The organism is bacterium SCSIO 12696 (assembly GCA_024397955.1).
Classification (GTDB): Bacteria; Pseudomonadota; Gammaproteobacteria; order Pseudomonadales; family Porticoccaceae; genus SCSIO-12696.
Genome location: CP073744.1, coordinates 922745 through 980415 on the forward strand (window position 1 = coordinate 922745; position 57671 = coordinate 980415).

At 51.8% G+C, this 57671-nt stretch carries 51 protein-coding genes (2 of these 51 running past the window's edge); 22 read left to right on the forward strand and 29 right to left on the reverse strand.

Going from position 1 to position 57671, the window contains the following annotated elements:
- Together KFE80_04265 and KFE80_04270 are read right to left on the reverse strand one after the other, a co-directional pair.
- Nucleotides 1–97, reverse strand: partial view of a hypothetical protein gene (locus tag KFE80_04265; protein UTW46116.1) — the 5' end (the start) only. The gene continues 251 nt to the left of window position 1, outside the view; the window shows 97 of its 348 coding nt (coding positions 1–97); the start codon lies at nt 95–97; the stop codon falls past the left edge of the window.
- A 445-nt stretch (nt 98–542) separates the two neighbouring features.
- Complete coding sequence (locus tag KFE80_04270) at nt 543–1307, reverse strand: restriction endonuclease (protein UTW46117.1); 765 nt, start codon at nt 1305–1307, stop codon at nt 543–545.
- Between the two features lie 383 nt (nt 1308–1690).
- Here KFE80_04270 and KFE80_04275 point away from each other — a divergent pair, with 383 nt between their 5' ends.
- Together KFE80_04275 and KFE80_04280 are read left to right on the forward strand one after the other, a co-directional pair.
- Nucleotides 1691–3193, forward strand: coding sequence for an aminotransferase class III-fold pyridoxal phosphate-dependent enzyme (locus tag KFE80_04275; protein ID UTW46118.1), 1503 nt, complete (start codon nt 1691–1693; stop codon nt 3191–3193).
- A 43-nt stretch (nt 3194–3236) separates the two neighbouring features.
- Complete coding sequence (locus tag KFE80_04280; GenBank protein UTW46119.1) at nt 3237–3950, forward strand: 16S rRNA (uracil(1498)-N(3))-methyltransferase; 714 nt, start codon at nt 3237–3239, stop codon at nt 3948–3950.
- On the opposite strand, the gene KFE80_04285 is transcribed toward KFE80_04280, so the two are convergent.
- Entirely contained in the window at nt 3938–4765 is an 828-nt protein-coding gene (locus KFE80_04285; protein UTW46120.1) for an AraC family transcriptional regulator, read from the reverse strand. The two genes, KFE80_04280 and KFE80_04285, sit on opposite strands and share 13 nt — an antisense overlap.
- 173 nt (nt 4766–4938) lie before the next feature.
- Between KFE80_04285 and KFE80_04290 the strand changes: the two genes are divergently transcribed.
- The gene (locus KFE80_04290; protein ID UTW46121.1) at nt 4939–5526 is read left to right on the forward strand and encodes a cytochrome P460 family protein; all 588 of its coding nucleotides are present in this window, start codon (nt 4939–4941) and stop codon (nt 5524–5526) included.
- Between the two features lie 95 nt (nt 5527–5621).
- Here KFE80_04290 and KFE80_04295 read toward each other — a convergent pair whose 3' ends face one another.
- From KFE80_04295 to fliM, 5 genes are read right to left on the reverse strand one after another with little or no spacing between them, the layout of a single operon-like run.
- Nucleotides 5622–6074, reverse strand: coding sequence for a DUF2721 domain-containing protein (locus KFE80_04295; protein ID UTW46122.1), 453 nt, complete (start codon nt 6072–6074; stop codon nt 5622–5624).
- Nucleotides 6075–6092: 18 nt separating this feature from the next.
- Nucleotides 6093–7094 (reverse strand): flagellar motor switch protein FliG, encoded by a 1002-nt coding sequence (gene fliG, locus KFE80_04300; GenBank protein UTW46123.1) that lies wholly within the window; start codon nt 7092–7094, stop codon nt 6093–6095.
- A gap of 33 nt (nt 7095–7127) precedes the next feature.
- Nucleotides 7128–7739, reverse strand: a complete 612-nt coding sequence (locus KFE80_04305) for a chemotaxis protein CheB (protein ID UTW46124.1) — start codon at nt 7737–7739, stop codon at nt 7128–7130.
- Between the two features lie 11 nt (nt 7740–7750).
- Nucleotides 7751–8020, reverse strand: a complete 270-nt coding sequence (locus tag KFE80_04310) for a FliM/FliN family flagellar motor switch protein (protein ID UTW46125.1) — start codon at nt 8018–8020, stop codon at nt 7751–7753.
- 25 nt (nt 8021–8045) lie between these two features.
- Nucleotides 8046–9032: a flagellar motor switch protein FliM gene (fliM, locus tag KFE80_04315; protein ID UTW46126.1), complete on the reverse strand. Its 987-nt coding sequence runs from the start codon at nt 9030–9032 to the stop codon at nt 8046–8048.
- A 376-nt stretch (nt 9033–9408) separates the two neighbouring features.
- On the opposite strand from fliM, the gene KFE80_04320 reads away from it, so the two are divergent.
- From KFE80_04320 to arsJ, 3 genes are read left to right on the forward strand one after another with little or no spacing between them, the layout of a single operon-like run.
- Complete coding sequence (locus KFE80_04320; GenBank protein ID UTW46127.1) at nt 9409–9762, forward strand: metalloregulator ArsR/SmtB family transcription factor; 354 nt, start codon at nt 9409–9411, stop codon at nt 9760–9762.
- Nucleotides 9759–10760 carry an ArsJ-associated glyceraldehyde-3-phosphate dehydrogenase gene (locus tag KFE80_04325; protein ID UTW46128.1) on the forward strand — a complete coding sequence of 334 codons (1002 nt, stop codon included), beginning with the start codon at nt 9759–9761 and terminating at the stop codon, nt 10758–10760. Before KFE80_04320 ends, KFE80_04325 begins: the two co-directional genes overlap by 4 nt.
- Nucleotides 10714–11991, forward strand: coding sequence for an organoarsenical effux MFS transporter ArsJ (gene arsJ / locus KFE80_04330; protein UTW46129.1), 1278 nt, complete (start codon nt 10714–10716; stop codon nt 11989–11991). The genes KFE80_04325 and arsJ overlap by 47 nt, the downstream gene beginning before the upstream one ends.
- Here arsJ and KFE80_04335 read toward each other — a convergent pair.
- The 4 genes from KFE80_04335 to KFE80_04350 form a co-directional block, all read right to left on the reverse strand.
- Complete coding sequence (locus KFE80_04335) at nt 11972–12256, reverse strand: hypothetical protein (protein ID UTW46130.1); 285 nt, start codon at nt 12254–12256, stop codon at nt 11972–11974. The two genes, arsJ and KFE80_04335, sit on opposite strands and share 20 nt — an antisense overlap.
- A gap of 74 nt (nt 12257–12330) precedes the next feature.
- Nucleotides 12331–14886: a CHASE2 domain-containing protein gene (locus KFE80_04340; GenBank protein ID UTW46131.1), complete on the reverse strand. Its 2556-nt coding sequence runs from the start codon at nt 14884–14886 to the stop codon at nt 12331–12333.
- Between the two features lie 54 nt (nt 14887–14940).
- A complete protein-coding gene (locus KFE80_04345) occupies nt 14941–16326 on the reverse strand; it encodes a FecR domain-containing protein (protein UTW46132.1) in 1386 nt (461 codons plus the stop codon).
- A complete protein-coding gene (locus KFE80_04350) occupies nt 16319–17032 on the reverse strand; it encodes a response regulator transcription factor (GenBank protein UTW46133.1) in 714 nt (237 codons plus the stop codon). The genes KFE80_04345 and KFE80_04350 overlap by 8 nt, the downstream gene beginning before the upstream one ends.
- Nucleotides 17033–17237: 205 nt before the next feature.
- Between KFE80_04350 and dusA the strand changes: the two genes are divergently transcribed.
- Together dusA and KFE80_04360 are read left to right on the forward strand one after the other, a co-directional pair.
- Nucleotides 17238–18233 carry a tRNA dihydrouridine(20/20a) synthase DusA gene (dusA, locus tag KFE80_04355; protein UTW46134.1) on the forward strand — a complete coding sequence of 332 codons (996 nt, stop codon included), beginning with the start codon at nt 17238–17240 and terminating at the stop codon, nt 18231–18233.
- A 20-nt stretch (nt 18234–18253) separates the two neighbouring features.
- Entirely contained in the window at nt 18254–18700 is a 447-nt protein-coding gene (locus tag KFE80_04360) for a TerB family tellurite resistance protein (GenBank protein ID UTW46135.1), read from the forward strand.
- Nucleotides 18701–18874: 174 nt separating this feature from the next.
- Here KFE80_04360 and KFE80_04365 read toward each other — a convergent pair whose 3' ends face one another.
- The 10 genes from KFE80_04365 to KFE80_04410 form a co-directional block, all read right to left on the reverse strand.
- On the reverse strand, nt 18875–19363 hold the full coding sequence (locus tag KFE80_04365; protein ID UTW46136.1) for an STAS domain-containing protein: 489 nt from the start codon (nt 19361–19363) through the stop codon (nt 18875–18877).
- A gap of 30 nt (nt 19364–19393) precedes the next feature.
- Nucleotides 19394–20608: a serine/threonine-protein phosphatase gene (locus KFE80_04370; protein ID UTW46137.1), complete on the reverse strand. Its 1215-nt coding sequence runs from the start codon at nt 20606–20608 to the stop codon at nt 19394–19396.
- A gap of 95 nt (nt 20609–20703) precedes the next feature.
- A complete protein-coding gene (locus KFE80_04375) occupies nt 20704–21453 on the reverse strand; it encodes a VacJ family lipoprotein (protein UTW46138.1) in 750 nt (249 codons plus the stop codon).
- Between the two features lie 151 nt (nt 21454–21604).
- Complete coding sequence (locus KFE80_04380) at nt 21605–23020, reverse strand: hypothetical protein (GenBank protein ID UTW46139.1); 1416 nt, start codon at nt 23018–23020, stop codon at nt 21605–21607.
- A 96-nt stretch (nt 23021–23116) separates the two neighbouring features.
- Nucleotides 23117–24217: an ATPase gene (locus KFE80_04385; GenBank protein ID UTW46140.1), complete on the reverse strand. Its 1101-nt coding sequence runs from the start codon at nt 24215–24217 to the stop codon at nt 23117–23119.
- 255 nt (nt 24218–24472) lie between these two features.
- Entirely contained in the window at nt 24473–25231 is a 759-nt protein-coding gene (locus KFE80_04390) for a putative DNA-binding domain-containing protein (protein ID UTW46141.1), read from the reverse strand.
- Complete coding sequence (locus KFE80_04395) at nt 25231–26088, reverse strand: DUF692 domain-containing protein (GenBank protein ID UTW46142.1); 858 nt, start codon at nt 26086–26088, stop codon at nt 25231–25233. Before KFE80_04395 ends, KFE80_04390 begins: the two co-directional genes overlap by 1 nt.
- Nucleotides 26089–26120: 32 nt before the next feature.
- On the reverse strand, nt 26121–26540 hold the full coding sequence (locus KFE80_04400) for a hypothetical protein (protein ID UTW46143.1): 420 nt from the start codon (nt 26538–26540) through the stop codon (nt 26121–26123).
- 167 nt (nt 26541–26707) lie between these two features.
- Entirely contained in the window at nt 26708–30676 is a 3969-nt protein-coding gene (hrpA, locus tag KFE80_04405) for an ATP-dependent RNA helicase HrpA (GenBank protein UTW46144.1), read from the reverse strand.
- A 100-nt stretch (nt 30677–30776) separates the two neighbouring features.
- Nucleotides 30777–32444, reverse strand: a complete 1668-nt coding sequence (locus KFE80_04410) for an AMP-binding protein (GenBank protein UTW46145.1) — start codon at nt 32442–32444, stop codon at nt 30777–30779.
- 137 nt (nt 32445–32581) lie between these two features.
- On the opposite strand from KFE80_04410, the gene KFE80_04415 reads away from it, so the two are divergent.
- Nucleotides 32582–33109, forward strand: a complete 528-nt coding sequence (locus KFE80_04415; GenBank protein ID UTW46146.1) for an RDD family protein — start codon at nt 32582–32584, stop codon at nt 33107–33109.
- A 60-nt stretch (nt 33110–33169) separates the two neighbouring features.
- On the opposite strand, the gene KFE80_04420 is transcribed toward KFE80_04415, so the two are convergent.
- The 3 genes from KFE80_04420 to rmuC are packed head-to-tail and all read right to left on the reverse strand — an operon-like array spanning nt 33170 to nt 35757.
- Nucleotides 33170–33946 carry a class II glutamine amidotransferase gene (locus KFE80_04420; protein UTW46147.1) on the reverse strand — a complete coding sequence of 259 codons (777 nt, stop codon included), beginning with the start codon at nt 33944–33946 and terminating at the stop codon, nt 33170–33172.
- A gap of 3 nt (nt 33947–33949) precedes the next feature.
- Nucleotides 33950–34474, reverse strand: a complete 525-nt coding sequence (locus KFE80_04425; protein UTW46148.1) for a DUF2489 domain-containing protein — start codon at nt 34472–34474, stop codon at nt 33950–33952.
- Complete coding sequence (rmuC, locus tag KFE80_04430) at nt 34471–35757, reverse strand: DNA recombination protein RmuC (protein ID UTW46149.1); 1287 nt, start codon at nt 35755–35757, stop codon at nt 34471–34473. The genes KFE80_04425 and rmuC overlap by 4 nt, the downstream gene beginning before the upstream one ends.
- A 107-nt stretch (nt 35758–35864) precedes the next feature.
- Between rmuC and KFE80_04435 the strand changes: the two genes are divergently transcribed.
- Entirely contained in the window at nt 35865–36692 is an 828-nt protein-coding gene (locus KFE80_04435) for a glutamate racemase (GenBank protein ID UTW46150.1), read from the forward strand.
- Here the strand turns inward: KFE80_04435 and KFE80_04440 are convergent.
- A complete protein-coding gene (locus KFE80_04440; GenBank protein UTW46151.1) occupies nt 36679–37332 on the reverse strand; it encodes an NUDIX hydrolase in 654 nt (217 codons plus the stop codon). The two genes, KFE80_04435 and KFE80_04440, sit on opposite strands and share 14 nt — an antisense overlap.
- 82 nt (nt 37333–37414) lie before the next feature.
- On the opposite strand from KFE80_04440, the gene KFE80_04445 reads away from it, so the two are divergent.
- The 3 genes from KFE80_04445 to KFE80_04455 all read left to right on the forward strand — a co-directional run bounded on the left by KFE80_04445 (nt 37415) and on the right by KFE80_04455 (nt 44769).
- The gene (locus tag KFE80_04445) at nt 37415–40093 is read left to right on the forward strand and encodes a PD-(D/E)XK nuclease family protein (protein ID UTW46152.1); all 2679 of its coding nucleotides are present in this window, start codon (nt 37415–37417) and stop codon (nt 40091–40093) included.
- Nucleotides 40090–43506 carry a UvrD-helicase domain-containing protein gene (locus KFE80_04450; GenBank protein UTW46153.1) on the forward strand — a complete coding sequence of 1139 codons (3417 nt, stop codon included), beginning with the start codon at nt 40090–40092 and terminating at the stop codon, nt 43504–43506. The genes KFE80_04445 and KFE80_04450 overlap by 4 nt, the downstream gene beginning before the upstream one ends.
- A 201-nt stretch (nt 43507–43707) precedes the next feature.
- A complete protein-coding gene (locus KFE80_04455) occupies nt 43708–44769 on the forward strand; it encodes a 3-deoxy-7-phosphoheptulonate synthase (protein UTW46154.1) in 1062 nt (353 codons plus the stop codon).
- A 38-nt stretch (nt 44770–44807) separates the two neighbouring features.
- Here KFE80_04455 and nfuA read toward each other — a convergent pair whose 3' ends face one another.
- The gene (gene nfuA / locus KFE80_04460; protein ID UTW46155.1) at nt 44808–45404 is read right to left on the reverse strand and encodes a Fe-S biogenesis protein NfuA; all 597 of its coding nucleotides are present in this window, start codon (nt 45402–45404) and stop codon (nt 44808–44810) included.
- Nucleotides 45405–45494: 90 nt separating this feature from the next.
- Nucleotides 45495–46106: a lipocalin family protein gene (locus KFE80_04465; GenBank protein ID UTW46156.1), complete on the reverse strand. Its 612-nt coding sequence runs from the start codon at nt 46104–46106 to the stop codon at nt 45495–45497.
- Between the two features lie 198 nt (nt 46107–46304).
- Between KFE80_04465 and metH the strand changes: the two genes are divergently transcribed.
- The 7 genes from metH (at nt 46305) to KFE80_04500 (ending at nt 55143) form a co-directional block, all read left to right on the forward strand.
- A complete protein-coding gene (gene metH / locus KFE80_04470; protein ID UTW46157.1) occupies nt 46305–50021 on the forward strand; it encodes a methionine synthase in 3717 nt (1238 codons plus the stop codon).
- Nucleotides 50022–50056: 35 nt separating this feature from the next.
- Nucleotides 50057–50266 carry a DUF2970 domain-containing protein gene (locus KFE80_04475; protein UTW46158.1) on the forward strand — a complete coding sequence of 70 codons (210 nt, stop codon included), beginning with the start codon at nt 50057–50059 and terminating at the stop codon, nt 50264–50266.
- Between the two features lie 307 nt (nt 50267–50573).
- Nucleotides 50574–51740: a cation:proton antiporter gene (locus KFE80_04480; protein ID UTW46159.1), complete on the forward strand. Its 1167-nt coding sequence runs from the start codon at nt 50574–50576 to the stop codon at nt 51738–51740.
- Nucleotides 51741–51746: 6 nt separating this feature from the next.
- The gene (locus KFE80_04485) at nt 51747–52859 is read left to right on the forward strand and encodes an ABC transporter permease (protein UTW46160.1); all 1113 of its coding nucleotides are present in this window, start codon (nt 51747–51749) and stop codon (nt 52857–52859) included.
- Nucleotides 52856–53617 carry an ATP-binding cassette domain-containing protein gene (locus KFE80_04490; protein ID UTW46161.1) on the forward strand — a complete coding sequence of 254 codons (762 nt, stop codon included), beginning with the start codon at nt 52856–52858 and terminating at the stop codon, nt 53615–53617. Before KFE80_04485 ends, KFE80_04490 begins: the two co-directional genes overlap by 4 nt.
- A gap of 6 nt (nt 53618–53623) precedes the next feature.
- Nucleotides 53624–54580 (forward strand): MCE family protein, encoded by a 957-nt coding sequence (locus KFE80_04495; protein ID UTW46162.1) that lies wholly within the window; start codon nt 53624–53626, stop codon nt 54578–54580.
- A complete protein-coding gene (locus KFE80_04500; protein ID UTW46163.1) occupies nt 54577–55143 on the forward strand; it encodes a membrane integrity-associated transporter subunit PqiC in 567 nt (188 codons plus the stop codon). The genes KFE80_04495 and KFE80_04500 overlap by 4 nt, the downstream gene beginning before the upstream one ends.
- 107 nt (nt 55144–55250) lie before the next feature.
- Here KFE80_04500 and ald read toward each other — a convergent pair whose 3' ends face one another.
- The gene (gene ald / locus KFE80_04505) at nt 55251–56369 is read right to left on the reverse strand and encodes an alanine dehydrogenase (protein UTW46164.1); all 1119 of its coding nucleotides are present in this window, start codon (nt 56367–56369) and stop codon (nt 55251–55253) included.
- Nucleotides 56370–56531: 162 nt separating this feature from the next.
- Between ald and KFE80_04510 the strand changes: the two genes are divergently transcribed.
- Together KFE80_04510 and KFE80_04515 are read left to right on the forward strand one after the other, a co-directional pair.
- A complete protein-coding gene (locus tag KFE80_04510; GenBank protein ID UTW46165.1) occupies nt 56532–57017 on the forward strand; it encodes an Lrp/AsnC ligand binding domain-containing protein in 486 nt (161 codons plus the stop codon).
- 278 nt (nt 57018–57295) lie between these two features.
- Nucleotides 57296–57671: the 5' end (the start) of an undecaprenyl-phosphate glucose phosphotransferase gene (locus tag KFE80_04515; GenBank protein UTW46166.1), read on the forward strand. It continues 1043 nt past the right edge of the window; only the first 376 of its 1419 coding nucleotides appear in the window; the start codon lies at nt 57296–57298; its stop codon lies off the right edge, out of view.

Below are 57671 nucleotides of genomic sequence, written 5' to 3' on the forward strand. Positions count from 1 at the left end.
CAATCACCTGACAGTTCTCAGGAAGTACTTTGAACACCTCCGCACTTAAAACGAAAGACGACCAAGATATAAGTGCAATAGCTTGTAGCAACTTCATATTATGCCTAACGCCGCAAACATGTGCGACGCGGAGCGGCGCCCATGTGCTTTGGCTGGTTATGAGTATTTATGAACTTACCGCCCAGCATAAAAGCAATACATACATATGCCAATGACATTAGCCAAAAGAAAGCCTGCTTTAAGAAAAAACCCAAACCTATTCTTTTGTGATTGAACCATTGGACATAGCACAAAGGAAGAAAAGAGAAGGGAATGGCAAGTGCCGAAACCACTAAACAAATAGCTTGCCAACTATAAATACTTACTGAATCCAACGTTCTTAATGACAAAAAACAAGTAAACATTAACAAACATGAGATTAACAATGTTACGACAAAATAACCTTTATTTCGTTGAATGAAATCCATTCTTACTACTCATAACGCCGCGCTCTGCGGCGAATTTGGAGCGTAGCAGAAAATTTGTCCGACAGCAGTGTCTTGTTAGGTTTCTTCAAATATATTTCTACCAAAAATACCATGAAACTGCTCCTCGACCCTTTGTAACATTTCGCAAAATTCGTCCAGCAAACCTCTGTATGTATTGGATTCAAATGAGAATTCACTTCCCATTGTTTCTACAAACTTAGCCTTGTAATCTTCGATACATACCGGACCATCAACGGCATATTGTGGAGCAATTCGCCCCATATCCATTAGCCACATTAGCATCCCAAAAGCGGCATAACGATTCTGCAACTCGTAGAAATACTCAAGTTGATCATGTGTGAGTTTTTCCAAGTGTCGACTGCGCCTGCTGTTTATAGGTTCGACGTACTGATTTACGCAGTCAGCTGCCTCTGCAACTGTGGGGCAGAAATGCTTTTGCCACCAAGAATTGAAGTAACGTTGTTGCAACTCTAAATAAGTTAAGCCTGTAATATTTGTATTTTGCGTATATCGCACAGCGCCTTCCTGAAGGCCCTTTTTCGAAACAATGAAACCTATATTTGCCCCAGCTTCTTGCATGACGGTTGTGAATGAGTGAACGACTGTTTGCGGTATTGAGTTAGACCAGTTTTTGCACTCCACCAGATATTGAATTTGATCGACACTGTGCTCGTCGATTGCAAAGACATCAACTTCAACCGTACCCCTCGGAGTTTGTAGAATCTTTTCTGTCTCTGCTAATAACCCGATATCACTAAATAGTCTACAAACTCCATTCTGTAGGTCTTTCCAATTCTGAGGCAAGGGATCGTCGATCATCTTTAAAACCTAACAGCTCGTTTAACGGGCCTTCGGCCCGATAACAATTATTATCGGGATTCCCAGTTAATATACTATCGGGCAGCCCACCAAAACCTCAACAATTTGATTTAAAAGAAAAACCCTCATATCAAATATGTTTGATTCTGTTATCGAGCCTCAATTTACCCTACCGGTGACTTAAAATTAAAGGCAGAAGTACACCTGCTTAACACCTCTCCTGTTACACGTTATTTGCCACATAACCTTTTCAAACCACCATATCAACCAAGCATCTCGCCATATTGCTTCTTTTAAGCATCAATATGCCTATTTCGCCAATTCATTGTGCTACCCCTGGCCACTAGAATAAAAGTTAACGCAGCATATAGCCGGGATACACCATGACCATGATTCAGCCAATCTCTGCGACTGACCGCCTCGCCCCATTACGTCGTTTCGCCGGGCAGCCAATGACCACAGGGTTAGGTGACCCACTGATTAACCAGTTTGCCAGTAGTGATTCCTGCTTACTCCGCGCCATTGATCATGCGGTGGACTACGCCAATCATATGGCTTCGCGGTACCCATCGCTTATGGATTTGGACGAGCAACAGCAGATTGAACAAATCCAGCAAGGTTTTTTGAATTTCTACCAAAGTGACGCAGTAACCCCTTACGTTGCAGCCGGAGCTGCTGGCCCCTGGATTATCACCTTGAAAGGTGCGGTTTTATACGACACTGGTGGCTACGGCATGCTGGGGTTGGGCCACGCTCCTGAGACCATTTTACAGGCCATAAACGCGCCTCATGTAATGGCCAATATCATGACTCCCAACCTCAGCCAGATGGCACTGATAGACGCACTTCGCCAGGAAGTGGGCCATAACCGCGAGCAGGGCTGCCCCTACCACAGTTTTCTGTGCATGAATTCAGGCAGTGAATCGGTTTCGGTAGCAGCACGGATTTCCGATGTGAACGCCAAGCAAATGACCGACAAGGGCGCCAGACACGCAGGCAAGCCCATTATGCGGGTTGCCTTGAAGGGCGCCTTCCATGGGCGAACAGATCGCCCGGCGCAGTATTCCGATTCCAGTATGGCAACCTACAAGAAATATCTGGCCAGCTTCCAAGGTGAACCACGTTTGATTACGGTAGAAGCCAACAACTGCGAGCAGTTGAAAGTGGTTTTTGAAGCGGCAAATGCAGAAAACTGGTTTATCGAATCCATGTTTTTTGAGCCGGTGATGGGAGAAGGTAACCCAGGCCTGGCTATTACACCGGCGTTTTACGCACTGGCGCGCCAGCTGACCGAAGAACACGGGGCTCTGTTATTAGCGGATTCCATTCAGGCCGGGCTACGCACCACCGGCAATTTGTCTATTACCGACTACCCCGGTTTTGAAAAGCTGCCGGCACCGGATATGGAAACCTACTCCAAAGCCCTTAATGGCGGCCAATACCCGTTGTCGGTTTTGGCCCTGTCCAGCAAGGCACACAAGCTGTATCAAAAGGGTTTGTATGGAAATACCATGACCACCAACCCCCGGGCCATGGATGTGGCTGTGGCAGTGCTGGACGCCATCACCCCGAACCTGCGTAAAAACATTGTGGCAACTGGCAATGCACTGGTGGAAAAATTTTCAGCCCTTATGAACGAGCTGGGCGGGGCTATTACCAAGGTACAGGGCACTGGCCTGCTGGTGAGCATTGAGCTCAGTGAGAGCTACAAGTGTTTTGGCGCCAACAGCATCGAGAACTACCTGCGTACCCAGGGTATTAATGTGATTCACGGCGGCACTAACTCCCTGCGATTTACTCCCTGGTTTAACATCAGCGACAACGAAATCGACTTACTGGTCAATGCCACCAAGGACGCTCTGTTAAACGGCCCCAGAAAAACTTAACCGCTCTACCTCAAGGGCGGATCAACCCCTATAATCCGCAGCCATGAACCTGCTGCTGATTGAACAACAAGACCTCTGTGCACCCAACCGGGCCATTATCTCTGGCCGACGGCTGGATCATATGCAGCAAGTGCACAGGGTCAATATCGGTGACACGTTAAAAGCTGGCATGATCGACGGTGATATGGGCAGTGCTGTTGTCGATTCTTTATCGGGCCAGCAGGCAGAGTTGACACTGCAATTTGACCAGCCACCACCAGCACCGCTGCCCATTACCCTACTGCTTGCCCTGCCCCGCCCGAAAATGCTGCGCCGCATTTTTCAAACCATTGCCACCATGGGCGTTAAGCACGTTTTTTTAATCAACAGTTATCGGGTGGAAAAAAGTTTTTGGCAAAGCCCATTTTTACAGCTGCAGGCGATTCGAGAGCAATTGATACTTGGGCTAGAGCAAGGCTGCGATACAGTATTGCCCCAGGTGCATTTACGCCAACGTTTTAAACCGTTTGTGGAAGATGAACTTCCCGGCATTTGCGCTGATTCCCAATGCCTAGTAGCCCACCCCAAAAACAGCACTTCTTGCCCTATCAATATCCGTGAAACCAGCACGCTGGCCATCGGACCTGAAGGTGGGTTTATCGATTACGAAATTGCCAAACTGGTGGAGTGCGGTTTTGCCCCGGTTTCCCTGGGGCAACGTATTCTGCGGGTCGAAACCGCCATACCGACGCTGTTAAGCCGGCTTTATCCCGGTTGATCTGCCACACTCCACTGCTTGGGCGACTGCCCAAGGTGAGCTTTAAACGCACGGGATAACGCACTGGCATTGGCGTAACCAACCCGGTCTGCGATAAAACTCATACTTTTGCCCTCTCTGAGCAAGGATTGGGCAATACTCAGGCGCCATTCGCTCAGATAGGCAACCGGCGTGGTTCCGACAACCTCTTTAAAACGCACCGCAAAGCGGGCTCGCGACATACCGGCAACGTCAGACAAACTGGCCAGTGACCAGTGCCGGGCTGGATCGCTGTGCATGGCATTGATGGCTTTAACCAACTTGGCATCGGACAAACCCGCCAGCACACCTATCTGCAAACGCTGTTGATCCATCAGTTCTCTGAGCACTTGTATAAATACCACTTCCATCAAACGATCCAAAATTCCCTGGCGGCCACAATGGTGCTCCATGGCTTCTGCAAACATCAGCTCCAGCGTCGGGGCCAGACAGCCGGATTGTGCCAGCGGCAACACCACCATATCTGGCAGCGCCCGAAATACGGGTATGGATAAACCCACGCCAAACTTAAAAGAAGCGCAAACAATTTCGACTTTTTCACAATCCGGAGCAAGCAGATGAAATTGAGGGTTGGCGCAAAAGAACAGGCTGGGTTTATCCACTGTAATGACTTTTTGCCCAGGCAATTCAACACGCACCCTGCCCTGTTTCAGCACATGGATATAGCCCACCCCTGTACTTAATTCATAGCGCCCGGAGTGGCACAGGGGGCCCGCCTGAAACACACTGGCGCGCAGTTCAAAGTGGGTTAAAAACTGGGCCAACCGATCTTCCATAACAATACTCAAAGTATGAATTTTGAGATTATTAGATACCAAAAATCTTAAAAAATCCCCAACATAACCACAGCCTTACTAGGGTTTTTATTTGCCAGCCTGGGAACAATCACTCTATGGGGCAGCAGTCCTCAAATAGCATTCCCCCAATCGCGTATTTCAGGAGCAACACTATGAAAACCACAGCAAAACTCATTGCTTGTTCTGCGCTTATCGTGGGGGCCTCTGCGTTGATGGCCTCCGTATACGCAGGCGAGGCCAAGAGCTCTATTGGTGCCGCCGTGTTTGACAAAAAGAACCAGTTGCTATTGCCGGAAGGTTATCGCACCTGGGTTTTTGTCGGCGCGCCGCTTACGCCACACGGGCTCAACAACAACGCTGCGGGCTTCCCGGAGTTTCACCACGTGTACATCAACCCGGATGCCTACGCCATTTACCAAAAGACCGGCAGTTTTCCCGAAGGAACGGTTATCGCTAAAGAATTGGTATTGCTGCAAAAAGGCGATCACAAAGACGGCTCCAAAAACGAAGTTTCTGGCCGTGGTTATTTCGCCGGTGAATTCAATGGTATGGATGTGATGGTGAAAGACAGCAAGCGCTTTCGCAAAACCAAGGGATGGGGCTTTTTTAACTTTGGCCACCATGCACCCCCCTACGCGGAAGCAGCACCCGCGGCCCCCAAAGCCAGTTGCGCCGGTTGCCACGAAGCCAGCGCCGACAAAGATATGGTGTTTACCCGCATGTATCCATCATTGCGCTAGCAAAACCAACCCGTTTAGCCATGAAGTAGTATTGTCGTAAAAACGACACGGGCACCTAAAGGTGCCCGCTTTTTTACCAAGCAACTTTATTCTAATCAGTCGTCCAGAATAAATTCCTTGGCAATTTTCAGCGTGTAACTGCCTAGATAGACTTCCCGCAAAAAACAAATCAGTGCCGCAATAAGCAGCAGTATCGACAGCACGAAAAACAGCTTTATCAACGCACTGATTTCCAGCTCCAGAGCCACCGCAGAAAACAGGCAAACGATCACAACACAGACCATTAATGCCGAGGTAACACACAGGGCGATAGAGCGATTAATCCAGTTTATACGCACACTCAAAACGTTCAGTTCTTTACAGGAAGAGGCAATCTTTTCTTTGTCTTTAAGCGCAACCAAACGGCGATCGACAACTCGCGAGCGATCAATAATTCGCCCCAGGCGACTGGAGATAACGCTGAGAAAACCGGCGATGCCGGCCAATAAAAATACTGGCGCTACTGCCAGTTGAATAATATGGGCAAGGCTTGATGTGGACTCAAACACGATACAGAAGCTCCTGCGTCAACCCACCATATCGCCGCCGCCAGCAATGGAGATCTTGCCTTCGTCCAGCAGGCGTTTTGCAGTCACCATAATCTCTCGCTGTGCCTCTTCCACTTCGCTGACCCGCACTGGGCCACCGGCTTCCATGTCTTCGCGCAACATTTCGGCGGCGCGTTTGGACATATTGCGGAACACTTTGTCTTTGACTTCCTGATCCGCTCCCTTGAGGGCGATGACCAGTTGATCCATTTGGATTTCTTGCACCAGCGCCTGGAATTCCCGGTCGGGCACACCCACCAGGTCATCGAATACAAACATCAGTTGCTGGATATTCACCGCCATTTCCGCATCCATTTCGTTTAGCTTTTCCATGAGCTCTTCTTCCTGGGCGGTATCCAGGCTGTTCACAATAGCTGCGACGGTTTTCAAACCACCCAAGGTGCTTTCCCCTGTGGTCGGGGAGCTGCTGTCCAGCTGCTTATCGAGCACTTCGCTGAGCTCTTTCATGGCATCCGGATGTAAAGGCTGCAAATTCACCACCCGCATGACGATATCCAGGCGAGTTTGTGAATCCAGGAATGCCAGCACTTCAGCGCCTTTTTCCGGTTCCAGATAGGAAACAACGGTGGCCTGTATCTGCGGATGCTCCCCTTTGATCAAATCGGCAATCGCACGGGGCGGCATCAGTTTAAGGGCATCCAGGCCAGTGGCATCATCATTGAGAAAGATACGGCTGGTAATTCGCTTGGCTTCCACTTCGCCGACGGCTTTGGTCAGTGTGTCGCGAATGTAATCTTCCGTACCCACCTCGAAGCCTATTGAACTGGTGGTTTCTTGCAAAAACTCCCCAATGGCGCCTTTGATCTCCTCCAGGTCCACCCGTTTGAGCTGTTTCATGGCCTGGCCAATTTTCTGCACATCGGATTGGTGCAGATAACGGAACACACCGGCGGCGTATTCTTCCCCCACCACCGCCAACAACAGCGCCGCTTTATCCAGCTTGCTCAAATCCGCTGACATAATTCCCCTTAGTTGGCTGCTATAAGCCCGTGTTTAAGAACTGCTTTTATGGTCGTTAATTTGTTTGCGGATGGCTGTTGCCACCTCCGCCAATGGCACCACGTCAATGGCCGCATTTACACGTACCGCTTCCCCTGGCATTCCCCATACCACACTGCTTGCTTCATCCTGAGCCAACGTATAAGCCCCTTGTTGGCGCAAAGTGAGCAACCCTTGCGCACCATCACGTCCCATACCGGTGAGCAATACCGCGACAATATGGGCTGCAGAACCCTCTGCCAGGGATTCAAACATCACATCCACCGACGGTCTGCATTTATTGCGTGGCGGCTCAGCGCTTAAGTGGCAGCAATAACCCATTTGGTCAGCACTTAACACCAAGTGCCTGTCACCCGGCGCCAGATAAACATGCCCAGCTTGCAAGCGCTTGCCTTCCTCTGCCAGTGATACCGACAACGCTGTCGATTTGTTCAGGCTGGCTGCCAACGCCTTGGCAAACCCCGGGTCAATATGCTGTGTCACCACTATTGGCGGCAGTGGCGCCGCCTGCAAATCGGGCAGCTGTTTGAGCAATAACCGTATTGCTTCTGTACCCCCTGTGGAGGCACCAATGGCGATTACGGTTTGACTGTGCTGCACCGCCAAAACTGCCGCCTTTAACCCAGGGACTTAATGCGCTCTTTGGCACTGACCACGGACACGATGCGAGCTCCGTAACGATCGCCAATCTCCACCGCTTCCGCCGTTGCCATGGGGATGTCGTTGACACAAACTTCCAGTGGGTCATCGGTGTAACTGTCGAGCTCAATCACTGACTCCGGCCCCCAGGCCAGCACATCGCGAATACTCATCTGTGTAGCGCCAACAACGGCGGATATTCCCACGGGAATATCAAGAATCATGTCCAGATCACTGTTTTCTGTCATTGCGTTTCCTCAGAGCCTGTTAGGGCTAGTTGTTTGCCGGGCCCATAATTCTCAGCGCCACTTTGCCGTTGGAGCTGCCTATACGAGTACTGTATACCGCTGAGCCATTGGCGCATAAGGTGGCCGGATCATTCATGGTGATAGGGATAACATCCCCCACCTTGAGGCTCTTAATATCGCCAATGGTCAGCTGGGACTCGGCCATGGCACAACTAAGCTCCACTTGTACCGAGGTCATGTGCTGCAATAACGGCTCTGCCCAGCAATGGTCTTCTTCCACAGGGGTTGAGGACTCACCTTCATCCGCAGTATCCAGTACCGGCTCTAATGTGCTGTAAGGGATGGCGAGATCAATTTCACCACTGACATTGTCCAGTTCCAGTTGGAAAGTGCTGACCACCCAAGGCTCATCTGGGCTGTGAGCGGCGGCCATCATCGGGTTCATCTCGCTGGCCAGGTGATCGATGTTGAGCGCCAGGGTGTCTTCCCAGGCAGCGCGAACGTCTTCCAGAGTTCGCCCCAGCAGCTTGCCAATAATGCGGTTTTCAATGCTGGTAAATTCCCGCCCATCGATACTGATCTGACGGCCCGCGCCACCAAAAAACAGATCCACCAAACCAAACACCAGACGAGCGTCAAACACCACCATGGCAATGCCGGGCAAAGGGTTCAGGCGCACCACATTGAGGCTGGTGGGCGTGTCCATGCGCTGCAGGTATTCAGAAAAACGTAGAATCTCCACGCCTTTGGTGCCGATTTCAGCTTTGCGCTGCAATAAGCTGAACACCGTCATTCGCAGTTGCCGCACATAGCGGGCATTAATGACATTCAGGGGAGCAAGGCGGCCGTGAATCAGGCTGGCCTTATCGGTGAGATCACAGAGTTTGGCGGCCCCGGAATAGCCGCTCTCTTTGGCGGCTGCTTTTTGCTCCGTCTCTACATCACCGGACTCCACCCCATCCAATAAGGCATCCAGTTCGTCTTGGGACAGTATTTCTTCTTGTTCGGCCAAGTGTTGTTCTCTTTGTGTTATTTAAGAGTTATTCAGATTTTTCTCTAAGCCTAGAAGCCCCTCGGCACGCGCAGTACAGCGCCAGAAACTCGCCACTTATTAGCAGATACAAACCCACTATTACCCTTTAAGCAAAGGCTGTGCCATTGCAAGCAACACCCTCACCCGCTTAGGAGAGCTGAGCAATAGGCTCTTGAGGCATTCACCTTAATGGGAGAGCTCACCCAGAGAGCGTCAGACATTTGACGCCCATAGCACCAAATAGCTACTCAGAGTTCAATCAGCAAATTCACAAATTTTTATATTCGATATTTCATATATACGAATATCCATATAAAATACCTGAAATCCGTTTATCAAGGTGGTAAGAATCACTGTGTCCCCTATCGACCTATTCAAATGCCTGGCTGATCAAACCCGGCTGCGAGCCCTGCTGTTAATCCACCAAAATGATGAACTCTGCGTGTGTGAGCTCACGGCAGCCATGAGCGAAAGCCAGCCAAAGATCTCTCGCCACCTAGCACTGCTGCGTACCAGTGGCCTGTTAGTGGATCGACGTCAGGGGCAGTGGGTGTTTTACCGGCTATCCCCTAGCCTGCCCCAATGGGCGGTAGAGGTACTGGACACAACCCTGTCATCCAATAAAACGATAATCGAAACCGATCTCAAGCGCCTGACTGCCGCGGGCAATTTGCGCTGTGCCGAACCCAATCAGGAGGTATTTTCGTGACCATAAAAGTAGGCATTAATGGCTTTGGCCGTATGGGCCGCCTGGCAATGCGGGCAGGCTGGGACTGGCCGGAGTTTGAATTTGTGGCCATCAATGATCCCGGTGCTAACCTCGACACCCTCGCCCACCTGCTCAACTTTGATTCGGTGCATGGAACATGGCAACACGAAGCCACAGCTGATGACAACCAGCTGTGTATCGATGGCCAACGGATTGCAGTCAGTCACCATCCCTCCATCGACGATTGTGATTGGTCTGGGTGTGATCTGGTGATTGAAGCTTCGGGAAAATTTCGCAAAACCGCTTTGCTACAGCCTTATCTGCAACAGGGTGTGAAACGGGTAGTGGTTACCGCCCCGGTAAAAGAGCCCAACGTGTTAAATGTCGTCATGGGCGTTAACCAACACCTCTATGACCCCGCGAAGCATTCCATTGTGACTGCAGCCTCCTGTACCACCAACTGTCTAGCGCCAGCGGTTAAGGTACTGCAAGAAAGCCTGGGTATACGCCACGGCTCCATGACCACTATCCACGCATTAACCAACACCCAAACCATTGTTGATGGCCCCCACAAAGACTTACGCCGGGCCCGCGCTTGCGGAATGAACCTGATTCCCACAACCACGGGCTCAGCCACTGCCATCACTGAAATATTTCCCGAATTGAAAGGCCGCCTTAATGGGCATGCCGTCAGGGTGCCACTCACCAATGGCTCTCTGACCGACTGCGTTTTTGAACTGCAAAAGCCGACAACCGCTGAGGCAGTTAACGAGTTATTTAAGCAAGCCGCGGAAACGGATCTGCGTGGCATCCTCGGTTATGAGGAGCGCCCCTTGGTCTCCAGTGATTACCGCACTGACCCCCGCTCAACCATAGTCGATGCACTGTCGACCATGGTGGTTAATGACACCCAGTTAAAACTGTATTTGTGGTACGACAACGAGTGGGGCTATGCCAACCGCACCATGGAGTTGGCGAAGATGGTCGGCCAAGCTTAATCTCATGAGCACCAATATCCGCCAGTACCTGTTGATTACCGGTAATTACTGGGCATTCACCCTTACTGATGGTGCACTCAGAATGCTGGTGGTATTGCACTTCCACCAACTTGGCTACAGTCCACTGGCCATCGCCAGCTTGTTTCTGTTTTACGAGTTGTTTGGGGTGATTACCAATTTGGTGGGCGGTTGGCTGGGGGCCAAAATCGGCCTTAACCGCACCATGAATATTGGTTTGGCACTGCAAATTGCCGCACTGCTGATGCTGTGCGTACAAGCAGAGCTGCTAACGGTTTTTTGGGTGATGTGCGCCCAGGCGATTTCTGGCATCGCCAAAGATTTGAATAAGATGAGCGCCAAAAGTGCGGTCAAGTTTCTGCTGCCAGAACACGCCCAAGGCAAGTTGTATAAATGGGTGGCGATATTGACCGGCTCCAAAAACACGTTAAAGGGAGCAGGTTTTTTCCTGGGAGCCGGCCTACTCGCTCTGCTGGGCTTTCAACAAGCAATGTTGGCCATGGCAATAGCCTTGGCGGTGGTATGGGTCATTAGCCTGACTTGCCTTGGCAAAGACCTTGGTCGCGCCAGCAACAAACCCAAGTTTCGCCAGGTTTTTTCGAAAAGCCGTGCCATCAATATTCTGTCTGTGGCACGGCTGTTTTTATTTGGCGCCCGTGATGTCTGGTTTGTGGTGGCACTGCCGGTATATTTGAGCAGCGTTCTGGAATGGAGCCACTGGACAGTGGGCAGTTTTCTGGCTTGCTGGGTAATCGGCTATGGAATAATTCAGGCCTCTGCACCAGCAATCACAGGGCAGCGAGCGGCAAATACGGGTAATAGCCGCCAGGTTGTCGCCTGGGGAATACCACTGGCTTTGTCCGCAGCAATCATGGCTTTGGCCTTACATTGGGGATCCCCTCCTGCACCAACCCTGATTATTGGCCTGATGCTATTTGGGGCTTTGTTCGCTATTAACTCATCCCTGCACAGTTATTTGATTGTCAGTTTCGCCAACCGCGACAGCGCCTCTCTGGATGTGGGCTTTTACTATATGGCCAATGCCATGGGCCGATTGATCGGAACACTGCTGTCAGGCTGGGTGTATCAAAGCGCAGGATTGCAGGCCTGCCTGTGGTTGTCCGCCGGTTTCCTGTTCATATCCGTTGTCGCAGCCAGCCGACTGCAGAAACAAGGTCAGGTAACCGTACCGGCTAATCCGACAGGCTCTTAATAAAATCTTTGCCATCCAGCCAGCCGGAAAGCCACTCCGAAGCAACCACTGCTGATGATGAACATGAGAAGTCGAAACAGTCTTCCGACGTGAAACCTTGTACTAAAACGCTGATGTTATTACCTTGCAAACTGCGGGCTATGGCCTGCATGTAACCCCGGCTATAGACCTGTTTGTCTTTGGCATTGTGGTAACGGGCGCCTGAAGGGAAAATTTGCCCCTCTGCACAAACGGGCGCTTCTGCTTTTTGAGTTCTAATCGCCATCACTGCTACTCACAAGGGTATCCAAGCTACAGTATGGGCTTTTCAAAAAACAATCGGGTAAAACCTTTGTAAAATTACGGGACTTCGGGAGTCAAGGGCAATAAAACTGTTACGCAGAGTCCACCCCTGTCGCTGTTAACCGCACGAATTTCACCGCCGTGACGAGCAATAACCGTGGCAGCCAGGCGCAAGCCAAGGCCAACACCACTGTATCTACCACTGCCTTCAGAGGTGCCCTGCTTAAAAGCGTCAAACAACTGGCCGATATCTTCCTCTGAAGCGCCATCGCCATCATCAGTGATGTCCACTTGCACAAAGCTGCCTTTATTGGCGGAAGAAACAGTCACAACGCCATTTTCCTGAGCGTATTTAATGGCGTTATCAACCAGATTTAAGAACGCCCTTTCCAACATCACTCGATCGCAATTCACCCAGGCGCAGCCATCTTGATAATTCATGCGAAACTGAATTCCACGGCTTTTAGCCAGGCTAAACAATTGCGCGACCGCCGCATCCAAAACCGTATCAATCAAGCAAGGGGTAAACAACAGGTGGGCATTCGCCTCTATCTTCGAAAGCTGAATGTAGTTATCTGCGTACGAAATATTGCGCTCTACCTGCTGTTCAACTCGCTGCAGAACATCTTTCACATCAACACTGTTATTACGACTTTCTTGTATCAACGCAAGTACCGATGCCATGGGAGAACGCAGGTCATGAGAGAGGAAGTTAATCGCCTCGGTGCGCTTACGCTCTCCCCGCTTCAGTTCTGATACATCCGCTATGGTTAAAATCACCAGAGGCCGATCCAGATCAATAAGCGCCGCATCCAACTGCAAATCGACAGCATCAGCGGTGGTACCCTCGATAGAAAAAGCCTCTCTATTTAATACCAAAGCTGCGAACAGAGAGCGCCAATTTGCCTGATTCTTGAGTGATACCTGGGTCAGCTGCCCAAAAAGCATTGCCCCGCTTTCAAAATCTCCAAACAGTTCTTTGGCCTGATTATTCGCAGTTACTACATGACCGCTGCATTCCAACAACACAACACCGTGATGAGTGTTTTCCAGGGCTTCCCACATCAGTAAATTACTGCGTTCTGCCCGCTGATTAGCTTCTGCAAGGGTCGCCAGAGATTCGTCCAACAGCTTGTTGCCAGGCACTCTCCACAGAGAAGACCAATGCGCCACCGGAAACACATGATTTAACTGTTCACCGGTTAAAGGCTTATCGGTATTGTCCAGTTCCCATTCCAGGGTCAGGTAACAGCATTGATTGCCAATACGAAATTGCCTCAGGCAATGGTCTTTTGAAAAAAGCCAGGAATCGGTGTAATCGCCAATCAAATAACAGTTGCGCGGGTTTTCCGAGCCCACAACATTAAAATGTTGATCGCGAACAGACCAGCCACTCAATGGGTAAAATGATTTTAAAAAATGCACACTGGCCTGAACTTCGTCGAGCAATTGCCGTGGCTCAGAAAAAATATCCTGCTGCTGCAAACGCTTTAGTTCTCGAGAAAGCACATTCATTTCACCACTGAGGCGCCACCAGTTTATCAGTGGGAAACACAGTGCCAACGCCCAAAAAGCGGCACCCATCGGCAGCCAAAAACCCAGCGAAAACAACACCAGCGGCAACAGAGCCAGTCCGGCAAGAGCAGCCACGGTAATCACAATATTCTTGCGCACCAACATCGTGCTCATTGCAAACACCAGCAAAGCTACGGCAATCACATTCAGCCATTGTGTTAGCCAACGAGTTGCTGGAGTCACTAGCTGGCCACTGCGCAGCCCGTTGAGAATATTGGCGTTTACTTCCACTCCAGGCATAGAACCCAGAGATGTGGCAATACGATCCAGACCTTGGGCAATCACCCCGACCAATACAATTTTATCTTTCAACGCTTGTGCTGGAATTCGCCCTTTCAAGACATCCACATAGGACACACTGGGGAAACTGCCTGCTTCGCCGGTTAAGGGAATGTAGTTTTTATGGCTACGAACAAAACCTGCGGCCGCTTGTGAGGTATCGACCGTATTCAAGCCGGGAAGTGATAGGTTCTTGCCACCCACAAGTTGCTGAATAGACACTGAGAAATGCGGTTGTTGCTGACCTTCGAGAATGTGCTTTAAAAACACCGCCCGACTTTTGCCATCATCATCAATGACAACTTGCACATGGCCCAGAGCAGAAGCTGCAGCAACCAGGCTAGCCATGGGCATCACTTCCAAATAACGCCCGCTGCTCTCAAAGGCTTCGATATAAACCGGTAAAACCACCGGCGCAGAGGCCTGTATTTGCTCGGCAAGGCGTTGATCGGCCAGAGTGTCTTGGGATGGCTCGGCAAACAGAATATCCATGCCCACCAATGCCACGCCGCTACTGCTCAGCTGCTGCAACAACCGCACATGGTGATCCCTCGGCAATGGCCACTGACCCAATTCCAATAAGGTTTTTTCATCCACCGCGACAATGATAATGTCCTGCGGTGTTTCTGCCCGAAATATCGAAACAGCGGTGTCGTAGATAACGTTATCCAGAGTTTTCTGCCAGCCTAGCCACTGAAACAGAAATGTCAGTAGCGCCGCAATAACAGCAATTAATAGACGGCGTGGGTAACGGCTCAATGGCACTCCCGTTATTTGCCAACAATGGTGAGGGTTAAGGAACCTCTGAAAATGCTACAGGAGCAATAATAACGCAACTGCAGAAACCGCAATCGCCGCCCAATCCCAACTCTGATTTTCAATCTGAACCGCATCACTGTATTCACTTTCGCGCCCGTCGGCAGAAACCGCTTTCACACGCACATAAAAGCTGCCCTTGATAGACTCTTTACGCTCAAATGTTGGTTTGGATAAGGATTCACTGAACAGTATCTGGCTAAAATCTGGCTGCGATGACGCCTCCACCAAATAACCGCTGGCATTGGCAGTTGGCTCCCAGGCAGTAACCAAGCGTTTGCTCTTATACCGGGTATCGGCGACATTCAACACGGGTGCCGTTAGTTTTTCCAGAGTTTGAAAACTCGCAGCAGTGCTGTCCTTGCCGCGCAACCCATCAGCAGACACCGCTCGAACAACCAATCGATAAGTACCTGTTGGTAGCTGATCAAATTGATATTGGTTATCTACGGTGTTGTTTTGAACGATAACTTCGCCACCGCTGCTGCCTTGATACAATTCCAATTGGTAGCCAACAGCACCATTCACCGCTGCCCAGCCAACTGCAACTGCGCCCGCGTCATAGGTGCTTTTAACGCCATCAATTCGTGGTGCGGGAAGCAGTTTCACAGGTTTACCGACAGGCTGACCTTTGCTGGCTTTGACACCGAATCCCCCCGGAACCTGCTGGCCACTGTGCCCAGCTGCCACATCCACACCCCCTTCCAACACCTCTACATGAGTGATGGTATCACCGGGCTTTGCAGCTACTCGAAATTTTGTACCGCGAACAGCGGCCACCGCACCGGGGGTTTTTACCTTGAAACGATTTTTGTTCTGGTTGCGAAACGCCTCTGCGTCCAAAGCGCCTTTATTCAGTTTTAGCGTACTGCGAGCAGAGCGATTACCGTGTGTGGTCAGCGCCTGTAAAACCAGTTCCGAATGGTGACGCAACAACAGCTCTGAGCCGTCGTTAAACACCAGTACTGCAGCACCTTCACCCACCGTCAGCTGACTGCCGAGAAATACCGAATCGCCATTTTTGACCGCGATGGATGCAGAAGCGCCATAAGCTGTCTGACTCACGTCGCCGCTGGCAAACTGAACCACCGCCGCAACAGGAATGGTTTGTATCCACCCAACAGGAATTCGCAAATGGGTGCCAGGGCGTAGATGCCTGGGAATGCCAATACCATTGTGCTTCTGGATATTGCGCCAACACTGGGTAACATTTCGATTACCCATACTCTCGGCGCAAAGTTGCCAAAGCGTATCCCCTTTTTCGACAAAATAAATCCACTCGGGCTCTTCATCTTCAGCCGCCCAGGTGGATAAAACCAACAAGCACAGAAACCCGAACAGGGCAGTTTTAAAAGCCATTAACGCTTTTTTCACGTCAGTCATTATCCAGTTCTTCAAAGCGATAACCGTGTTGGTACACCGTCTTTATGCAATAGCCGGTTTCCGGGCCAATCTTCAAGACTTTCCTGACCCGGCTCATGTGCATATCCACGGTACGCGTATCAATCTCAGCGTCTACTCCCCAGACTTTATTCAATAAGTATTCCCGTGTCAGTAGCTGCCCTTTCCTCTCAAGCATGCAAACCGCCAATTCAAATTCTTTGGGACGCATCTTAACGGTTTCACCGCCAACAGAGGCAGTGCGAGAAATCATATCTAATCGAATCGGGCCCACTTCACACACTGGGCTGGCAGACTGTCGAAAGCTGGTACGACGTTTAAGTGCACCAATTCGCGCCAGGAATTCTTTTTCACGCAGGGGTTTTACCAAATAATCATCCGCACCCGCTTCTAATGCTTGCACAATACAGTCTTCTGATTCCAATTGGGTAGCAAACAGAACCGGGCCTTCAAAACCCCGTTCCTCTCGTAAATTGCGCAGCACCTGCAGGCCATCAACATCTGGAAGTAGCCAATCCAGCACCACAAGGTCGACTGGTGAGTTATCCAGAAATTCATAAAAAGCTTTGGCTGTTGTAAAACAGGCAACCTGGCAAGGCAAGCCAGATAACCAACTGTGCATCACCTCTGCCTGAGACGACTCATCCTCTAATACGCAGATGCAATAGTTTCTATCTTCCAAGATCACATAGGCCCCCAGTGACACCTTAGAACACTTCTAAAAATGCACTATTTTTAGAAATGCCCCTTATTTATTGTTCGTTAGAGTATATTGCAGTGCCGCAATTTCAAAGCATGGCGGTCGGAATCATTTACATTGTTGTTACAATTGTTGCCCGACTGCAAATTGACTAAAATTGCCGCCCTTCTCGCTCGTCGACCGCGTTTAGCCAATGCCAGAGAATACCACTTTAAATCGCCGCTTCTCCGTTGCACCCATGCTCGATTGGACAGACCGGTATTGCCGTTACTTTTTACGTCTGTTGAGCAAGCATGCTCTGCTGTACACAGAGATGGTAAACAGTGGCACCATCAAATACGGCGATCGCGACCACCACCTGGGGTTTGACCCATCGGAGCACCCACTGGCGCTGCAATTGGGTGGCAGTGACCCTACAGAACTGGCAGAAGCTTGCAAGATTGCAGAGCAATACAGTTACGATGAAATTAACCTGAACTGTGGTTGCCCCAGTGACAGAGTACAAAAAGGCCGCTTTGGCGCCTGCTTGATGGCCGAGCCGAATCTGGTGGTGGATTGTATTCGCGCCATGCAAGACGCTTGCGATTTGCCAGTCACTATCAAGTCCCGCATTGGCATTGACGAGTTAGACAATTACCAGAATTTGCTGGATTTTGTCGGCCCCATTCAGGAAGCTGGCTGTGTAACCTTTATTGTCCACGCCCGAAAAGCCTGGTTACAAGGTTTAAGTCCGAAACAGAACCGGGAAATCCCCCCTCTCGATTACCCACGGGTCTATCGGCTAAAAAAAGATTTTCCACACCTGGAAATCATCATTAATGGCGGTATTACCTCTCTGGATCAGGCAGAGGAACATCTGCGTCATGTAGATGGGGTTATGGTAGGCCGCGAGGTGTATCACAACCCCTATATCCTCGCCGAGGTCGACCAACGCTTGTTTGGGGATAACCACCCAATACCGAGCCGGGAACAAGTTTATGAACAGTTTGTCGATTACGTGGAACAGCAGCTCCTGCAAGGCGTCAAACTCAGTCATATGAGCCGGCATATCCTCGGGTTATTTCAAGGGATGCACGGTGGGCGGAAATTTCGCCGTTACATCAGTGAGCACGCTTATAAACCCGGTGCTGGAACCGATGTACTGCGCAACGCCTTGGATCAACTGAATACCAAACCTATGTCAATGTGAGCTATTCATAGTAAGTAACCATGATCGAAAAATTGCGCCAGTGGCTTACCACCGAAATAGAGCCGATAAACCCCGATTCCACCGAAACTCTTGAATTGGCGGCAGCTGCGCTTTTAGTAGAAGTCATGACCGCAGATAATGAAGTATCCCTTCAGGAAGAACAGATTATCCGGGACATTCTTATCAGACAGTTTGAACTCACTGGCACAGACATCGACGCACTGTTTGAGGAAGCCCGTAACGCCAATCATCAAGCGACCGGCTTGTATCGTTTTACCCGCAAAATCAATGAATCTTATTCCGCAGCACAACGCTTTCAGTTGGTGGTGTATTTGTGGCAGGTGGCGTATTCAGATGGCGAGTTGGATAAATACGAAGAAGGCACTATTCGCCAAATTTGCGAGTTAATACACGTTTCACACAGCGATTTTATTCGCGCCAAACATCAGGCCCAGAAAAACTATTAACCTGGCGACAAAATAAATCGTCCTGATTTATTTTGTCGTCACCCGGTAAAATCGGCGATGCTATGCGGAGCCCCTTGATTTTACCGGGCTCGCGCCGGCTTTGCCGTCGGCAGCACATCCTTGTGCTGCGCCATTAACCCGACACTAATTGACACCGGATTAATAGGCGATCAGCTACGAGTTTTCCAGGCTGTGAATCAAGTCGACAAAGTCCTTTTGATTGGCCGGGTTAAGCTCTATCAATAACTTGTGCGCTTCGAGCACTTTCTGACGGCAACTTTCTTCGTCCAGATCGTCACAGCGAAGCTCAGACCAATTAAAGTTATCACTCACCGGGTTTTCGTACAGGTCAAACACTTCATCCAGACCCATTACATTCAGTGTGTGATTGATGCCATCGTTGCTACAAAACAACTTGGGACGTAGTTTGAATTCTCGGTTGCAATGAATAGCCAATTTCGCCAACAGGCCCAAGGTGGTACTGTCGACGCCTTGCGCCTCCAGCAGATCAACCAATACTTCTGTTGCATCTCCGCGCTGGAAAATAGAATCGATGTAATTGGACAGCGATGTACACAGCACCATACGCACATCGCCAATTAATTTAATGTCGTAAACACCGGCCCGTTGTGCAACCAGAATGCGGCCACGCTCAGCAGTCATTGATTCCCCCTGCACCAGGCGTTCATGGCCTCAAAGCTCCCGGCTGACTGTGAGCACAGAAATATCATCCGGTGCTTCTTGCACATGATCGAGACCAAGCCGACTCACCACACCTTGTAAAAAGTCGCCGTTTACCTTGCCAGCCTCCGCCTCTACGGCATGGTGCAACGCTTGCTGTTTGGCCGCCATCGATTCCCCCTCCATATAATCGAGCACACCATCGGAGAACATACACAAGGAGAAATGCCTGGGCAATACCACCTCTTCCACTTGCCAGCTGGCATCATCAAACAGGCCAATGGGTTTGCCCTTACCCGGTAGAACAGTGCCTTTGCCATCAGACACCAAAATTGGCGCAGGCATTTGAGCACAGGTGACGTAACGCATCACATGCCGCTTCATATCTATGGAACCGGCAAAAAACGTCATATGTTTGTCCAGGCCAGTGGCTAAAAATTGGCGGTTCAGGGATTCTGCCAGGCCACTGGGTGCTTGCGACAAATTCGCTTCGTCACGTCGAATCACATGGTTGCGGATCATTTTATTGAGCATAAAACGCAATAGCACAGTGACAAACGCTGACGAAGCACCGTGCCCGGATACATCGGCAAAATAAAACGTCAGGTAACGATCCATCAGCGTGTGATAGCCCACGAAATCACCACTGAGATACAGAGACGGCACAATATGGTGGGCGATGGTGTAATCGTGAAAGTGTTGAGGGGTTTTTGGCAGCATTCTCAACTGCACTTGGCGCCCCGCCAGTTGGTCTTGCCGCAAAACTTGCAGGCTCTCCTGCAGCTCTCGGTTGGTAGCTTCCAGCTGTTGGCGGTAGTTATGGCTGGCCCGGAGCAGCTCGCGAGCCTTCCAGGCAGATTCCACCACCACCAGCAAATTGCGGGGATCGACGGGTAACAACAGAATATCGCTCGCACCCTGCTGGATGCAGGACAGCACTTGGCGCGATGACGGGTCTTTTAGAATAGGAACAACGGTATGGGCTTCGCTGCAAGAAATGCAGTAACTCAAGTACTCCGACACCAGATCAAAGTCCGTACTCAAGTCCAAATGACTGCAATCCAGCAAAATAACCGCCGGACTGACTTCATGAAGGAGCAGGTCAAACGCACCATCCAGCTCGGTGCGCCTAACTGCCCAATCATTATCACGCAGATCACGATTGTTAAATATCGGATCTGGCGTCTGGGTACCAATGTAGAGAAGTTCCCGAGTACTGCCTTGCATTAGCTAGGGCCTGTTATTATCAGGGCCTGTCGCAGGCCCTGGACAGTCTCAGGGTTTAAGCGCAGCCTTGCGCCACACTTAAACGCCAAAAACCGTCAGTTGTCATTTCCCTCGCTACCGTAATCATCACCGTAGTCGTCACCAAAGTCGTCTTCAACTTCACCGTCTTTTACCAGGAAGTCACGACGTTGCAGATATGCGTCCTTGATAAAAGTATAGCTATCTCCAGAGATCAATTCCTCTGAACTCAGCAGTTGTGAACGCGTATCCACCACTCGCAAACCATACAGGCTATTACGAAGGCTGACGTTGTCCACATGACGCACTACATCAAATGCCAGACCATCGGCCACGCCAGCGGGGAAATCACGCAAAGTACTAGGGCCGAGGAAAGGGACAACCACGTAAGGACCAGCGGGAACACCCCAGGATGCCAAGGTCTGGCCCAGGTCTTCTCCTTCACTCTTTTTCAAGCCCATACTGTCGGCAACTTCAAAGATGCCACCGATGCCTATCGTCGAATTGACCACCAAGCGACCGGTATCGTTGGCCGCCTGCTTGAACTTACCTTGCAGTAAGTCATTGGGAATATTAATCACTTCCCTGAGGTTGCCAAACACATTGCTGACGCCCCGCTCGACGGGATCGGGAGTAATCCACTTGTAACCCTTGGTCACTGGCTTGAGCAACCACTTGTCCAAGCCTGAATTAAAACCGTGCATAGCACGGTTAAAACCTTCAAGTGCCCCACGCTTGGGGGTTTCTTTGGCATCTTCGCCATAGGCTGCACCACTGAGCATAACCGTTGCCAGAGTCATTGAGCCTATCAATTTGCAGAATGTCATTGTTTTAACCTCTTAACCAGTCCCTGCTTTGGCCGCAATTGTAGCCCAGTGTTCCTCACTGGTATAGGAATGACATAAAACCAGTGCGCTGATGGCCCACTGGTTTTATGCCGCAAGGAAAATAGGGCCCATATTCCCAAAACACAGGGTCTCAGGGCTCAACAGCCACCACAGATAAAGTGCCACGCTTTTCATTGGCGCAGAGCACGTAGTACTGGCCCTCGCCTCCCCGATACAGCGCAAGGCCCTCCGGAGCATAGGCTTTGGCTTTATCACCAGGCTCACGCAGAGGCACCACAAATTCCACCAATGGTTTACTGGGTTCCTTCAGATTCACCAAGGCCAAGGCGTCAGCGCGCTCCAGTGTCACCACCGCGTAGGGGGTGCCAGACAGCTCTACATAGATAACTGTTTCTGGCTCTGAGCCTTTGTTGTCACTGCGCTTGTCCGGATACAGCGCCATAGCGTGAGCCATCGCATCCAGCTGATTTCCAGTATCTCCGAGCAGCTGCCCGGTTTTGGCGTCGAACAGGCTCAAGGTACGGCCGCCACCGGCGAGTTGCCCGGCTTTTACTTTCGAGGCTTTGGGCTCGGTATCGCCTTCATCCGCAGTCAACAGCAAGCGGCCGTCAGCGCTGATCGCAATACCATCCGGCTCGCGAAAAGCACTCAGCAGGTTTGTAAAAGAGATGCGCTCATCGTCTTGGGTATCCGCCAAGTGCTGCGTTGTTCCCAAACCAAACCAGCGCGCCACCTGAGTACTGGCCACATCCACCACCAGCACTGCGTTGTTTTCCTGAAGAGACACAAACAGTTCACGACCATCCGGGGAAAACGCCAAGTACTCTGGTTCCAGGTAGTCGGCATCGGCAGCAGTGATCGGCACAATGATTTCTTCTTCATCACCGCTGATAACACCATCTTCATTGAGATCCACTGCTCGCTCAAAAGAGCGTTTATGAAACCCTTGCAAGACACCGTCTACGCCGGTGAGGTCGGGTAAGGCAATTTGCTTAACCACACTACTGTGTAGGTCTGACTTGATATCAATCAGAGTCACACTCCCCGGCGGGGTGTTCAACTCACCTTTGTCACCAACCACAAAGGGTTCACCCTCGTTAGCAACCGCCAGCCAGCGGCCGTCGTTACTGAACAGTACCGAGTCCGGCCAGTAGCCGGCTTCAAAGGTGGCCACCTGCTCACCGCTGGTGGCATTAAAGATCAACACCTGCCCAACCGCCAGAGGGTGATCCGCGATCAGCGCCACGGCCACAATGTCATTAAAGGGGTGAAAAGCTACCGAAGAAATATCGCCGCCTGAGTGCGGTGCCACCGATATACGCTGTACCCGTTGTGGCTTTAAAGGATTTTCCAGGGAGAGGATATCCACCTGTTTTTTGCCGGAGATGGTCAGTGCCGCACGGGCTGTAGACTGCTGCACACTGATAATTTCCACGCCTTTTTTATAGCCACTGTCGTAGCTACCTACCCATTTTAATTGCGCCGCATGAGTAGTGGCAGTGAATGCGAAGAATACGATGGATAAAACAAGGTGAAAGCGGATCATTGGGATACTCCTTAACCGTCACCGTGTGGATAAAAAAAGCCCCGCACAAGGCGGGGCTTTTCGCATTGATAAAGTAGTTAACCTACTTATTAATGCTTACTTGTAAACGTATTGCAGACGAACGCGGAACTCATCACCGTCTTCGCCAGTTACATCGTCTTCACCAGTCATCAGGCTGGCACCGATGCGGATGGCGCTGTTGGGGTAGTAGTTCAGGCCCAGAGCCAGCTGGCTGCCATCAGTGCGGCCCAGCTCGATGTCGCTGAAGTTGCCGTCGCCAGACTCGTAGCGAACAACCGCTTCCCAAGCACCGGCGTCAGAAGAAGGCTTGATGATTTTGAACTTGCCACCGTCGTATGGACGAGATTCGCCAGTCAGAACCCAGCCAACCTGGCCGTAGTAACCGTCGAGGCTGTCGCCGTCTACTTGGTCAGTGTCAAAGTACTCAGCCTGGTAGTGGAAAGCGCCGTTAACACCAGCAACTTCAACACCAAAAGCAGATTCAGCAGCGTTACCGCTAACACCTTGAGTACCACTGCGCTCAGAGAACGCCAGACCCAGGTGGAATACGTTGCCTTTTTCGTTTACCGGAGCGAAGGTAATACGGCCAGTCAGGGCCAGGTCTTCAGCACCACGATCGTCGTCAGCAGTTTCGTTCTCGAACAAACCTACACCGTAAGTCCAGTGCTTGCTCTTACCGTGCAGCTGAACACCGGTGTTACGACCAAAAGCGTGTTGTTCAGTCAGAGCAGAACGCTCCAGGATGGAGATATCTTTAGAGCTGGTTTGCTCTTCCAGGCCGAAGGGCTCTTTTTGACGACCTACAGTCAGGTTAGCCAGCTTGCCCCAGCCTTTGTAGCGAATGTACAGATCTTCTACGTCGCCGGCTTCGGATTCACCGATGTTGAATTGGGCTTTGTAGTCCCAGTTCTTGTCAACAGTACCTTTTAAGAAGATACGAGCGCGACGTACAGACAGGTTGTTCTCGTCTGGCTCGCTGTCAGAATCTGCTTCGGCGTTGTTGTAGTCCCACTGGATACGACCGCCAATGTTGAAGGCGTTCTTTTTGTCAGCAGTTTTAACACTGAAGCCACCTTTGGTACCAATGATAACGTCATCACCACTGGAAGTTACGGTACCGGCATTGGCACCAACAGCAACGCTGGCAATAGCCAAAGCGAGAAGTTGCTTTTTCATCAGATATGTCCCCTATTGTTTGGACGACCGATTAAATGGACGAAAGATCCACAGGTTTATGGTTTGGATCGGCGCGTATTCTGAGGGGTTTTTGTGACAAAAATGTGACGAAAAAAAGCCATTACTGTGACAGTAATGGCTGAATATCGAAGAGGGATCAAGAAGTTAGCCATTTCATTTCACCACAGTTCATCCACACAATAATGGACAAAAAATGGAGAAACGGGAGAAGATAGTGGAGGAAGCGACGTTTTGTTAACTGGATCCACAAATAATGTCGAGGCTTGCCAATTTTTCCAGAAGCGCGGTGCCACCATCAACCACTTGTTGCGGGTTTGGGTGCTGCAGCTCTTCAGCAATCAACTGCAAGGCTTGCTCACCGCTGAGTTCAGCATCATCTTCCAGCAATTGCAGCAGCCGGATAGTGACTCCGTTAGCCTCCATAAATCGTACTCTCTCCTTCCGATTCCGATACACCACTAAAAAGGTAGGCTGCTCGGGGGGGTCTTGAGGTTGATTCTCGGGGCCAATTTCATGAACCGGGTACTGGTAGGACAAGCGCCAAGCCAATGGGGATACCAATGGGTGCCCCTTCAGGAGCTTCTCGACATCCATTTTGCTCTCTGCGGGCAACGATTCCGGCGACACATCCAGAGCAAGCTCTACCCATTCGTAGTGAGCCAGTTCTTGTAAAAATGGGGGATCACCGGGCCGAACGCCACGCTCTTCCTGGAGATAGCGTAAAAACTCCTGGGAAATTTCGAGAAAGTACGGGCTTGTGCTTTGGTGGCGCGCCACAAAATCACGCACCATATTGTGCCAACGTTCTTCACTGTACAGTGTTTTCAGCACCGGAAAGCCGCTGGCAATAAAATTTTCGATATTGTTGTAAATCAGATCCCGGTATATGCCCATACGGCGATCTTCGATATCACCGGGGGCCGGGTTTTTATCCGGATTGCGCAAGTGAGCGGCAAACTGGAATTGGGTATCCTGGAAACCGGCTTCACTCATCAGGCAATAATCGTTTGTTGCTTATTCAGGTGTTGGGGCTGGTTTTGAATGGCCTTGATGCGATCCACTTCCACCATCAGCTCCGCCAGTGGCGGTATATTAAAGTCTCGCTCTAACAAGGTGGGCATAACGCCAAACAATTCGTAGGCGCGATCCAACAGTGACCACACCGGATCAATAACATCAGCGCCGTGGGTATCCACTCGCAGATCTTCGGCTTCATTGTAGTGGCCGGCAATGTGCACATAGCTAACCCGGTCTCCGGGCAATGCTGCCAAGAATTCATCGGGATCGTAGCGGTGATTGATGCTGTTCACATAGATGTTGTTGACATCCAGAAGCAGATCACAATCCGCCTCGGCCAGAACCCCATTGATGAACTCGATTTCGCTCATCTCCTGCTGAGGGGCGGCGTAGTAGGACGCATTTTCCATAGCAATGCGCTGACCCAGAAAATCCTGAACCTGGCGTATACGGTCTGCTACGTAATGAATGGACTCTTCAGTGAACGGAATCGGTAACAGGTCGTACAAGTGGCCATTGTCACTGCAATAGGTCAGGTGCTCGGTATAGGTGCGTATACCGTGATCCGCCATAAAGTGTTTTACATCGCGGAGAAAATCAAAATCCAGTGGTGCAGGTGAGCCAATGGACAATGACAAACCGTGACACACAAAGGGGAAACGCTCTGTGTATTCACGAAATTTGCGGCCGTATCTACCGCCGACATTAATCCAGTTTTCTGGAGCTACCTCCATAAATTGGACGTCGGCAGTAGAAAGGGACTGGAAATTGTCCAATTGACAACGTCGCAGCCCCAATCCGGCTCCCGTAACGGGATAAGACTTTTCAGTCATACGGTTTTACTCAGGGTAACAGTCGCAGGTGATTATTTGTCACCGCCACACTTACCTTCACCGCATTTGCCTTCACCACATTTACCTTCGCCGCACTTCCCTTCGCCGCATTTACCTTCACCACACTTCCCTTCTTCGCCTTTCTCACCGCCGCACTTACCTTCGCCGCACTTACCTTCTTCGCCTTTCTCACCACCGCATTTACCTTCGCCGCACTTCCCTTCGCCGCATTTGCCTTCTTCACCTTTTTCGCCTTCGCCGCACTTGCCTTCGCCGCATTTGCCTTCACCACAGCCACCTTCGGCCAACTTGGAGCTCAGCGTGTTGTAGCCGGAAGTCAGCTCACTGGCTTCGAATGGGTTAGCAGCCATTGCTGCAGGTGCAATAGCAACAGATGCCAGAAATGCAGCGCCAACCGCAGCAGCCAGAGGTTTAGTAGTATGCTTAGCCATGATGGATCTCTCCTAATCGTTTCTTTGCTTCGTTTTAAAAATTCATATACAGCAAAGCCTTCTCCGGCATTGCTGGGGTATATGACCCAAGGGGTGTGCCTAAGTTTCCACGTTTTCTCCAGTATTGCAATTTTTTTACGTTTTCACCCAAAAAACTGTTGATTGAGTCATGAAAACTGCTCAAGCACTTGTTTCCATTGGGTTTCCAACCTTTTTTCAGACACTGGAAGAGCTGTGCGCAGCTGTTGCGCAAACAGAGAAACTCTATATTCTTCAAGCATATAGCGGTAGTGGGCCACTGCAAGCTGCTGATCCTGGGTCCACTCAACGGGCTCCATAGGCAGGTCGCTGAGACGCTGATACAGGTTTTGCAACTGCAAGCTGTATTGCCGATCTTTGCTGCTGTTGAGTGCCATCTTTTCTACTCGATACCCCAAAGCCTTGATGTAACGAGGGTACTGAATCAACAAATCGTAAGGCTGCTGTACCCAGAAATCGTCGGCAAACAGCCTGCCGAGCTGATCATTGACATCCGCCACTCCGTCAAAAGCCCCTAAGCTCACCTTTTTTAAGCCCTTGCGAATCTCGGCGAGAGGCGCCAACAGCGAAAGTAGCATCGCTTCCAGCTCATTTGCACAGCTGACTATATTGCCGGTACCCCGCTCAAGCAGGGTCACAAAGTCGTCGCGGCAACGGGGAATTTCCTTATCATCAAATAGGGCTTGCCGATAGGCCCCCATGATCAGGCCACCTATCATCTGCTGTCGCTTGGGCAAGCCCGCCGCAAGCAGTTTTAAATCGGCGCCTTTGAGCAGCTGCTTGCCCAAATACTTGGCTGTTTGACTGTGTTCCAAAAGAGCCAGACGCAATAGTCCCTGCCAAGTAGTGTTGCGAGCTGTTTCCGGGTGATCCAACAGTTTTAAAGCCACGGAGTCGCCGTTATCTACCAATGCCGGCCAGGCTCGAATCGCCACAGACCCCGTATCCGGCTCATACACTTCTGGCAGTTCGCCAAAGTCCCAGCGGCGTAATTCATTCCGTTCAAAGTCCGGTGCAGCGGTTTGCTGGATCACTGTTTGCACTTCGCCGCGATAATCCCGCTGCAACTGTTGGAGATCACGCCCCATGGCCAACGGTTCGCCATTGTCGTCCAACAGGCGAAAATTCATTCGGTAGTAAGTATCCAGTTGATCCTGCTGTTCGGGCTGATGCCAAGGGGCAGCGGATAAATCCACGTCATAGTGGCGCTGCAACTGCTCCCCCAATACCTCAACCAATGGACGGTTGCATGCTTTTAAAGCACTCCATACCTTGTCCACTGCATTGGGCACCGGTACAAATTCCCGCCTCAGGGGTTTTGGCAACGATTTCACCAAAGCGATGCACTTGTCTCGGAGCATGCCGGGCACCAGCCACTGAAAACGGTATTTGGGCACTTGGTGAAGTAAGCCAAGCGGGATAGTCACCGTCACCCCGTCTTCCGGGTGCCCTGGCTCAAAGTGGTAACTCAATGGAAACTTTAGTCCCTGGCATTCAATTTCGTTGGGAAACTGGGCTTGAGAAGCATCACTGACCGCCCGCTGCATCAGCAACTCACGATCCATATATAAAAATTTCGGCTGTTCCCGCTCGGCCTGTTTGCGCCACTGCTCAAAAGCCACCAGATTATTGATATCAGCGGGAAGACGCTGATCAAAAAAATCGAACATCACTTGCTCTTCCGCGACGATATCCCGGCGGCGGGTACGGGCCTCCAGCTGTTCCAGCTCTTCAAGCAACTGGCGATTGTGATGCACAAAAGCGCCTTTGCCACGGCGATTGCGCTGATAGCCACCCTCCAGTAAAGCGCCCTGGATAAACACCTGGCGGGCCACAGCCGGGTCGATATGGCCGTAGCGGCAGCGCTTGCGCTCGACAATGGTCAAGCCATACAGAGTTTGTTTTTCATAGGCCATAACCTCCCCGCGACGGGCGTCGTAATGGGGTTCGCTGTGGCTCTTTTTTACCAGGTGAGCTGCCAGCTGTGGCAACCATTGGCTATCGATAGCGGCAACGGTGTGGGCAAACAGTTTGCTGGTTTCCAGCAACTCGGCGCACATCAACCACTTGGGTGTTTTCTTGTAGACCCCAGACCCGGGGAAAATCATAAACTTGCGATTGCGGGTACCCAGGTACTCTTTGCCTTCCTGGATTCGCGCCACTTGTCCCAGCAGGCCGGTTAACAACGCCCGGTGGATAGTATCCTGATGGTATTCAATGAGCGGGTTATCAGCCGGTTGCTGGCTGTCCGGCAGGCGGGCACTGCTGCTAGCCAGCTTCAATTCACGCACCACCTGATGCAGTTGATGATGTAAATCGCGCCACTCCCGCATTCGCAAATAAGACACAAAATTAGCTTTGCAGTATTTACTGAATTGATTTCCAGATAAGTTTTGACGCTGCTGTTCCAGATGATCCCAAAGATTCAGCAGGCTGATAAAGTCAGAAGCCTTATCGCGCCAGCGAGCGTGTGCCTGATCCGCTTGTTGCTGTTTGTCAGCGGGGCGTTCCCGGGGGTCCTGAATACTCAATCCAGAAGCAATAATCAGCAATTCCCGGAGGCACTGTTGTTGCTCTGCAGCCAGCAACATGCGCCCCATGCGCGGGTCCACCGGCAGCCGGCACAATTGGCGCCCAACCGCTGTCAGTTGCTCTTTGGCGTCGATGGCCCCCAGCTCTTTCAAGAGATTGAAGCCATCGCTAATCAGGCGCTGATCGGGGGCATCCACAAACTCAAAATCGCGAATATCACCGATGCGCAGGTGCATCATCTGCAAAATCACTGCCGCCAGGTTAGTGCGTACAATTTCCGGGTCGGTAAATTCAGGGCGCTGTTGAAAATCGTCTTCCGAATACAGGCGAATACACACCCCGTCACTGAGGCGCCCACAGCGGCCCTTACGCTGATTGGCGCTGGCCTGTGAAACAGCCTCAATGGGTAAGCGCTGCACTTTGGTGCGATAGCTGTAGCGACTAATGCGAGCCGTGCCTGGGTCGATCACATAGCGAATACCGGGAACAGTAACGGAGGTTTCTGCCACATTAGTGGCCAACACAATACGGATTCCCTTGCGGGTGTTAGCCTGAAAGACTCGATTCTGCTCCGCCAGACTGAGGCGGGCGTACAGCGGCAAAACATCCACTGTTGGCAACTGCTTTTGTGTCACCGCTTTGCGCAGCGCCAAAGCCAGCTCGCGAATATCCCTTTCCCCACTGAGGAATACCAGTACGTCTCCGCGCTGAGGCAATTCCAACAATTCCTGCAACGCCGACAGTACCTGTTCAGGTAAATCGCCCGTGCCCTCTTGTGGCGGCCGATAGCGTACCTCTACCGGGTAAGTGCGGCCAGAAACTTCAATAACCGGAGCATCGTTAAAGTGCCGGGAAAACCGCTCCACGTCGATGGTTGCAGAGGTAATAATGATTTTGAGGTCCGGACGCTTGGGCAAAATCTGTTTCAGGTAACCCAACAAAAAATCGATATTGAGGCTGCGCTCGTGAGCCTCATCAATAATCAAAGTGTCGTAACGATTCAGGTAACGGTCGTTTTGAATCTCTGCCAGCAAAATGCCATCGGTCATCAGTTTGACGTAAGTACGGTCACCGCTGTGGTCATTAAAACGCACTTGATAACCGACCTTTTCACCCAAGGAAGTATTCAATTCTTCGGCAATACGGCTGGCCACGGTACGGGCAGCAATACGGCGAGGCTGGGTATGGCCAATCAAGCCGTGGCTACCCCGCCCCAGTTCCAGGCAAATTTTTGGCAGTTGAGTGGTTTTACCGGAGCCGGTTTCACCGGCAATAACCACAACCTGATGGTCGCGAATGGCCGTGGCAATTTCTTCTCGCCGCGAACAAACCGGCAAGTCCGGATAAGTCACCGGCGGCAACCCGGCCCGCCGCTGTTCAACGGCTTGCTTTGAGCGTTCCAGCAATTCAGAGAGCTTTTGTAAATCCCGGTCAACTGGCTGTTTGCGGCGAACACGCTGACGAGCGCGGCCCAGCCCCGCCAACAAGCGTCCACGATCTGACGACAGGCACTGATCCAGCTGCTGTTGAATGGCTTGAAGGGTGGAGTCGGAGTTGTTGGCCATGCTGTCGACGAACGTTTAAAAGCGCGGACTTTACCACGACTACAGGGGATGGGCGCGAATACCTGCTGGCCCAGAAAGCGCTATACGAACAGCAGTGATATCAATCTCTGAGTTTTGCTCGCAGCACCTTACCTACATTGGACTTGGGCAAATCGTCACAAAATTCGAACTGCTGGGGGACTTTATAAGCCGTCAGTTGTTCACGACACCAGGCCTTGAGCTTTTTAGCCGTCAGCGCCGGATCGGTTACCACGGCAAATACCTTGATGGCTTCCCCGCTATTGGCATCGGGAATGCCGATAGCGGCACTCTCCTGAATAGCCGGGTGGCTGTTGAGCACGTTTTCAATTTCGTTGGGATAAACGTTAAAACCGGACACCAATATCATATCCTTCTTGCGATCGAGAATACGCAGAAAACCCTGTTCATCGACACTGGCAATGTCTCCCGTTCGCAACCAACCATCGCTGTCGAGACCATCGGCACTGTGCTGCTGATTATTCCAGTAGCCCTGCATGACCTGGGGGCCTCTGACCCAGAGTTCACCGGCACTGTTCAGCCCTTGGTCGGTACCTTCATCGACAATACGCACTTCGGTATCAGGCACCGCAGTACCAATGGTTCCCAGCACTTCCTGGCCGGGAACATTCACCGCCACGACTGGGGAGGTTTCTGTTAAGCCGTAGCCTTCGGTGATCGTACACCCAGTGGTTTGCTGCCATTGCTCCGCCACCACTTCAGTCAGCGCCATGCCGCCGGAAAACGTGAGCTTCAGCGCGGAACAATCCACTTTTCCAAAGCCTTTATGGCGCATCAAGCCGGCAAATAGGGTATTGAGTCCGAAGAAAATGGAAAAACGACAACTGCGCAGCACTTTTACCATGGCGGACAGATTGCGAGGGTCCGGTATCAGGTGAACGTGACCGCGAATGTAGAGCATCAGCACCATGCTGCCCACAAACGCAAAAATATGGTAAAGCGGCAGCGGCGCGATGATAATTTCATCGTTCATTTCAATGCCCCGGCCCTCCAGCATGCTGTAGGTTTGCAGGGTATTGGCAATTAAATTACCGTGAGTCAGCTCGGCACCCTTAGATACCCCGGTGGTGCCACCAGTGTATTGCAGCAAAGCCAAATCATCTGGGCCAGTATCAACCGCGGTTAATGGCTGCAACGCCCCTTTTTTCAGCACCTCAGCAAAAGAAATCTCATTATTTTGCCGGGTGACTTTTCGCCCCTTACCCAACAGCTTGACCGCTGCACCCATCAGCAATCGTTTTGGTGATGGCAACAAATCCACCACACCGGTGGAAATGATCAGCTCTACTTGAGTGCCCGATACTCCTTCCAGAGAGTTGTGCAACAGACTGTCCAGCACCACCAACGCCTTGGCGCCAGAGTCGGTCAGTTGGTGTTTTAATTCCCTCGGCGTGTATAAGGGGTTGGTGTTAACCAGAATTAAACCCGCTTTTAATACGCCAAAAGAGACCACCGGATACTGCAGGATATTCGGCAACTGAACCGCCAGACGATCTCCCTTTTGCAAGTGTGTATGGTGTTGCAGGTAGCTGGCAAACTGGTCAGATAAATGTTCCAGTTCAGCGTAACTCAAGGTCCCTCCCAAAGCACTGAACGCTGGGGATTCAGGTACTTCCTGAGCCCGCAGGTGCAGTACATCGACCATCGTACCTGGCATATTTTCTGGTAGTGTTTGGGGGATACCAAAGCGTTCGCGAGCAGACTGAATGGATTCTTGAACAGTGGTCATAGAGGTATCTTTTATTCTCCGGTAAACCGCGGGCCAGCGGCTCACTCAATGCTTTTTTTGCTACCATAGCTTGCTTTTACGACAAACCACAACTAGAAAAAATTCCTTCAACAACCATTATTTACACGGAAGACACTATGGATAGTCAAGATAGTCCTTATAAAACGCCAGAATCAGAACTCCTAACAAGCAACGCCCTCTCCGCGGATGACTTAGAGCTCGCGTCACGAATGAGCCGTCTGGGCGCTTCCATTCTCGATTCAATAATTATTCTTATACCGATGTTTGCGATTTATTTCCTCACAGGGATCTGGGATAGATTGATATCTGGAGATAGCACTTTCTCACTGCAACTAGCCGTCTTTTTCTGCGCGATTATTGTGTGGTTAACATTCAATGGCTACCTTCTCAAAAATCATGGTCAATCTATTGGCAAAAAAATAGTTGGTATTCAGATTGTGGATGTAGATAGCAACAAGGTTCCCAGCCTTACCACCACAGCAGGAATTCGCTACATCCTTATTCAATCGTCGTCATTAATACCCATTATAGGCAGTATCTTTATCTGGATAGATATTCTGTTTATTTTCAGGAAAGACCAACGCTGTGTTCACGATTTAGTGGCAAAAACCAAAGTTGTGAAATACAAAGCAACGGCATCTTAAAAGGATGATGTTATCCCCGCGGCCGCGGGGATAACTATTGAATATGGTGTCAGCAAGCAATCACAAAATACGCTTAAACACCTCGCCCTTTTTAAACACAATAAATTCACCAGCCTGCATAATATTCCACGCCTCATTAGCCGTCAGGGGCTCAGTGGCAATCACAGTTCCTGCAGTTACCGGGGTGTCCTTGAGTTTAAAGTCCACTGTCACATCGGCATCTTTCAAGGTCGCTTCCGCAAACGGTGGACGGCGGGTATACCAGCACAATTTGGTGGAGCAATAGGCGTAGGTGTAGCGGGAGTCACTGAATATCAGATTGCATACACCCTGCTCCCGCAGCAAGTCACACCACTCTTTGAGCCGGCGATGCAGGCGGCCTGGGCTTTTCGGAATTTCTGGAAATTCCTCGACAATATTCTTCATCAACCAGCAAAAAGCGTGTTCGGAATCGGTGGTGCCAACCGGTTTAAAACGGCCAAGTGGCCATTTTTTGACCGCTTTGAATTGGCCATTATGGGCAAACACCCAGTTGCGCCCCCACAACTCGCGAATAAATGGATGAGTATTGGCCAGGTTCACCTGTCCTGCATTAGCTTGGCGAATATGGCCAATCACATTACAACTGCGGATGGGATAGGAACACACGAAGTCAGCAATTTTGGAGCAATGACTGGGCTCCGGGTCGTGAAACGAGCGCACCCCCAGTTTGTCGTAAAAAGCAATGCCCCAGCCATCACGATGAGGGCCGGCATCGCCACCGCGTTTCATCAATTCCGTAAAGCTAAAACAAATGTCCGTGGGTTGGTCGGTGGACATTCCCAGTAACTCACACACTGTTTATCCCCCCGCCGGCTTGTTCGGCATGTAATAACCAACAGATGACTGCTCTTGCTGAGCGCTCTCTTCAGTTATACCAACTTGTTGGATATGACGACAGACATCCAGGACAAAATCCCCATATTTTTGCTCAACCGCATCCATTTCTTTTAAATGCTTCATTTGCTCACGAAATTTGAGCGCTTTCCAGTCATCAAGAATGGGAATATGAGCCAACTCCGCCGCCGCCAGATGCAAACTTTGATAGCGACTGTTTTCGCCCACCGGCCCCAATTGATTGAGCAAGCCACTGAGGCGAATAACGCACTCACTCATGGTCATTTGCTGTTCCAACATTGCACCGGCAATCACGCGAATGCTGTTGTGGATATTTTCGCTGCGCTCTCGCACCATTTGCTCGACTTCATCGCGCCACAGGGCGCGTTGGCGTTCCCGTTTACGCAGAGCCACAGCCAGATAAAGCGCGTACCCGCCAAGCGCCAACACAATCACTGCCGCTATAAAGACCCAAATTACTTCACTCATTTTTCATCCACCGCAATCAGCGCTTCTGACGCGTCCTCTTCGGCCCGTTCAAGGGATTCCCGGGCAATTTGTTTTTTGGCTTTGGCACCCAGTACTTTGATGTCTTCCACCCGTTTCACCAAATTCCCTCGGCCGGTATGCAAGCGTTTATTGGCGGTCTCCCAGGCCAGCTGGCTGCGCTCCAGGTGTTTGCCCACATCGTTAAAGGCTTCAATCAACAATACAAACTGGTCGTAAAGCGCCCCGGCTTGCTTGGCAATTTTTTCCGCGTTGCGGTTTTGATCTTCAAAACGCCAGATATTGTGGATGGTGCGCAAAGTGGCCAGTAGAGTACTGGGGCTGACCAGAATAATGCCTTTATCGTAGGCATCCCGGAACAGGGTGTGATCGTTTTCCAGAGCCACCATAAAAGCCGCTTCGACAGGCACGAAAATCAGCACAAAGTCGAGAGTGCGAATTTCATCCAGCTGCTCGTAAGCCTTGCGGGACAGCCCAGTAATATGGGTGCGCAGGGAGTTGATATGAGCTTTGAGGTACTGCTGGCGCTGCTCATCATTGTCAGCACTGCAATAACGTTCGTAATCGGTCAACGACACCTTGGCATCAATCACGATGTCTCGCTCATCTGGCAGGTGCAAAATCACATCCGGCATTTTGCGCCGCCCCTGGTCGTCCGTAAACGAGGCTTGGGTCTGGTATTCACGGCCGTTGCGCAAACCGGACTCTTCCAGCAGTCGCTCCAGCACCACTTCGCCCCAGTTGCCTTGCACCTTGCTGTCACCGCGCAGAGCATTGGTCAGGTTTTCAGCGCCCTGGCTGATCTGCTGGGCCTGCTTTTGCAGTTCGGTGATTTGCCCAACCAACTTGTTGCGGTCGGCATTTTCTTTGTCGTATACGTCTTCCACTTTTTTGCGAAAGCTTTTCAGTTCATCCCGAACCGGTGCCAAGCTGTGTTCCAGGGTTTGCTTGCTCTGCTGGGAAAAGCTTTTTTGCTTGGCGTCAAAAATACGGTTGGCGAGGTTCTCAAATTCCTGGGCCAGGGTTTGTCGAGCAGCTTTCAGTTCTGCCAGACGCTCTTCATAGCGTTCACTGCTGGCATTCAGGCGCTCATCCAGGACTGCCGCGCGCTGATTAGCGGCGGCCAGCTCTTCAGTCAGTTCAGCCTGAAGCTTGTTGTGCTTCAGACGTGCCAGTAGCCAGCCCGCCAACAATCCCAGCACTAATCCAGCTGCTAGTACAGGTAATAGACTAATAAGTGTGTTGTTATCTATGTGCTCAATCATAAGATCAATCGATCATGAAAAGATGGCCCGTATTCTACCAGTGTGGAGAGCCAGATTGGCCACTGCTGTGTACAATTGAGCAGAGTCTACCCAAGACAAAATTTGCCATGGCCGTTTCTGCACTTGCAACAAATGCTCCCAGAGCCGTTCCCAGAGTATTAGTGTTTGACTCCGGTGTTGGTGGCTTGAGCGTACTCGCCGAACTTCGCAAAGCGATACCCCAATGCGAACTGGTGTTCGCCTGCGACAATGAAGCCTTTCCCTACGGCACCAAAAGCGAAACTGCACTGACCTCACGAGTGCAAGCGGTGCTACAAGCTCTGATTCAACGCCTGCAACCGGATGTGATCGTAGTGGCCTGCAACAGCGCCAGCACCTTGGTACTTCCCAGTATTCGCCACCAGTTCAATAACCCGGTGGTTGGCGTGGTGCCCGCCATTAAACCCGCAGCAAGCATTAGTGCCAGTAAATGCATTGGCTTGCTGGCTACACCGGGCACCGTAAAACGGCGCTACACTCAAAACTTGATTGAAGAATTTGCCAGCCACTGCCAGGTGGTTTCAGTGGGGTCAGCAGAATTAGTAGAGTTGGCGGAACTAAAGCTGAGAGGAGGGCAATTACCCAAAGGTCAGTTACAACAAATACTGGAGCCGCTTTTTAACCCCACCGAGTTGGATACTATTGTGCTCGCGTGCACTCATTTTCCGTTGCTAAAAGAAGAGATGGCTGCACTGGCACCACGCCCTATACAGTGGATAGATTCCGGAGAAGCCATTGCCCGGCGAGTACACTCCCTACTGCCAGGCTTAGACCAAGAGCTGCCGCTGCAACCACACAGCATGGCACTGTTTACAGCACCCCACCCTGACCACAACTTGCTAACCAACGGTTTGGCTCAATTTGGCTGCACTACAACAGAAATTATCGAGGTTTAACTGGGTAAGGAAACGCCCACTCGGTCAATCCCAAACCCAATTCTGCAGGCACTTTGGCCACTGCTTTGCCATTGCCAAAACTCAACTCTGGTTTTATCGGCTCAATGGTCTGAACAGCAAATTCAGCTAACAGCTCTGTCACAGTAGCAAAGCCCACCAGGCGCAAGGCATTCGCCAGTGTCGGGAGCATCATCAGGTAATCACCCTGCTTCCCCTTAGTCACAAACTCCTCTGGGCTCAACCAGCGTAATTCCACTAATTCACTACCATCAACTTTGGCTTTCTGATCGGCCGGGGTCTGAACCACAAAGAAACGAGTATCAAAGCGTACCGCCATATTATCCGGTGCCACCCAGTGGGCAATGTATTGCAGACTTGCCGCCTCAATGGCCAAGCCCACCTCCTCCATGGTCTCACGCACCGCTGCAATACGATAAGGCAATAGTTCATCATCGGGGTTTACTGCCTGCGCCTGATCCCAATCGGCCTTTTCCAAAGCACCACCGGGGAACACCCAGAAATTCCCTGCCATTCGCAATTGGGGGTTACGACGCGCCACCAATAACTCTACTCCTTCCATACTATCTCGAAGAAAAATCACGCTGGCAGCGGGTTTGGCAGGAACTGGAGTTGTCGCCATAGAAGAAGTCGCCATTGGGGTTACAGTTGTGAGATTATCTCAAAGCCTGTTAGCACTAAAACAATCGCCGGCCAAAACGTCCATGCTGAATCCCCTTTTCGATATTGAACCGCTGCTGTCAGAGATAAAATCGGGCACTCAGATTCTCACCCCCAACAATCGCCTGACCAGCAAAATGCTGCAGGCCTGGGGACAACATCTAATCAGCGAAGGTGCGACTGTCTGGCCCCAGGCACGGGTATCCGCCCTGGAGCATTGGGTAGACGAACAGTGGCAACAGCTGGTAGCCAGTGCCTTTCCCGGTTCAGATAGCGTTGTTTTAACCCCCGCCCAGGAAAAACTGCTGTGGGAACAGGTGATCGACAGCGATCCCAACAAACCGCCATTGCTAAACGCCACGGGTTTAGCGAACACAGCAGCCGATGCCCATCGTACACTGGAGTTGTGGAACACACCCAAAGCCACGCTCAATCAATACCCAGAGCCGGGACTGGAGTTGCTGAGCGGCTGGCGCCAATCGTTTTGGCAACGGGTAAAGCAGCTCAATGGCATCACTGCCAGCCAGTGTTTGCGCCTACTGTTATCCGCTTTTCAAGAGGGTGTGGTCAAGCCAGTAGAACGCCTGTTGTTGGTGGACTTTCAAACCTTGTCGCCATTGCATCGGGAATTGTTATCCGCTGCCTGCCATGAGCTGATCGATTTTGGCTGGCCTGAATCCCAACCTAAAAACCAGGCTTTGGTGGCCCTAGACGACCCAAACCAGGAATTACAGCAGGCCGCTTACTGGGCCCGGCAAAAACTGGAAAGCGACACCAACTGCCGGGTGGGCATTATCATTCCCGACCTGCCCAGCCGACGCCAGCAGGTTGAGCGGGTGTTTCGCGAGCAGTTTGAAGGCAACTATAGCCACCCAAATACACCGCGCTACACCGCTCCGTTTAATATCTCCACGGCCACTCCGCTGGCCACCGTGCCGGCCATTGCCAGTGCTCTGCAGCTACTGGCAATAAACCAGCCCAATCAGTCGTTGCAAAGCTACTGCCAAGTACTCAACTCTCCCTTTTGGAGCGATTGGCAGAATGAACTACCGCTGCGCGCCTTGATTGAAACTCGCCTTCGCAAACAGGCAGCAGAAACCATCAGCGGCAGCAACTTCCGTGAACACTGCCAGCGGGCCCAGGAAGTATGGCCAGGAGAGCTGGCTCAATGCACCATCGAATTTGAAAATCTGCGCCGGAAAGCCAAAACGAAAGCTAACCACCGATACTGGAGCCACTTATTTCAGTCGCAACTGGAAGCACTGGGTTGGCCCGGTAACCGAGAGATCGATAGTGTGGAGTTCCAACAATTGGAGCACTGGAAGCAGTTACTGGAACAATTTGACGGGTTGCAGTTGGTGTCCCCCACAATCGATATCAACCAAGCATTGGGGCACCTACAGCAGTTAGCCCAAACCACGCCTTTCCAGGCGGAAACCGAAGACTCTCCCTTACAAATTCTCGGACTGTTGGAAGGTGCTGGGCTACGTTTCGATCACCTGTGGATAATGGCTACGGACGACCGCCAGTGGCCACCGCCGCCGGAGCCTAACCCACTACTACCGGTAAAGCTGCAACAGCAACAACGCACCCCCCGATCCAGCGCAGAGTTGGAATTACAGCTGGCGCAAAAGCTGCTGGACACTTACCAAAGCCGTGCCGGCGACGCGGTATTCAGTTACAGCCGCTTTGATGGCGATACCGCCCTGTCACCCAGTGGTTTGGTCGCCCATATACCCAGTGTGGAGATGGCTTACCCTCAACTAGCCCCAATACCTGGAGCATTGGAACTGGTGGCACAAGAAAACGGCCCCGCAATCGATCCAGAGCAAGAACCGGTACGAGGTGGCAGTGCCTTGTTAAAGGATCAGGCTATCTGCCCCTTTAACGCCTTTGCCCGCTGGCGGTTGGGGGCACAGCAACCCATAGAGCCTGTATCCGGGCTATCACCGTTGGAACGAGGCATTATCCTCCACGATGTGCTAGACAAATTGTGGGCAGAGCTGAGTGATTGGCAAACCCTCAATAACGCAGATGAAGAACAGCTAAACCAGCAGGTCGACACCATCAGCAGTTCACTGCTGCGCCGCTGGCAACATCGCAAACCGGAATTACCCCAGCGTTATTTCCAACTAGAGCAAGAACGTCTGAATACGCTGGTATTGCGCTGGCTGACAACAGAAAAGCAGCGCCAGCCTTTTGTGGTATCTGCCAGAGAAGCCACCGTTGAGGCAGAGTTTGTCGGGCTACCCTTGAAGCTGCGTATCGATCGTATCGACACCAGTGATGGTGGCGAGACTATATTGATCGACTACAAGACCGGCAACAGCACCATAGCCGGCTGGTTGGGAGAGCGCCCCAACGAACCACAGCTGCCACTCTACGCTCTACTGCAAACCCAAGCTCCTGCCGCTATCAGCTTTGCGATTATCAATGCCGACAAACAAAACATGGTCGGGCTGGCAGAAGACCAAGCGTTGGTCGCCGGATACAAGGTGTCGAGCCGTTACGCCGTGCCAGCGGACTGGAACGAGTTATTACAACAATGGCGAGAGAACCTGACCACACTGGCAACCAGCTATGGCAATGGTGAGGCCGACATTACTCCTTACCACCCCCAGCCCTTTTATTACCAAAGCGAATTGCTGCCCCTGAATCGCTGGCCGGAGCAGGCGCAAATGGCCCGGGCCGTGGCACGGCAACACGGGGAGCAAACCCCATGAGCCAGCCCAGCGATTTCCAGCAACGCCAGCAAGCCTTGAACCCAGAAGGCTCATTTGCGGTATCCGCCCCAGCGGGGTCTGGCAAAACCGGTTTGTTGACCCAGCGGGTACTGACCTTGTTAGCCACCTGCCAACACCCGGAAGAGGTATTGGCAATCACCTTTACCCGCAAGGCAGCGGCAGAAATGCGCCACCGCATTGTCGACGCGCTGCAGCAGGCTGAGTCTGAGGAAGCACCCAGTGCCTACTATCAGCGACAAACTTGGGAGCTCGCCCGCAAAGTGTTGGAACGGGACCGAGAATTGGGTTGGCAACTACTCTCTGTGCCAGGGCGGTTACGCATCCTTACCATTGATGGCTTGTGTCGTAATCTCGCCCGGCAACTGGTGCTGGAAAATGGCTTGGGAGAGCTGCCTCAGCCAGCGGAAGACCCACAGCCACTGTACCGGGAAGCCGTAACAGCGCTGTTTGCCACGCTCGGCAACCAGTCGCCAGACAACCACACTGGCAACGCCCTGGCCAGCCTGCTCAAGCATTTGGACAATAACTGGGCCCGCCTGGAAGCGCTATTAACCAGCCTGCTGGCAAAGCGGGAGCAATGGCTCAGCCATATCCTTGCCGCCCGCAGTGACGAAGCTCGCCGTTATCTGGAACAGCAACTGCAGCAAACCATTACTGAAACCCTGGTCAACACTCAGGAAAAGCTACAGCCTTTTGCCAGCGACCTTTCCCTGCTGCTGGACTACGCTGCCAACAACCTGAGCAACAGCCACCCAGATCACCCTTTATGCCAACTTCAAGGTATTCAGGAGTTGCCGGAGGCGGACGCCCACAGCGGTTATATCTGGCAAGTGATCACCGGGCTGTTGCTGATTAACAGTGGCGACTGGCGTAAGTCTGTAGATGTGCGCAGCGGATTCCCAGCGGGCAAAGGCGAACCGAAAGAACGCAAAGAACAGTTGCTGTCATTGATTGCGGAGCTCAAATCCGTAGACGGACTGCAAGAATTGCTGTTGGATATTCGCTCCCTGCCCTACCCACAATACCCACAACAACAGTGGCAGGTACTTCAAGCACTGACCGACATACTCCCCCAATTGAGTGCGCAACTGAGCCTGGTGTTTTTGCACCACGGCCAGTGCGATTTTACCGAAGTCACACTGGCAGCATTGCGCGCACTGGGTGACGAGGATCAACCCACAGACACTGCTCTGCGCCTGGACTACCGCATTCGCCATATTCTGGTGGACGAGTTTCAGGATACTTCCAGCAGCCAGTTTCAATTATTGCGCCGACTTACCGCTGGCTGGCAACCGGACGATGGCCGCACCCTGTTTATTGTGGGCGATGGCATGCAATCTCTGTACGGATTTCGCAGCGCCAATGTGGGGCTTTTTCTGGAAGCGCGGCGCCACCCCATTGGCCAGCTGCAGCTGCAACCACTGGATCTGACCGTTAACTTTCGTTCCCAGAGCAAGCTGGTTGCCTGGACCAACGACCACTTCCAGCAGGCGTTTCCACAACAGGACAACATCACCCGCGGCGCCGTGCGCTACAACCAGGCACAGGCATTTAATTCGGAGTTGGCTGGCCAGGCCGTCACCCTCGACGGAATTGTGGACAGCGACAACCGTCAATTAGAAGCGGAATTGGTGGTGGAAAAAATCCAGCTGGCCAAAGCCAGCAACCCATCTGGCTCCATCGCAGTGTTGGTACGTAACCGCAATCATTTGCAGGAAATTCTGCCCGCTCTCTACCAAGCCGGCTTGAGTTGGCAGGCCATCGATATCGAACCCCTGGCCACCCGCATGGCGGTGATCGACCTACACAGCCTGACCCGTGCTCTGCTATCACCCGCAGACCGAATTGCCTGGCTGGCCATTCTCCGCGCGCCTTGGTGCGGTTTGAGTTTGGCAGACATTCACAGTTTGGCGAACACCCCACTTGAACAGAATCCGAAAGCACCGGATGAACATTACCCGTTACTGCTTGAGCAGCTGAGGCATTTCGAGCAACTACCCAACTTAACCGCTGATGGGCGCGCCATTTTGAGGCGTGTGGTACCGCTGCTGCTGGATGGCTTACAGCAACGGGGGCGTAAACCCATACGCACCTGGATTGAAGGCCTGTGGCTGGCACTGGGCGGGCCATCCGCCCTACTGGACGCCAATGATATTCGACATGTGCGCCGCTACCTGGATTTACTGGAACAACACAGTGGCAGTGGCCACATAGACGACTGGGAAGTATTTAACCGCGCCCTAAAAGCCTTGTATGCAACACCGCCCAGCGGCAGCGATGAAAACCTGCAATTAATGACCATCCATAAATCCAAGGGGCTGGAGTTCGACACTGTGATTATTCCGGGCCTGGATCGCGCCACCGCCAGCAACGATTCCGAAATACTGCTTTGGCGGGAACGCATCGACCAGGCAGGCCATCCGCAATTGCTGTTAGGCCCCCTACAAGCCAGTGGAGACGGTCAGGACTCCCTGTTTGAGCACCTTAAGAACGAAGCCAAGCTGAAAACCCGGCTGGAAAATACCCGGGTTATTTATGTGGGTGCTACCCGTGCCATACAGCGTTTGCATCTGTTGTTCCATATCAACAGTGGCAACAAAGACGACTTTAAACCACCCAATGCCAACAGCCTGTTAGCACCGTTATGGCAGCAGTTTGAACCACAACTGCTCAATGCCACAGAGCATTGCCAACTGCACTACGAAACCCAAAAATCGGATCAAAGTGAGCAAGTCGCCAGCTTGACCCACTACGGCCGCCTGCCCCCCAGTTGGCAGCCGCCGGATTTGGCAGGCGACCCGCTGTTGGCCCCCTATCGCGGTCGAGCCAGTGGCTATAAAGCAGCGCAAGACAACACCAGCAACAATAACGACAGCGCTCGCCACACCGGCACAGTATTGCACCGCACCTTGCAGCAAGTGGTCAGCGAAGGCATCAACCAATGGGATCAACAGCGTATCCAGTCACAGCAGCCTTTCTGGCGCAGTCAGCTGCAACAATTGGGAGCTTGCAACGACGATCTAAACGCAGCGGTGAATAGTCTTGAGAAAGCGATGGCTGCCACGTTGACTGACATCAAAGGGCAATGGTTGCTGGATAACAACCATGCTGAAAGCCAGTGTGAATGGCCGTTAAGCTACCAAACCCATAAAGGCCAGCAACGTTTGGCAGTGATTGACCGCACCTTTATTGCCGATGGCGAACGTTGGATTATTGATTACAAAAGCAGTAAGCCCGATAGCGGGCAGGCATTAGAAGATTTTCTACAACAGCAGCGGGCACTTTACACGCCCCAGCTAAAGCACTACCAAAGTCTGCTCAAGCAGCTGGAGAACAAGCCCACCCGCCTTGCCCTGTACTTCCCTTGTATCCCGCATTTTATTGAGCTTTAGAACTGACCAACAAACTTTAAGACATAAGCTGCGGGTCACTTTCTGAGACACACAGCTTATGCCTCATCCAAAGCTCGATTAACCGCATAAAAATTATCTATTTCAAATAAAGTCAATGCCCCGTAGAATCACCACCCTTTGACAGTCTGTAAATCATCAGTTACAGCCAATTTATAGCTACAACCGATTTAGAGTTTCGCCATGACGCAACAAGCCCTACACAACCTGCGTATCTCCTCACAGGAGACGCTGATTACTCCCCACGAGCTAAAGCAAGAGCTGCCCGTAAGCGACAAGGCCGCAGAGGTAGTTGCCGCTGGCCGCGAGGCGATCCAGAACATTCTGGATCGCAAAGATCATCGCGTCATGGTGGTACTGGGCCCCTGCTCGATTCACGACGTTGATGCCGCCATGGAGTACGCCCACCGCCTGAAAGCGCTGGCGGAAAAGGTCGACGATACCCTGTTGCTGGTTATGCGGGTTTACTTTGAAAAGCCCCGCACCACCGTAGGCTGGAAAGGCCTGATTAACGACCCCTACCTGGACGATTCCTTCAAAATCCAGGACGGCCTGCGCATTGGCCGCAAGTTGCTGATGGATATTTCCGAACTGGGCCTGCCCACCTCCACCGAGGCACTGGACCCCATTTCACCGCAATACTTGCAGGATTTGATTAGCTGGTCGGCCATTGGTGCCCGCACCACCGAATCGCAAACCCACCGGGAAATGGCCAGTGGTCTGTCTTCCGCAGTGGGCTTCAAGAACGGCACTGATGGTGGCTTAGAGATCGCCATTCACGCCATCCAGTCTTCATCCAAATCTCATCGCTTCCTGGGTATCAACAGCCAGGGACAGGTGGCGATCACCGAAACCGCGGGTAACCCTTACGGTCACGTCGTGCTGCGCGGCGGTAACGGCAAGCCCAACTACGATTACGTGAGCGTGTCCATGTGCGAGCGAGAGCTGCAAAAGGCAGGCATCACCCCCAATATTATGGTGGATTGCAGCCACGCCAACTCCAACAAAAACCACGAATTGCAGCCGCTGGTGATCGAGAATGTGGCCAACCAGATCGCCGAGGGCAACCAGTCTATTATCGGCATTATGGTGGAAAGCCACCTTCACGAAGGCAACCAAAAAGCCGGGCCAGATATGGCTTATGGCGTGTCGATTACCGACAAATGCATCAACTGGGAAACCACCGAAAAAACCATGTTGGAAATGCGGGACAAGATCAAAGACGCATTAAAACAACGGGCATAAAAAAGGGGCGAAAGCCCCTTTTTTATGCCTGCATATATTTACTGGTAATAAGCCGACGATTTGTCGCTGTGATCGGTAATGTCCCGCACCCCTTCCAGCTCTGGAATCTGATCCATCAGGGTCTTCTCCACGCCATCTTTAAGGGTCATATCCACAGCACTGCAACCCTGACAACCACCGCCAAAACGCAAAACGGCGATGTTGCCGTCCATGGTTTCCAGTGACACATTGCCACCATGAGAGGCCAAGCCGGGATTCACTTCGCTGTACAGCAGGTAGTTGATTTTGTCTTCGATGGGGCTGTCGTCAGAAACTTTTGGCATCCGCGAATTGGGTGCGCGAATGGTCAGCTGGCCACCCATTTTGTCCGCCGAGTAGTCGACCTTGGCTTCGTCCAAAAACGGAATGCTGCGCTCTTCAAACCAGGCATCAAAGCCGTTGAGCGCCATTTTGGTATCGCCCTCTTTCTCTTCACCGGGGCGACAGTAGGCTATGCAGGTTTCTGCCTTCGGGGTACCGGGATCAGAGACAAACATGCGAATGGCAATGCCTTCGCAATCCTGCTTTGACAAAAGTCCTGCCAGGTACTCCTGGGCAGAATCTGTAATGGTGATATTCAGCTGTTCCGCGCTCATACTTCTGTGCTGCCATAAATCCGAGTAATTTAGTCATGTATTCTACCCGCAGCCGGTTTACGGAACAACCGGCTGCATACAATAAACCAATTAGCGCGGAGCCAAAGGCTCGTTATCACCTACTTCCAAAATCTTGGTCAAGCGCTGTTGCTCATTATCCCAGTTCTGCGGCTGCCGCTGGATAATGGCTTTGTCGTAACCTGCATTTTCCAACTTACTTAGCATTGCCTGATAGGTACTGTCATCCATATCCGGAGTGCGCTGCATAATCCAGGCATAGCGGCGATTGGGGTGGGCGATAATGGTTTGCTGGTAGTCCTCGGACAAATACATCACCACGTAATCCGCCTTTATCGGCCAGAAAAACTGCATACGCCATTCTGCATTGGTGTCTTTGTCGTACACAAAACCGGTAGGCTTCAGAGTTTTCAACTTGCCGTCAAAGCCGCCCTTGCGAAACTGGTAGGTGGTGAGAATTTTGCCGCTGTCATCAAGGTAATAGTGCTCAACCCCATTGTGGGCGTTTTTATCCATAAACGTGGGGGTGTAGCCCACTACGTACCAGCTACCCATAAACCGCTCAAGGTCAACGTAGCTGGCCTGAGGCAATGGCTCCGGGTGACTGGCACAACCCACCAAAAACACGGTTGACGCAATCCAGCTCAGGGAGCGACTTCTCTGCCTGGTCAATGAATTCCGCATATTTGCTCTCCCGTCGATAAAAACAGGATTAAACCCGGCAGGCCGTGAAATTCCTGTAAAGGCACATCGGCGCAATTATTGAGTACCACTCAAGCTGAAGCCGCAGAACTTTCAAGCAAAAACACGGAATAAAGAAGGCCCCGGAAACGCAAAATTGTTAGAATTGAGGATTTTCTGACACCACAATTGGATACCCCTGTGACTGATCGCAACACCCGCATTCAAGCCCTTCACAACGCCGCCGCCGAACGCATTCTGATTCTTGACGGCGCCATGGGCACCATGATCCAGCAGCACAAACTGCAGGAAGCTGATTACCGGGGCGAACGCTTTGCGGATTGGGGGCAGGACCTGGGGGGCAATAACGACCTTCTGACCCTTACCCAGCCGGATATTATCCGCGATATCCACGATGCCTACCTGGCAGCGGGCAGCGACATTCTGGAAACCAATACCTTTAACTCAAACCGCATTTCCCAAGCGGACTACGGCATGGAGGAGCTGACTGGGGAGCTCAACCGTGAAGGCGCCCGCCTGGCCCGCGAAGCCGCAGACGCCTGGACCACAAAAGAGCCCCACAAGCCGCGTTTTGTGGCCGGTGTGCTTGGCCCCACTAGTCGCACCGCGTCTATTTCGCCAGACGTAAATGACCCGGCAGCGAGAAATACCAGCTTTGATCAGTTAGTAGAAAACTATATCGAGGCCACGGCCGCGCTTATCGAAGGCGGCGCCGATCTGATTTTGATTGAAACCGTGTTCGATACCCTCAATGCCAAGGCCGCCGTGTATGCGGTGCAGGAGGTGTTTGAACAACAGGGCTTTGAACTGCCTATTATGATTTCTGGGACCATCACCGACGCCAGTGGCCGCACCCTGTCCGGACAAACCACTGAGGCTTTTTGGAATTCCCTGGCCCACGCCAAGCCGTTTTCCATTGGCTTGAACTGTGCGTTGGGGGCGGAAGAACTACGCCCTTACGTGGAAGAAATGTCACGGGTGGCTGATACCCTGGTCAGCGCCCACCCCAACGCCGGACTGCCCAACGAGTTCGGTGAATACGACCAGACCGACGATGAAATGGCGGACATTGTCGGCGAGTTTCTCGAAAGCGGAATGCTCAATATTATCGGTGGCTGCTGCGGTACTTCGCCAGAGCACATTCGCGCCCTTGCCGAGCGAGCGGCCAAGTGCGCACCCCGCAAAGTGCCCGAATTGGAACCCGCCTGCCGCCTGTCTGGGCTGGAGCCTTTTAACATCACCGCCGACTCCCTGTTTGTAAATGTGGGCGAGCGCTGCAACGTCACCGGCTCCGCCCGCTTTAAGCGGCTGATTCTGGAGGAGGATTACGATACCGCTCTGGACGTAGCCCGCGCTCAGGTGGAAGACGGCGCCCAGGTGATCGATATCAACATGGACGAGGGCATGCTCGATGCCCACAAGGCCATGGTCACTTTTCTCAACCTGGTGGCATCGGAACCGGATATTTCCCGCATTCCCATTATGGTGGATTCCTCCAAATGGGACGTTATTGAAGCGGGTCTGAAGTGCATTCAGGGCAAGCCCATTGTGAATTCCATCAGCCTCAAAGAAGGTGAACAGGAATTTCTGGAAAAAGCTCAACTGTGCAAACGCTACGGTGCTGCTGTAGTAGTAATGGCGTTCGACACCGAGGGCCAGGCGGACAATCTGGAGCGCCGCATTGAAATCTGTTCCCGCAGCTACGACTTGCTGGTAAATACAGTCGGCTTTAACCCCAACGATATTATTTTCGATCCCAATATTTTTGCCGTGGCCACCGGTATTGAGGAGCACAACAACTACGCGGTGGACTTTATTGAAGGCACACGCTGGATCAAACAGAACCTGCCGGGGGCGATGATTTCCGGCGGCGTATCCAATGTATCGTTCTCTTTCCGGGGCAATAACCCAGTACGCGAGGCTATTCACTCGGTATTCCTGTACCACGCCATTCAGGCGGGCATGAATATGGGCATCGTCAACGCTGGCCAGCTGGCGGTGTATGACGACTTGCCGGAAGAACTGCGTGAAAAAGTCGAAGACGTGATCCTTAACCGCCCCGCTGCCAACAACCAAGCCAATACCGAAGCGCTGCTGGATATTGCCGAAAAATACCGTGGCGATGGCAGCACCGGCGAGAAAAAGGAAGACCTGGAATGGCGAGAATGGCCGGTGGAAAAACGCCTGGAACACGCCCTGGTCAAAGGTATTAACGCCTATATTGAAGAAGACACCGAAGCCGCCCGCCAAAACACCAGCCGCCCGCTGGATGTGATTGAAGGCCCGTTGATGGACGGCATGAACGTGGTGGGCGACCTGTTTGGCTCCGGCAAAATGTTTTTGCCACAAGTGGTGAAATCCGCCCGGGTGATGAAGCAGTCGGTGGCTTACTTGCAGCCGTATATTGAGGCCGAAAAAGATGGCGCTGCCAAATCCAACGGCAAAGTGATTATGGCTACCGTTAAGGGCGACGTGCACGATATCGGCAAAAACATTGTCGGCGTGGTGTTGCAGTGCAACAACTTCGAGGTTGTGGACCTGGGGGTGATGGTGCCCGCGGAAAAAATCCTAGACACCGCACAAAAAGAAAACGCCGATATTATTGGCCTCTCCGGTTTGATCACCCCGTCGCTGGACGAAATGGTGCACGTGGCCAGCGAAATGGAGCGGCTGGAAATGAACCTGCCATTGTTAATTGGCGGCGCCACCACCTCCAAGGCTCACACTGCGGTAAAAATTGACCCCAAGTTCAATCTCAACCAAGCGGTGTATGTGGCGGATGCCTCTCGCGCCGTGGGGGTTGCCACCACTCTGATGAGCGATGAGCTGCGCAAGCCGTTCTACGCAGAGCTGACCGACGAATACGAAAAAGTGCGAGTGCGCACCGCAAACCGCAAACCGCGAGGCACCGTACTGCCCTACCCCAAAGCCATTGAAGCGGGCTTCCAGTGGGACTGGGACAACTACCAGCCGCCGGTGCCTACCTTTACCGGCACCAAAGTGTTTGACGATTACCCACTTGAAGAACTGATCGACACCATCGACTGGACGCCGTTTTTTATTTCCTGGGATCTGGCGGGCAAATTCCCGCGCATTCTCGAGGATGAGGTAGTGGGCGAAGCTGCCACCAGCCTGTACAACGACGCTCAAGCTATGTTGAAAGACATTGTCGAGAAAAAGCTGCTCACCGCCAAAGCGGTGATCGGCCTGTGGCCAGCCAACCGGGTAAATGGCGATGATATTGCCGTGTATGAGAACTCAGAGCGTTCTACCGAGTTGGCGCAGTTGCACCATATCCGCCAGCAAAACGCCAAGCCCGGCGCCACCATTAAACACCACAGTTTGGCGGATTACATTGCCCCCAAAGGCAGCAATGCAGAAGACTATATTGGCGGCTTTGCGGTCACCGCTGGCATTGGCGCGGAAGAATTGGCCCAGCAATACGAAGCCAACGGCGACGACTACAATGCCATTATGATTAAGGCGCTGGCAGACCGATTAGCAGAATCCTTTGCGGAGCATATGCACAAACGCGTTCGTACGGAGTTCTGGGGTTATGTGCCTGATGAAACTCTGGACAACGAGGCATTGATCAAAGAAAAGTACACCGGCATACGCCCGGCCCCCGGCTACCCCGCCTGCCCGGACCACACGGAAAAAGCCATTCTGTTTAAACTGCTGGATGTGGAACAGAGCATTGGTTTATCGTTAACCGACAGCTACGCCATGTTCCCCGCTGCGGCGGTGAGCGGCTGGTATTTCTCCCACCCGGAGTCGCGCTATTTCAACACCGGCAAAATACAACGGGATCAGGTGGAAAGTTTGGCGCAGCGTAAAGGTATGGAATTGCGGGAACTGGAACGCTGGCTGACACCGGTGCTGGGTTACGACCCCTAGGGTGCAGATTTAAATCTGTCCCAGGAGCAAAACACATGAATAACGAAGCGAAAGATAAAGACAAACCCACCGTCAAGGAGCTGATTGGCAGCACCTTGGCGGCAGGCATTGGTGTTCAAAGTGACAAAAACCGCGAGCGGGATTTTAAAAAAGGCAGCTTTAAAACGTTCTTATTGTGCGGGGTTATTTTTACCGTGCTATTTGTTTTTGGGCTAATCGCCATCGTAAAGCTGGTACTGCCCTAATCTTTTTACTGCACGGCACTCCACGAGATTTATTTTCTAATTTATTGTTGACTCACCCAGTAGATCATTCCCGTTACTACTAACAGCACTGCAAACAACGCTGCCATCGCATCGGTTTTACCATTGTCGTCACTGGCGGCAGTTTCTACTTGTTGTTCCTGCTCAGACATGGATACCCTCCTATCGTTGTAATTTGTGGGCCGATTCTAGCCCGGAAAATGACTCAGAGCCACAGGCAATGGGCACTTCTTGCATCCCCCTGGCGAACAAGGGATAGTGGCGGCATAACAAAAATCCCGGACAACCCATGACCGAAACGGTTTTTCAGTCGTTTTTCCTGATTTTTACTGGCGCCGCCGTTATTGCCTCCCTGGCGCTGTACGGCCGGCAGCCGCTGCTGGTGGTTTATATCGTCCTGGGCGCAGTGATCGGCCCTTACGGCATGGGCTGGGTATCTGACATTGAGCTACTGACCGAAATTTCCCATATCGGTATTATCTTCCTGCTGTTTCTGTTGGGCCTGGATATGCAGCCGCAATCCCTGCTCAATGTATTTCGCAAAGCCACCATGATCACCCTGCTCAGCTCCGGGGTATTTGCCATTGTCGGTTATGTCATTGGCTGGGCATTTGGCTTCACCCAAATGGAGAGTGTCATCATCGGTTTGGCGATGATGTTTTCCAGCACCATTATCGGCATCAAACTATTACCCACGACCATTCTTCATCACCGTCATATCGGCGACATGATGGTGGGCATGCTGCTGGTGCAGGATTTTATTGCCATCTTTGTATTACTGGTGCTACTCAGTGGTTCCGGCGGAGCCATCGACCCATTGAAGATTGGCAAAACTCTGTTGGCTTTGCCGGTGTTGGTGGGCATTGCCATTCTTACCGTGCGCTTTGGTTTGGTAAAGCTGTTCGCCCGCTTTGACCGGGTCAGTGAATATGTATTTTTAATGGCTCTGGGCTGGTGCCTGGGCATGGCGGAGCTGGCGGAAGTGGTGGGCCTGTCCCGAGAGATCGGCGCCTTTTTGGCTGGTATCACCATTGCTACCAACCCCATCTCCCAATATATCGCCCTCAGCCTGAAACCGCTTAGGGACTTCTTCCTTATCTTGTTCTTTGTGGCCTTGGGAGCGGGCTTTAACCTGGGATTGTTGGCGGATATACTCGCTCCCGCACTGGTGCTGGGCATTGTGATGCTGGCATTAAAGCCGGCGACCTTCCGCTTTCTGCTGAAATACCAGCACGAAAAGCGGGTACTGGCCTGGGATTTGGGCTTTCGGCTCGGTCAGATCAGTGAATTTTCCCTGCTGATTGCTTACGTAGCCTTTAACGCCTCCTTAATCGGCACGCTGGCGTCTCACGCCATACAGGCGGCAGCCATTTTAACCTTTTTAATTTCCAGCTATATTGTCACCTTTAATTTCCCCAACCCCATTGCGGTCAGTGACCGTCTAAGGCGGGACTAGGCTCTAATGGACGCCCCCAGTTTTCAGATAACACGTGAAGGAAATTCCGCTACGCTGGCATTTAATGGTGCCTGGTTGTTGGAAAACTCATCACCAGCTCCTTTCTCTGACGTTGAGAAAGCGCTTTCAGACAAGCAGCCCCAGCAACTGTCAGTGGCTGTGGCAGACAATTGCCAATGGGATTCGCGGCTGGCTGCTGTATTACTGCGCTGCCACGACTACTGCAGCCAACACAATATCGATTTTGATAGCAGCCAACTCCCTCAGGGAGCACAATCGTTACTGCAACTTGCCACTACCGTTCCAGCCAGAGAGCCCACTACAGAAAAAGCGGCCTTATTCAACCCCTTGCAAGCCATCAAAGGTCTGGTAGGCCCCGTACTCAACTGGCTTGCCTTTTTGGGGGAATGCACCGCAGCCACCGGAAAACTGCTGGTGGGCCAAGCCAATATACGCTTGGCGGATTTCACCCATTTTTTGTACATGGCCGGCCCTAAGGCGTTGGGCATTATTACTTTGCTGAGCGTACTGGTGGGGATGATTCTGGCCTACCTGGGCGCGGTGCAATTGCGACTGCTGGGTGCTGAGGTCTATGTGGCCGATTTGGTGGCCATTGGCATGGTGCGGGAAATGGGCGCGCTGATGACCGCCATTATTATGGCTGGCCGCACTGGTGCCGCTTACGCCGCGCAATTGGGCACCATGCAGGTGAACGACGAGATTGATGCGGTCAAAACCTTGGGCATTTCCCCGGTGGAATTTTTGGTGTTGCCGCGCATGCTAGCGCTGGTGTTGATTATGCCGCTGCTGGTGATTTACGCAAATATCCTCGGCATCATCGGTGGCGCCATTGTCGGCCTGGGTATGGACATCAGCTTCCTCCAGTACGTGGAGCAATCGCGCCAGGCTATGGATATCACCCAGGTCATCACCGGCCTGATCAAAGCCGTGGTGTTTGCGGTGCTGATTGCCATTGCCGGCTGTCGTGCTGGTATGCATTGCGGCCGCAGCTCTGCCGCAGTAGGTAACGCCACCACCCGCGCGGTGGTGACCGCCATTGTCTATCTGGTAGTGAGTGACGCCGCGCTTAACATCCTGTTCAGCGAGCTGGATATATGAACGAAGCGCATATTGAAGTTCGCGACCTGACCATGGCCTATGGCAGCAACGTGATACAACAGGATCTGACCTTTAGCATCAATCGCGGCGACATTTTTATCATTATGGGTGGCAGCGGCTGCGGCAAAAGCACTCTGTTAAAACACCTGATTGGTTTGCTGCAACCGGCATCAGGGAGCATCAGTTTTAACGGCGTCAGCTACTTTGATGCTACTGCTGACGAGCAAAAAGCCATTCGCCACCGCTGGGGCACTACCTTTCAGAGCGGTGGCTTGTTCAGCGCCATGACCCTGGCAGAAAACATCGCCCTGCCACTGCAACAAAGTACCAATCTGGGCAAAAAAGAAATCGCCGATTTGGTGCATTACAAGTTGGCCCTGGTCGGCCTTGCCGGTTTTCAGGATTACTATCCGTCGGAAATCAGCGGCGGCATGCAAAAACGTGCCGGGTTGGCGCGGGCCATTGCCCTGGACCCGGAAGTGCTGTTTTTTGACGAACCCAGCGCCGGGCTCGACCCTTTGAGCAGCAAGCTGCTGGATGAACTGATTGTGCAGATACAAGAAACCACCGGTGCTACCATTGTGGTGGTGACCCACGAGCTGGCGAGTATTTTTGCCATTGGCAGTAACAGCGTGTTTCTGGACCCGGAAACCAAAACCATGCTCGACACTGGCCCACCCAGCCAGCTGCGCAACCACAGCGAACATTCGGTGGTTCGCAACTTTCTCGCTCGCGGGCAAGCGGCTAATAAGGAGTAGCTTTTTATGAGTGCCAACCCCAAATACGTCGCCATTGGTGGCTTTATTGTCGGTGCTGCCATACTGGCGGGCCTGTTGGCGGTGTTTATCAACGATGGTGCGTTTGGCTCTGAACGGCGTCATTTCACCCTGGTGTATGAAAGCTCCGTAGACGGTTTGAGTATCGGCGCTCCCGTGGCCCTCAAAGGCGTCACCATTGGCGAGGTAACAGACATCACCGTCAATATCGAAACTGAGACCTTCAAGGTTCTCAATTTCATCACTGTTGCTATCCGCGAAGATCGAGTGCACCAAGTGGGCACACCGGGGGAAATTCGCGGCCTGGAAAGTTGTGGGCTGGCAGCCCAATTGCGTTTGCAGAGCTTGCTCACCGGGCTGGTATATGTTCAGGTAGATTACTACCCGGATACCCCCCCTCGACTGGTGGATATAGACACTGAGTACCCCCAGTTCCCCACTGTACCCAGTGATCTGGAAGCAATTTCGGAAGACCTGCAACAGATCGACCTCAAGCAAATCAGCTCGCGGTTAACCACCACCCTCAACGGCATCGACAAACTGGTTAACGACCGCAATACCCAGGAATTGACCAAAAACATCAATACCACCCTGGCGGCTTATCACGGTTTGGCGGATTACCTGGAATTTAAAATTGACGAAGTGGCCGGCGATATCAAGCCAACACTACAAACACTGAATACCACACTGGAAGGCATCAACCGAGAACTGCCCACCATGTCATCCTCGCTGCAACAGAGTCTGGATACTTTTGCCACCAGCATGAATAACATTGACCAGGCCTCTGCCAACGCCGCCTATGTACTGTCGGAAGATTCCCCCATGCTGCAGCAAATGACCCGAGCTGCAGCCGAGCTGGAGCGCAGTGCTCGTGCCATGCGTTTGTTGGCTGAGACACTGGAACGAGAACCGGAATCCTTACTGCAAGGGAAAAACCAACAATGAAATACCTGATTCTTTTTTTGGCTGCTCTGACAGCCGCTTGCAGCAATACCCCGCAGAGCAATTATTACCTGTTAAGCAGTAAGGCCAGTAGTGCTGAGCACCCTTGCGATTGCTCCATCGGCATTGGCCCGGTAAACGTAGCGGAATACCTGAACCGCCCACAGATTACCGTCAGTGCACAGCCTGGCCAGCTCAACCTGGAGCAATTTCACCGCTGGGGCGAACCTCTGCAAAACAGCATAGAACGCACCCTGTTGGAAAACCTGGCCACCCTGACCGGCTCCAGCCAATTGGTCGTGCATCCCTGGCAGAAAAGTCAGCAACCCCGTTACCGGGTGGCAATCAATGTACTGACCATGGACAAAGTGTCCGGTAGCGCCACACTCAAAGTGCAATGGAGTCTGCTGGATACAAAGGATAACAACAGCGCAACAAGCACCCAGCTGGATACCTTTACTGCCCCTTTGGCAAACGACGATTACGGCGCTTTGGCGGAGGGCTTTAGTGAGGCGCTGTTGGCGTTCAGCGAGAAAATTGCTGCTGACCTGCAATCCCAAAAGTAGTGCGTAGTAAAAGGCTCTACCCTGAGTTCTGTTGTCTAATTCGGACTGAGCGAAGCCACAAAAAAACCGACGCATTTACGCGTCGGTTTTTTCGTCTTGAAGGTAGACTAGCCATTCAAGGCATCGTGGGCATCCACGAAAGGCATATTGTGGGCTACCCCCACTGCTTCGTAGGTGATTTGCCCTTTGTGAACGTTGAGACCGTTCAGCAAGTGCTGATCTTCAAGCATTGCCGCCTTTGCACCCTTATTCGCTAATTCAAGAGTGTAAGGCAGTGTCACGTTATTCAAAGCCATCGTAGAAGTACGGGCCACACCACCCGGCATATTAGCCACACAGTAGTGCACCACACCATCAACCACGTAGGTGGGCTCCTCGTGAGTTGTCGCCTTGGAGGTTTCAAAACAGCCCCCTTGGTCAATGGCCACATCCACCAATACGGAACCATTTTTCATGCGGCTGATGATATCGCGGGTGAGCAATCGAGGAGCCGCTGCACCAGGAATCAACACAGCACCCACCACCAAGTCTGCGTCCAGTGCATACTCTTCCAAAGCTGCATTGGTGGAATAAACACATTTCACCCGCCCCTCGAACTCTTTATCCAACTCCCGCAAACGAGGCACAGAGCGATCGAGGATAGTGACATCAGCCCCCATACCATCTGCCATGTAAGCGGCATTAGTACCTACTACACCGCCGCCAATAATCAAGACCTTGCCGGGGGCAACACCGGGAACACCACCCAAAAGTACGCCCTGTCCTCCCTGGGCTTTTTCCAAATGGTGGGCACCCGCTTGAATAGACATGCGACCGGCCACTTCAGACATCGGCGCCAGCAGCGGCAAGGTGCCAGCATTATCAGTGACAGTCTCGTAAGCAATACAAGTGGCTCCAGATTTCACCAACAATTCAGTTTGACGCAGATCGGGAGCCAGGTGCAGATAAGTGAACAGCACTTGTCCTTCGCGAAGCATTTCGCATTCATTGGGCTGTGGCTCTTTCACCTTCACAATCATCTCGGCGCGCTGAAAAATCTCTTCAGGACCATTAACGATTTCAGCACCAGCCTGCACATATTGACTATTGTCAAAACCAATCGCAGCACCGCCGTTGTTTTCAACCAACACCTGGTGGCCATTACGCACCAATTCCTTGACCGATGCCGGGGTCAGACCAATACGGTATTCGTGGTTCTTAATTTCTTTGGGTACACCAATCAACATGGAAGGCTCCTAGCTTGTAGCAAATTCACATTAAGACGTATCAGGGACAGCACGTCAGGCGATAAGTTTTAAAAAATTATACGCACTAAACAGAAAAATATTTTATTATTAGCTCACTGAAAACATAAAATTCTTTGTCGAAAAACAAAATTACAGAAAATTATGAAAAAGAGAGCCAAAGAGCTAAGCAAAATTGATCGCAATATCCTCAAACTGCTGCAAAAGGATGGCCGTATCAGTTATACCGAGCTGGCTCGCCATGTAGGGCTATCAGTCACCCCTTGTATCGATCGAGTACGTCGCCTTGAAAAGGAAGGTGTTATCAACGGTTACACCGCCCTGATCAATCCCGAGTTTCTGGATGCAGCACTGGTTATCTTCGTGCAGATTCGCCTCTATCGAACCTCCCAAGAAAAATTTGCCGAGTTCCGCGAAGCCGCAGTAGCGCTCCCCGAAGTGCAGGAGTGCTATCTAGTCACTGGCAACTTCGACTATTTGATCAAGGCTAGAGTCGCTGACATGAGTGCATACCGCATTTTTCTTGGAGAAACTTTGTTAAAATTGCCTGGGGTTCAAGAATCCACCAGCTATGTGGTCATGGAGCAACTAAAGGAGACACTGGAAGTGCCTGTGCACAGCCAAAGGTAGGCCAGCAAACATCACCAACTCACCTGTAAACCTTGGTTTTTTCTACCAAATACGATTCACTCGTCTACCAGTTCGACCGCCTAAGGCTATAAAACCATCAATTTTTGTGATTTCGTTCATAATTTTGATACAACAGCGTTCTCAAAGTGTTAATGGCTAACTCTTAACGATTGGGTGTGATCTTTCTCGAGAGTCTGCGGGCTGCAAATGCCCCATTTACACAACCCTGAAACAAAATAACGCTACCTTTAAGGCCGAATCAGCAAGAACAACAGAAAATGAAGCAAGATTGGATCCGTTTTTACCAAAGTGGCTTTTCGGTGTTTTATCGACTTATCGATAGTGCACTTATCTTTGGTATTTGGTTGATATGCTGCAAAATCTTTATGCAAGAGATCAGCCAGAGCTGCTTTATTGCCGGCTTGCTGGCCACTGGCTTTTTCACCTATATCGCCGAGTCAATGCAGCTGTATCGCTCATGGCGCTCTGGCAGCTTCCGTCAAATGATCACCTTAACGGCCACCAGTTGGATATTAGTGTGTGTTCTGTTGCTGGGTATTGGCTTTGCCATAAAAGTCACCGAGAATTTTTCGCGGCTCGCAGTCGGCTATTGGTTTTCCACCACACTGGTAATACTCTGCACATGGCGCTACG

Coding starts and splice junctions, on each gene's coding strand:
- ald (UTW46164.1), bottom strand. CDS start 56,369: ATGTTGATTGGTGTACCCAAAGAAATTAAGAACCACGAATACCGTATT.
- KFE80_04440 (UTW46151.1), bottom strand. CDS start 37,332: ATGGCGACAACTCCAGTTCCTGCCAAACCCGCTGCCAGCGTGATTTTT.
- KFE80_04480 (UTW46159.1), top strand. CDS start 50,574: ATGACCGAAACGGTTTTTCAGTCGTTTTTCCTGATTTTTACTGGCGCC.
- KFE80_04475 (UTW46158.1), top strand. CDS start 50,057: ATGAATAACGAAGCGAAAGATAAAGACAAACCCACCGTCAAGGAGCTG.
- KFE80_04425 (UTW46148.1), bottom strand. CDS start 34,474: ATGAGTGAAGTAATTTGGGTCTTTATAGCGGCAGTGATTGTGTTGGCG.
- KFE80_04275 (UTW46118.1), top strand. CDS start 1,691: ATGACCATGATTCAGCCAATCTCTGCGACTGACCGCCTCGCCCCATTA.
- KFE80_04370 (UTW46137.1), bottom strand. CDS start 20,608: ATGCAAGGCAGTACTCGGGAACTTCTCTACATTGGTACCCAGACGCCA.
- KFE80_04360 (UTW46135.1), top strand. CDS start 18,254: ATGATCGAAAAATTGCGCCAGTGGCTTACCACCGAAATAGAGCCGATA.
- KFE80_04450 (UTW46153.1), top strand. CDS start 40,090: ATGAGCCAGCCCAGCGATTTCCAGCAACGCCAGCAAGCCTTGAACCCA.
- hrpA (UTW46144.1), bottom strand. CDS start 30,676: ATGGCCAACAACTCCGACTCCACCCTTCAAGCCATTCAACAGCAGCTG.
- KFE80_04395 (UTW46142.1), bottom strand. CDS start 26,088: ATGACTGAAAAGTCTTATCCCGTTACGGGAGCCGGATTGGGGCTGCGA.
- KFE80_04445 (UTW46152.1), top strand. CDS start 37,415: ATGCTGAATCCCCTTTTCGATATTGAACCGCTGCTGTCAGAGATAAAA.
- KFE80_04400 (UTW46143.1), bottom strand. CDS start 26,540: ATGGCTAAGCATACTACTAAACCTCTGGCTGCTGCGGTTGGCGCTGCA.
- KFE80_04465 (UTW46156.1), bottom strand. CDS start 46,106: ATGCGGAATTCATTGACCAGGCAGAGAAGTCGCTCCCTGAGCTGGATT.
- KFE80_04270 (UTW46117.1), bottom strand. CDS start 1,307: ATGATCGACGATCCCTTGCCTCAGAATTGGAAAGACCTACAGAATGGA.
- fliG (UTW46123.1), bottom strand. CDS start 7,094: ATGTCAGCGGATTTGAGCAAGCTGGATAAAGCGGCGCTGTTGTTGGCG.
- KFE80_04500 (UTW46163.1), top strand. CDS start 54,577: ATGAAATACCTGATTCTTTTTTTGGCTGCTCTGACAGCCGCTTGCAGC.
- KFE80_04390 (UTW46141.1), bottom strand. CDS start 25,231: ATGAGTGAAGCCGGTTTCCAGGATACCCAATTCCAGTTTGCCGCTCAC.
- KFE80_04455 (UTW46154.1), top strand. CDS start 43,708: ATGACGCAACAAGCCCTACACAACCTGCGTATCTCCTCACAGGAGACG.
- KFE80_04290 (UTW46121.1), top strand. CDS start 4,939: ATGAAAACCACAGCAAAACTCATTGCTTGTTCTGCGCTTATCGTGGGG.
- KFE80_04375 (UTW46138.1), bottom strand. CDS start 21,453: ATGACATTCTGCAAATTGATAGGCTCAATGACTCTGGCAACGGTTATG.
- rmuC (UTW46149.1), bottom strand. CDS start 35,757: ATGATTGAGCACATAGATAACAACACACTTATTAGTCTATTACCTGTA.
- KFE80_04385 (UTW46140.1), bottom strand. CDS start 24,217: ATGAAAAAGCAACTTCTCGCTTTGGCTATTGCCAGCGTTGCTGTTGGT.
- KFE80_04495 (UTW46162.1), top strand. CDS start 53,624: ATGAGTGCCAACCCCAAATACGTCGCCATTGGTGGCTTTATTGTCGGT.
- arsJ (UTW46129.1), top strand. CDS start 10,714: ATGCCAACCGCACCATGGAGTTGGCGAAGATGGTCGGCCAAGCTTAAT.
- KFE80_04365 (UTW46136.1), bottom strand. CDS start 19,363: ATGACTGCTGAGCGTGGCCGCATTCTGGTTGCACAACGGGCCGGTGTT.
- KFE80_04485 (UTW46160.1), top strand. CDS start 51,747: ATGGACGCCCCCAGTTTTCAGATAACACGTGAAGGAAATTCCGCTACG.
- KFE80_04280 (UTW46119.1), top strand. CDS start 3,237: ATGAACCTGCTGCTGATTGAACAACAAGACCTCTGTGCACCCAACCGG.
- dusA (UTW46134.1), top strand. CDS start 17,238: ATGCCAGAGAATACCACTTTAAATCGCCGCTTCTCCGTTGCACCCATG.
- KFE80_04310 (UTW46125.1), bottom strand. CDS start 8,020: ATGACAGAAAACAGTGATCTGGACATGATTCTTGATATTCCCGTGGGA.
- KFE80_04335 (UTW46130.1), bottom strand. CDS start 12,256: ATGGCGATTAGAACTCAAAAAGCAGAAGCGCCCGTTTGTGCAGAGGGG.
- KFE80_04345 (UTW46132.1), bottom strand. CDS start 16,326: ATGACTGACGTGAAAAAAGCGTTAATGGCTTTTAAAACTGCCCTGTTC.
- KFE80_04510 (UTW46165.1), top strand. CDS start 56,532: ATGAAAAAGAGAGCCAAAGAGCTAAGCAAAATTGATCGCAATATCCTC.
- KFE80_04415 (UTW46146.1), top strand. CDS start 32,582: ATGGATAGTCAAGATAGTCCTTATAAAACGCCAGAATCAGAACTCCTA.
- KFE80_04435 (UTW46150.1), top strand. CDS start 35,865: ATGGCCGTTTCTGCACTTGCAACAAATGCTCCCAGAGCCGTTCCCAGA.
- nfuA (UTW46155.1), bottom strand. CDS start 45,404: ATGAGCGCGGAACAGCTGAATATCACCATTACAGATTCTGCCCAGGAG.
- KFE80_04490 (UTW46161.1), top strand. CDS start 52,856: ATGAACGAAGCGCATATTGAAGTTCGCGACCTGACCATGGCCTATGGC.
- KFE80_04410 (UTW46145.1), bottom strand. CDS start 32,444: ATGACCACTGTTCAAGAATCCATTCAGTCTGCTCGCGAACGCTTTGGT.
- KFE80_04285 (UTW46120.1), bottom strand. CDS start 4,765: ATGGAAGATCGGTTGGCCCAGTTTTTAACCCACTTTGAACTGCGCGCC.
- KFE80_04380 (UTW46139.1), bottom strand. CDS start 23,020: ATGATCCGCTTTCACCTTGTTTTATCCATCGTATTCTTCGCATTCACT.